This is a genomic window from Dorea phocaeensis, from assembly GCF_900240315.1.
Lineage (GTDB): Bacteria > Bacillota > Clostridia > Lachnospirales > Lachnospiraceae > Dorea_B > Dorea_B phocaeensis.
On record NZ_OEPZ01000002.1, the window covers coordinates 115,344 to 173,014 of the forward strand.

At 43.6% G+C, this 57,671-nt stretch carries 61 protein-coding genes, 2 tRNA genes and 2 riboswitches (2 of these 65 cut by a window edge); of the genes, 7 read left to right on the plus strand and 56 right to left on the minus strand.

Annotation, left to right across the window (positions count from 1 at the left end):
* From C0979_RS04430 to C0979_RS04465, 8 genes are all read right to left on the minus strand, one after another.
* Window positions 1–680: the 5' portion of a uroporphyrinogen decarboxylase family protein gene (locus C0979_RS04430; RefSeq protein WP_101694877.1), read on the minus strand. It extends 391 nt beyond the left edge of the window; the window shows 680 of its 1,071 coding nt (coding positions 1–680); it begins with the start codon at window positions 678–680; its stop codon lies beyond the left edge, outside the window.
* 45 nt (window positions 681–725) lie between these two features.
* Window positions 726–1,595 carry a uroporphyrinogen decarboxylase family protein gene (locus tag C0979_RS04435; protein WP_101694878.1) on the minus strand — a complete coding sequence of 290 codons (870 nt, stop codon included), beginning with the start codon at window positions 1,593–1,595 and terminating at the stop codon, window positions 726–728.
* 29 nt (window positions 1,596–1,624) lie between these two features.
* Window positions 1,625–2,542 (minus strand): CobW family GTP-binding protein, encoded by a 918-nt coding sequence (locus C0979_RS04440; protein WP_101694879.1) that lies wholly within the window; start codon window positions 2,540–2,542, stop codon window positions 1,625–1,627.
* 82 nt (window positions 2,543–2,624) lie between these two features.
* Window positions 2,625–2,802, minus strand: a riboswitch (cobalamin riboswitch).
* Between the two features lie 151 nt (window positions 2,803–2,953).
* Window positions 2,954–4,147 (minus strand): zinc ribbon domain-containing protein, encoded by a 1,194-nt coding sequence (locus tag C0979_RS04445; RefSeq protein WP_101694880.1) that lies wholly within the window; start codon window positions 4,145–4,147, stop codon window positions 2,954–2,956.
* Between the two features lie 13 nt (window positions 4,148–4,160).
* Window positions 4,161–4,751: a YARHG domain-containing protein gene (locus C0979_RS04450; protein ID WP_101694881.1), complete on the minus strand. Its 591-nt coding sequence runs from the start codon at window positions 4,749–4,751 to the stop codon at window positions 4,161–4,163.
* Between the two features lie 21 nt (window positions 4,752–4,772).
* On the minus strand, window positions 4,773–5,444 hold the full coding sequence (locus C0979_RS04455; RefSeq protein WP_101694882.1) for a zinc ribbon domain-containing protein: 672 nt from the start codon (window positions 5,442–5,444) through the stop codon (window positions 4,773–4,775).
* Window positions 5,445–5,477: 33 nt separating this feature from the next.
* Complete coding sequence (locus tag C0979_RS04460) at window positions 5,478–6,260, minus strand: zinc-ribbon domain-containing protein (RefSeq protein ID WP_101695315.1); 783 nt, start codon at window positions 6,258–6,260, stop codon at window positions 5,478–5,480.
* A gap of 33 nt (window positions 6,261–6,293) precedes the next feature.
* Window positions 6,294–7,253: a lectin-like protein gene (locus tag C0979_RS04465; protein WP_101694883.1), complete on the minus strand. Its 960-nt coding sequence runs from the start codon at window positions 7,251–7,253 to the stop codon at window positions 6,294–6,296.
* Between the two features lie 170 nt (window positions 7,254–7,423).
* On the opposite strand from C0979_RS04465, the gene C0979_RS04470 reads away from it, so the two are divergent.
* Window positions 7,424–8,032, plus strand: a complete 609-nt coding sequence (locus C0979_RS04470; RefSeq protein ID WP_159459851.1) for a zinc ribbon domain-containing protein — start codon at window positions 7,424–7,426, stop codon at window positions 8,030–8,032.
* A 96-nt stretch (window positions 8,033–8,128) separates the two neighbouring features.
* Here C0979_RS04470 and C0979_RS04475 read toward each other — a convergent pair whose 3' ends face one another.
* The 19 genes from C0979_RS04475 to dapF form a co-directional block, all read right to left on the minus strand.
* On the minus strand, window positions 8,129–8,875 hold the full coding sequence (locus C0979_RS04475; RefSeq protein WP_101694885.1) for an amino acid ABC transporter ATP-binding protein: 747 nt from the start codon (window positions 8,873–8,875) through the stop codon (window positions 8,129–8,131).
* Complete coding sequence (locus C0979_RS04480) at window positions 8,865–9,557, minus strand: amino acid ABC transporter permease (RefSeq protein ID WP_101694886.1); 693 nt, start codon at window positions 9,555–9,557, stop codon at window positions 8,865–8,867. Before C0979_RS04480 ends, C0979_RS04475 begins: the two co-directional genes overlap by 11 nt.
* A gap of 26 nt (window positions 9,558–9,583) precedes the next feature.
* A complete protein-coding gene (locus tag C0979_RS04485; RefSeq protein WP_101694887.1) occupies window positions 9,584–10,351 on the minus strand; it encodes a basic amino acid ABC transporter substrate-binding protein in 768 nt (255 codons plus the stop codon).
* Window positions 10,352–10,522: 171 nt separating this feature from the next.
* The gene (locus C0979_RS04490; RefSeq protein ID WP_101694888.1) at window positions 10,523–11,350 is read right to left on the minus strand and encodes an undecaprenyl-diphosphate phosphatase; all 828 of its coding nucleotides are present in this window, start codon (window positions 11,348–11,350) and stop codon (window positions 10,523–10,525) included.
* 14 nt (window positions 11,351–11,364) lie between these two features.
* Window positions 11,365–12,204: a Cof-type HAD-IIB family hydrolase gene (locus C0979_RS04495; protein ID WP_101694889.1), complete on the minus strand. Its 840-nt coding sequence runs from the start codon at window positions 12,202–12,204 to the stop codon at window positions 11,365–11,367.
* Entirely contained in the window at window positions 12,194–12,775 is a 582-nt protein-coding gene (locus tag C0979_RS04500) for a DUF1444 domain-containing protein (protein WP_101694890.1), read from the minus strand. The genes C0979_RS04495 and C0979_RS04500 overlap by 11 nt, the downstream gene beginning before the upstream one ends.
* 226 nt (window positions 12,776–13,001) lie before the next feature.
* Window positions 13,002–13,757, minus strand: a complete 756-nt coding sequence (locus C0979_RS04505) for a phosphotransferase (protein WP_101694891.1) — start codon at window positions 13,755–13,757, stop codon at window positions 13,002–13,004.
* Between the two features lie 237 nt (window positions 13,758–13,994).
* Window positions 13,995–16,610, minus strand: coding sequence for a bifunctional acetaldehyde-CoA/alcohol dehydrogenase (gene adhE / locus C0979_RS04510; RefSeq protein WP_101694892.1), 2,616 nt, complete (start codon window positions 16,608–16,610; stop codon window positions 13,995–13,997).
* A gap of 304 nt (window positions 16,611–16,914) precedes the next feature.
* Window positions 16,915–18,645, minus strand: coding sequence for a [FeFe] hydrogenase, group A (locus tag C0979_RS04515; RefSeq protein WP_101694893.1), 1,731 nt, complete (start codon window positions 18,643–18,645; stop codon window positions 16,915–16,917).
* Window positions 18,639–20,471: an NAD(P)-binding protein gene (locus C0979_RS04520; protein WP_101694894.1), complete on the minus strand. Its 1,833-nt coding sequence runs from the start codon at window positions 20,469–20,471 to the stop codon at window positions 18,639–18,641. Before C0979_RS04520 ends, C0979_RS04515 begins: the two co-directional genes overlap by 7 nt.
* 125 nt (window positions 20,472–20,596) lie before the next feature.
* Window positions 20,597–21,118 (minus strand): transcription repressor NadR, encoded by a 522-nt coding sequence (locus tag C0979_RS04525; protein ID WP_101694895.1) that lies wholly within the window; start codon window positions 21,116–21,118, stop codon window positions 20,597–20,599.
* Window positions 21,119–21,143: 25 nt separating this feature from the next.
* Window positions 21,144–21,995, minus strand: a complete 852-nt coding sequence (gene nadC / locus C0979_RS12075) for a carboxylating nicotinate-nucleotide diphosphorylase (protein WP_242962645.1) — start codon at window positions 21,993–21,995, stop codon at window positions 21,144–21,146.
* 60 nt (window positions 21,996–22,055) lie between these two features.
* Window positions 22,056–23,234, minus strand: coding sequence for an L-aspartate oxidase (locus C0979_RS12080; protein WP_242962646.1), 1,179 nt, complete (start codon window positions 23,232–23,234; stop codon window positions 22,056–22,058).
* A gap of 30 nt (window positions 23,235–23,264) precedes the next feature.
* A complete protein-coding gene (gene nadA, locus C0979_RS04535; protein ID WP_101694896.1) occupies window positions 23,265–24,170 on the minus strand; it encodes a quinolinate synthase NadA in 906 nt (301 codons plus the stop codon).
* A 146-nt stretch (window positions 24,171–24,316) separates the two neighbouring features.
* Entirely contained in the window at window positions 24,317–25,777 is a 1,461-nt protein-coding gene (locus C0979_RS04540; protein WP_101694897.1) for a sodium-dependent transporter, read from the minus strand.
* Window positions 25,778–25,910: 133 nt separating this feature from the next.
* A complete protein-coding gene (locus C0979_RS04545) occupies window positions 25,911–27,257 on the minus strand; it encodes an MATE family efflux transporter (protein WP_101694898.1) in 1,347 nt (448 codons plus the stop codon).
* An 86-nt stretch (window positions 27,258–27,343) separates the two neighbouring features.
* A tRNA-Pro gene (locus C0979_RS04550) sits at window positions 27,344–27,417 on the minus strand.
* A gap of 54 nt (window positions 27,418–27,471) precedes the next feature.
* Window positions 27,472–27,542 (minus strand) — tRNA-Gln (locus C0979_RS04555).
* A gap of 157 nt (window positions 27,543–27,699) precedes the next feature.
* Complete coding sequence (dapF, locus tag C0979_RS04560) at window positions 27,700–28,545, minus strand: diaminopimelate epimerase (RefSeq protein ID WP_101695316.1); 846 nt, start codon at window positions 28,543–28,545, stop codon at window positions 27,700–27,702.
* A 213-nt stretch (window positions 28,546–28,758) separates the two neighbouring features.
* On the opposite strand from dapF, the gene C0979_RS04565 reads away from it, so the two are divergent.
* Window positions 28,759–29,403, plus strand: coding sequence for a phosphate propanoyltransferase (locus C0979_RS04565; protein WP_101694899.1), 645 nt, complete (start codon window positions 28,759–28,761; stop codon window positions 29,401–29,403).
* Between the two features lie 24 nt (window positions 29,404–29,427).
* Here C0979_RS04565 and C0979_RS04570 read toward each other — a convergent pair whose 3' ends face one another.
* From C0979_RS04570 to C0979_RS04620, 14 genes are all read right to left on the minus strand, one after another.
* The gene (locus C0979_RS04570) at window positions 29,428–30,111 is read right to left on the minus strand and encodes a TIGR00266 family protein (protein ID WP_101694900.1); all 684 of its coding nucleotides are present in this window, start codon (window positions 30,109–30,111) and stop codon (window positions 29,428–29,430) included.
* Window positions 30,112–30,135: 24 nt separating this feature from the next.
* Window positions 30,136–30,762: an ECF transporter S component gene (locus tag C0979_RS04575; protein WP_101694901.1), complete on the minus strand. Its 627-nt coding sequence runs from the start codon at window positions 30,760–30,762 to the stop codon at window positions 30,136–30,138.
* Window positions 30,763–30,913: 151 nt separating this feature from the next.
* Window positions 30,914–31,042: riboswitch (FMN riboswitch) on the minus strand.
* A gap of 80 nt (window positions 31,043–31,122) precedes the next feature.
* Window positions 31,123–31,854 carry a DUF554 domain-containing protein gene (locus tag C0979_RS04580; RefSeq protein ID WP_101694902.1) on the minus strand — a complete coding sequence of 244 codons (732 nt, stop codon included), beginning with the start codon at window positions 31,852–31,854 and terminating at the stop codon, window positions 31,123–31,125.
* 95 nt (window positions 31,855–31,949) lie between these two features.
* Complete coding sequence (locus C0979_RS11955; RefSeq protein WP_173814578.1) at window positions 31,950–32,099, minus strand: hypothetical protein; 150 nt, start codon at window positions 32,097–32,099, stop codon at window positions 31,950–31,952.
* A gap of 155 nt (window positions 32,100–32,254) precedes the next feature.
* Window positions 32,255–32,995, minus strand: coding sequence for a peptidylprolyl isomerase (locus C0979_RS04585; RefSeq protein ID WP_101694903.1), 741 nt, complete (start codon window positions 32,993–32,995; stop codon window positions 32,255–32,257).
* A 198-nt stretch (window positions 32,996–33,193) separates the two neighbouring features.
* Complete coding sequence (locus tag C0979_RS04590) at window positions 33,194–33,706, minus strand: hypothetical protein (protein WP_101694904.1); 513 nt, start codon at window positions 33,704–33,706, stop codon at window positions 33,194–33,196.
* Between the two features lie 13 nt (window positions 33,707–33,719).
* Entirely contained in the window at window positions 33,720–33,863 is a 144-nt protein-coding gene (locus tag C0979_RS11960; protein ID WP_173814579.1) for a hypothetical protein, read from the minus strand.
* Window positions 33,864–33,931: 68 nt separating this feature from the next.
* On the minus strand, window positions 33,932–34,543 hold the full coding sequence (locus C0979_RS04595; protein WP_173814580.1) for an SdpI family protein: 612 nt from the start codon (window positions 34,541–34,543) through the stop codon (window positions 33,932–33,934).
* Window positions 34,501–34,809, minus strand: coding sequence for a helix-turn-helix domain-containing protein (locus C0979_RS11965; RefSeq protein WP_173814581.1), 309 nt, complete (start codon window positions 34,807–34,809; stop codon window positions 34,501–34,503). Before C0979_RS11965 ends, C0979_RS04595 begins: the two co-directional genes overlap by 43 nt.
* A gap of 106 nt (window positions 34,810–34,915) precedes the next feature.
* The gene (locus tag C0979_RS04600; RefSeq protein WP_101694905.1) at window positions 34,916–35,236 is read right to left on the minus strand and encodes a TfoX/Sxy family protein; all 321 of its coding nucleotides are present in this window, start codon (window positions 35,234–35,236) and stop codon (window positions 34,916–34,918) included.
* A gap of 28 nt (window positions 35,237–35,264) precedes the next feature.
* On the minus strand, window positions 35,265–35,642 hold the full coding sequence (locus C0979_RS04605) for a translation elongation factor EF1A family protein (RefSeq protein WP_101694906.1): 378 nt from the start codon (window positions 35,640–35,642) through the stop codon (window positions 35,265–35,267).
* Between the two features lie 30 nt (window positions 35,643–35,672).
* Complete coding sequence (locus tag C0979_RS04610) at window positions 35,673–35,981, minus strand: DUF3784 domain-containing protein (protein ID WP_101694907.1); 309 nt, start codon at window positions 35,979–35,981, stop codon at window positions 35,673–35,675.
* 61 nt (window positions 35,982–36,042) lie between these two features.
* Window positions 36,043–36,387 carry a lipoprotein gene (locus tag C0979_RS04615; RefSeq protein ID WP_101694908.1) on the minus strand — a complete coding sequence of 115 codons (345 nt, stop codon included), beginning with the start codon at window positions 36,385–36,387 and terminating at the stop codon, window positions 36,043–36,045.
* Window positions 36,388–36,543: 156 nt separating this feature from the next.
* The gene (locus tag C0979_RS04620; protein WP_408608325.1) at window positions 36,544–36,972 is read right to left on the minus strand and encodes a GNAT family N-acetyltransferase; all 429 of its coding nucleotides are present in this window, start codon (window positions 36,970–36,972) and stop codon (window positions 36,544–36,546) included.
* A gap of 143 nt (window positions 36,973–37,115) precedes the next feature.
* Between C0979_RS04620 and C0979_RS12420 the strand changes: the two genes are divergently transcribed.
* Entirely contained in the window at window positions 37,116–37,244 is a 129-nt protein-coding gene (locus tag C0979_RS12420) for a hypothetical protein (RefSeq protein ID WP_330403449.1), read from the plus strand.
* A 48-nt stretch (window positions 37,245–37,292) separates the two neighbouring features.
* Here C0979_RS12420 and C0979_RS04630 read toward each other — a convergent pair whose 3' ends face one another.
* The 12 genes from C0979_RS04630 to C0979_RS04685 form a co-directional block, all read right to left on the minus strand.
* Window positions 37,293–38,507: an MFS transporter gene (locus tag C0979_RS04630; protein WP_101694910.1), complete on the minus strand. Its 1,215-nt coding sequence runs from the start codon at window positions 38,505–38,507 to the stop codon at window positions 37,293–37,295.
* Between the two features lie 10 nt (window positions 38,508–38,517).
* Window positions 38,518–39,828 carry a sensor histidine kinase gene (locus C0979_RS04635; protein ID WP_101694911.1) on the minus strand — a complete coding sequence of 437 codons (1,311 nt, stop codon included), beginning with the start codon at window positions 39,826–39,828 and terminating at the stop codon, window positions 38,518–38,520.
* Window positions 39,829–39,889: 61 nt separating this feature from the next.
* Entirely contained in the window at window positions 39,890–40,564 is a 675-nt protein-coding gene (locus C0979_RS04640; RefSeq protein WP_101694912.1) for a response regulator transcription factor, read from the minus strand.
* Between the two features lie 15 nt (window positions 40,565–40,579).
* On the minus strand, window positions 40,580–41,233 hold the full coding sequence (gene phoU / locus C0979_RS04645) for a phosphate signaling complex protein PhoU (RefSeq protein ID WP_101694913.1): 654 nt from the start codon (window positions 41,231–41,233) through the stop codon (window positions 40,580–40,582).
* Window positions 41,234–41,236: 3 nt separating this feature from the next.
* Window positions 41,237–41,986 (minus strand): phosphate ABC transporter ATP-binding protein PstB, encoded by a 750-nt coding sequence (gene pstB / locus C0979_RS04650; RefSeq protein WP_101694914.1) that lies wholly within the window; start codon window positions 41,984–41,986, stop codon window positions 41,237–41,239.
* A 47-nt stretch (window positions 41,987–42,033) separates the two neighbouring features.
* Window positions 42,034–42,897: a phosphate ABC transporter permease PstA gene (gene pstA / locus C0979_RS04655; protein WP_101694915.1), complete on the minus strand. Its 864-nt coding sequence runs from the start codon at window positions 42,895–42,897 to the stop codon at window positions 42,034–42,036.
* Entirely contained in the window at window positions 42,890–43,765 is an 876-nt protein-coding gene (gene pstC / locus C0979_RS04660; protein ID WP_101694916.1) for a phosphate ABC transporter permease subunit PstC, read from the minus strand. The genes pstA and pstC overlap by 8 nt, the downstream gene beginning before the upstream one ends.
* 1 nt (window position 43,766) lies before the next feature.
* Window positions 43,767–44,684: a substrate-binding domain-containing protein gene (locus C0979_RS04665; protein ID WP_101694917.1), complete on the minus strand. Its 918-nt coding sequence runs from the start codon at window positions 44,682–44,684 to the stop codon at window positions 43,767–43,769.
* Between the two features lie 196 nt (window positions 44,685–44,880).
* The gene (locus C0979_RS04670; protein ID WP_101694918.1) at window positions 44,881–50,136 is read right to left on the minus strand and encodes a family 43 glycosylhydrolase; all 5,256 of its coding nucleotides are present in this window, start codon (window positions 50,134–50,136) and stop codon (window positions 44,881–44,883) included.
* A gap of 175 nt (window positions 50,137–50,311) precedes the next feature.
* Entirely contained in the window at window positions 50,312–50,989 is a 678-nt protein-coding gene (locus tag C0979_RS04675; protein WP_145995102.1) for a zf-HC2 domain-containing protein, read from the minus strand.
* A 6-nt stretch (window positions 50,990–50,995) separates the two neighbouring features.
* Window positions 50,996–51,235 (minus strand): RNA polymerase sigma factor, encoded by a 240-nt coding sequence (locus C0979_RS04680; RefSeq protein WP_101694920.1) that lies wholly within the window; start codon window positions 51,233–51,235, stop codon window positions 50,996–50,998.
* A 199-nt stretch (window positions 51,236–51,434) separates the two neighbouring features.
* Window positions 51,435–52,271 (minus strand): Uma2 family endonuclease, encoded by an 837-nt coding sequence (locus C0979_RS04685; RefSeq protein ID WP_101694921.1) that lies wholly within the window; start codon window positions 52,269–52,271, stop codon window positions 51,435–51,437.
* A gap of 185 nt (window positions 52,272–52,456) precedes the next feature.
* Here C0979_RS04685 and C0979_RS04690 point away from each other — a divergent pair, with 185 nt between their 5' ends.
* From C0979_RS04690 to rd, 3 genes are all read left to right on the plus strand, one after another.
* Window positions 52,457–53,320, plus strand: coding sequence for a class I SAM-dependent methyltransferase (locus tag C0979_RS04690; RefSeq protein ID WP_101694922.1), 864 nt, complete (start codon window positions 52,457–52,459; stop codon window positions 53,318–53,320).
* Between the two features lie 185 nt (window positions 53,321–53,505).
* Window positions 53,506–53,880, plus strand: a complete 375-nt coding sequence (locus tag C0979_RS04695) for a desulfoferrodoxin family protein (protein WP_101694923.1) — start codon at window positions 53,506–53,508, stop codon at window positions 53,878–53,880.
* Window positions 53,881–53,916: 36 nt separating this feature from the next.
* Window positions 53,917–54,078, plus strand: a complete 162-nt coding sequence (gene rd / locus C0979_RS04700) for a rubredoxin (protein ID WP_101694924.1) — start codon at window positions 53,917–53,919, stop codon at window positions 54,076–54,078.
* 54 nt (window positions 54,079–54,132) lie between these two features.
* Here rd and C0979_RS04705 read toward each other — a convergent pair whose 3' ends face one another.
* Both C0979_RS04705 and C0979_RS04710 read right to left on the minus strand, forming a co-directional pair.
* On the minus strand, window positions 54,133–54,804 hold the full coding sequence (locus C0979_RS04705) for an HAD family hydrolase (protein WP_101694925.1): 672 nt from the start codon (window positions 54,802–54,804) through the stop codon (window positions 54,133–54,135).
* Window positions 54,801–57,260, minus strand: coding sequence for a cation-translocating P-type ATPase (locus C0979_RS04710; RefSeq protein WP_101694926.1), 2,460 nt, complete (start codon window positions 57,258–57,260; stop codon window positions 54,801–54,803). The genes C0979_RS04705 and C0979_RS04710 overlap by 4 nt, the downstream gene beginning before the upstream one ends.
* Window positions 57,261–57,366: 106 nt before the next feature.
* Between C0979_RS04710 and C0979_RS04715 the strand changes: the two genes are divergently transcribed.
* Entirely contained in the window at window positions 57,367–57,612 is a 246-nt protein-coding gene (locus tag C0979_RS04715) for a hypothetical protein (protein WP_101694927.1), read from the plus strand.
* Here C0979_RS04715 and C0979_RS04720 read toward each other — a convergent pair.
* Window positions 57,572–57,671, minus strand: the final stretch of a protein-coding gene (locus tag C0979_RS04720; protein ID WP_101694928.1) for a 4Fe-4S binding protein. 809 nt of this gene lie beyond the right edge of the window; the window shows 100 of its 909 coding nt (coding positions 810–909); its start codon lies beyond the right edge, outside the window; it ends in the stop codon at window positions 57,572–57,574. The two genes, C0979_RS04715 and C0979_RS04720, sit on opposite strands and share 41 nt — an antisense overlap.

Below are 57,671 nucleotides of genomic sequence, written 5' to 3' on the forward strand. Positions count from 1 at the left end.
AGCTCTTTTGTGTATGGTGCAACAAATTTCCGATAGGTATCTGCACTGATTAAAGTCTCAGATGCAATAGGGTCTGACAAGAACGGACCACATCCAGATGCAGTAATCTCTTTGATTACAATTTTCGCAGCGTCAGTACAAAATCTCAATAACCGATGTGCTTCTTCTGGTTGTTTTCTCATTGCACGTAAAAGCTTTTCTACCGGAATCAATGACCCTGCTGCCGTCATAGGACCTGGAATAGTAGCAAAAACCCCTACTTCTTTCCCTACTTTTTCCACGCATATGGATGCAGCTTCATAATTCAATTGACTCCACGCATCATTCTTTCTTTCAACCATCGACAAATCCAGTTCGGAAACCTGACTGATATCGTCTAGCCTATGTTTTATAATTGCCGGAGCACTATCTTCCGGATCATTAGTAATGCTTCCACAAGCTTTTCCAATTCCCAAGAGACCATATTCTACTACCAATCCATCTTGTCCCAATCTTTCATATGCTTTCAACTGTGCTTCCGCCTGATTTTTCGCACAGCTTCTCTTTTCCCGATGTGTCATTCCCGCATATCTTCCTGCATTTGACACAATAAACAGCATAATAGGCGAATGATCATAAGGTTTTCCTGAATAGAACGCATCCATACGTTCATTTGATGTCATCTCATCTCCTCTAAACATTTTACTTTCTCCTTTTCTCTTAATGCTTATTATATAGAACCACCTTTACAGGAGGACTACTTCTTTGAATTTTCCATTTTCAATATGGTAATCTATATTCTTAATACACATCTGTCCTGCAAACTTCACTTTCCCAAGCAATGAAATACAAGCTTCTCCATATCTCATAGATTCCCCAATCTCTACATTTTCGAATTTCGCTTTCTCAGTTCCCAAAAGAGAAAACGTTGTCTTTGGGCAAAGAAGAATCATCGTCTTGTCGTCTGCAATCCCCTCTACTTTCTTCATAAACTCATAAGTAAAAGCTTCCACAACCTGCTCTGCCATCTTAGGCCCTAGGATATTCACCCCACCAGAAGAATCCGCATAACTGATCAACTCCACACCATATTTTTTCGCTTCTTCCATGAATTTTAAAACTTCATTTCCAAGCTTCCAAAACACCTGCTTCATTACTTCTGGTTTCTTTCTCATTCCTTTGAATACATATCTTGCATCAATCAATACATTTAAAATTGTAAATGGACCAGACACTTCCAAAACCACATGCTCCCCCATCTCCCGAAGTTCTTTACACGCCAGCAACACCTCATGGATTCTGCCTGTAGAAAAATCAATCTCCGGCAAATTCAGAAGTTCTTCTACATCTGTATAGATATATTCTTTTGCTCTTGGTCCCGTCTTATCATTTCCATAATTAATAATGCCGCCCAAAGCCTCAGCCTCTACCGTATGACAAAATGGTAATTCACAAAACCCCGCGCCGTCATACTCCTTTAATGCTTTGGACAATTTTGCCATCGTATCCGCATGAAGATACGCATCTGGAAATGTAAGTCCCAGTCCTTCTGTCACCGCACCACTAATCCCCGCAGAATTATCATAGGTACAATTAAAATCTTTGATCTCTCCCATAGATTTCTCCCTCCTTCATTTACATGGATTTATTCTACCCAAAACAACTGTCTGACTTTCTCCTCATCCAAATCACAGCCAATCACAACTGCTTTTTCACTCAAATGCTTCCTTTCATCTGCCGGACATTCTTCATAAGAGAACGGCGTATATTCAAAATGAATTCTTTGTCCCGCCACACTTAAAATTCCCTTTGCCCGCAGAACCTGTCCTGCATCCTGGCACTTAAACGCATTCAATACCGCATCAAACTGCTCTCTTGAAAATTCCGACACTTCTTCTACCGCAACACTGGAAAAGACTCGCTCTGCCGGAAGCGCTGGTTTTGGATGACCGCCCGACATTTCTTCATAATCCTCCGCCGCGTCTACCAGTGTTTTTAATTCTTTTCTTCCAAATGTCCGATAGTCCTCACGACAGATCACCGCTTTCGGATTCTCCCCACAAATTTCATCAAGAAGACGATTCCATTCTTTTTCCTCCACTCCTTCCATATTCGTCGGCAGAATCAATCCCGCATGCTGAATCTGATCCAGGTAAAAATCTCCAAAATCTTCTCTGTACTCTTCAAAACTTTTCACATCTACCATGGCAATCAGCTTCGTAATCGTCAGATCAATACCTTCCTTTTCTCTTGCCTTCTGGCATGCTTTCACGATATCCGAAAGCCGTCCCACGCCGGAAGGCTCAATCACGATCTGATCTGGAGAAAACTTCTCTGCAATCTCTTTGATCCCCTGTCTAAAATCAATTGCTAAACTGCAGCAGATACATCCCGCATAAATTTCTCGCACTGGAATATCTTCCTGAATCAGTTCGCCGTCCAGTCCCACTTCACCGAATTCATTTTCAATTAACACCGTCTTCCCGGCAAGCGCTGGAAGATAGTGATTCAAAAATGTTGTCTTCCCAGCTCCTAAAAAACCCGATACCACCTGTACTTCCATTTCCTATTCTCCTTTATATTATATTCAATAAAAAAGGTGCAAAAAAAGACAGTGTATACACTGTCTTTTTCCCACCAAAAAAAAATCCATTTCATATACAGCAGGTTTCCTGACTTGATCTCTTCCTTAGATTCCGCCTTCCCTTTTCACAAAGTGGCTATCTGAAATCCTCGTCCTTCTTACAGTAGAGTGGGCTGTTTCGGATTTTCACCGAATTCCCTTTTAAACGCCTTCGCGTCACTATATATGATACACAAGTATCATATCATATATATTCCCGATGTATCCAATCGATAATTTCCATATAAAAAGTTTTTCTATTGTTATTTTCTATAAGCAAAAAGATAAGGAGCAAATCTTTCTGATCTGCTCCTAACTCTATTGATACTTTCTGTAACTTTTTCTTCAATTCTAATTATAGAATGGACTCAGATCAATGGAATACAACTTCCATCCATCCCCATCCTTAATATATCTTAACTTGCTGGACGCCTGACCTTCATCATTCTCAACTTCACCACTGTCCTCCCAGTAATAGTTGGTATAACAGTAGTAATAGTCTCCTTTTATCTCGACTTCAATCACGGACTGCTCTTCACCTTCTACTACTTTAGAGCTTGTCTCCCCATTGGATAAGGTATACTCATTCGGTACAATATCGGTATCGTCTCCATCAAAATTATAATCTCTGGCATGTTCAAACTCCTCAAGAGCATCTTCCTTGCCCTCATCTGCCATGTCTTCAAACACCTTCACATCGCTGAATCGCTGATTGGTAACAGCCCCCTTCATAATTTCCTGCCAGTCTTCCAGCGCCTGCTCCGTCACTTTTTCCAAGACCTTTTCATTGTAGCCGCTTTCCACTGGAACCGGCTCACCCTCAGTCGATGTAACCAGCATCTTGACCGGATCAATCTCTTTTCCTGTGACTTCCACATAGTGCGTTGGTCCAAAAACCGGCGAAATCGTATAGACATCCATACCTTCCATCTCATGTGACGGCTTTTCTGTGTCAGATACGTTGATCTTATCAACCAGAACTTTCGCCCCCTTCGGAACAGCAATGGAATACTTCTTGGTTACAAAGCCTTCCGCCTTTACCTTCCAGTTCAACCCTTTTCTCTTCAACTTCAAATCCATCTTTTCTTTGGATTTTCCAACATTATAACGCACGCTGATTTTCTGGCTGGAAAATCCTCCGGAACGCTTTGAAATATTCGTAATTTCAAAATCTTCCGCTTTCTCTCTTTCCTCTAGAGACTGCGCTGTTACAAACGCTTCCTTTGTCATAAAATCTCCGGACTCCTCTACCAGTATCGTGTCATAGAATCCGCCCCAGTTCTGTTCCAGCAACGTTTCCACGTAACGCTCTGCCACATGTTTTGCACTGTACTGCACATTGTAAACCACAAAAAAGATTACAATCGACACCAAAAGTACCGCCAGCTCTACTAACAGAATCTTATCTTTCTTTTCCCATGCCTTTTTTTCTTTTTTCTGAGGTCTGGAAAGAGGCGCCTCTTCGTGCTGGTTCAATCTCGCACCACACTTTTCACAGAATCCTGCTCCATCTGCATTTCTTGTTCCACATTCAGGACAAAACATCCTCTTTCACCCCCTACTCGTATTTTTTAATCATTTCGATATTAGCCTGCTCCACATCACTGAGTCTGGAGGTAATATCTGCATCAAACTCCTGCGGTGATATGGTTCCATTATACCAGTCTTTGCTTTCAAAATACGCTTTTAAATCTTCATTTTCAAACATACGTCCATGTCTAGCAAAGATCTCATTTCTGGCCAAATACAAATCATAAGCAGACAATCCTGATACATCCGCATCCGTCAGCAGCTTTGTATCGCTGTCTGGCAAAACATAATCTCCAGATTCTGCTCCGGCGCTCTCCTTCTTTGACTCATTTTTCGCCGAAGATGCTCCCTCCTGTGTAAACTGATATTTCTCATCCAGCCCCTTTACCAGCACTTTTTCTTCTTTTTGTTCCTGCGACATCGCTGCCCGCGCCTTACTGATTTCATTCTTGGAGACTTTTGACTTTTCTTTTCCTGCTATACCAGAACCCGTAACGCCCAGAAAAATGCTTCCTCCCAGAAATACTGCAATCAAAATTCCTGTTATCAGAATCGGAACTGACATGGTATGCTCCTGTTTTTGTTTCTGTCTCTTTGCCGTTTCCCTTTTTTCACTCATTCCATTCGCCTCTTTCGCTCTTTACATGAAACTAATCGGAATTACCCAATCTCCATCCAGCTTCACTACCGGAATTTCCTCCACGACCGGTTCTCCAAAATCCTCATCCTCAGCTGACAACTCTACTTCCAGAATATAGGCTTTTTTTACCCGTCTTGCCACTGAGGAAGACACATCATATTCTTCAGTCAGGATGTCCTGCATCTCGCCTTTTGCCAGTTTCTCTTTTCCGATAATTTCCAGATCAATCTCTACGTCCGGAAACATATCGCTTATATCATCTGAAAAGTACGCAGATACGCTGGATGCAATACTTGGCGAAAATGCCTCCAGTACCAGCTCTACATTTCCTTCATTCATACCCTTTTCCAGCTTTTCAATCGGCTTTTCATACCCTTTTCCGCCAAAGATTAACACTAAAATCAGTATAATCAGCACAACCGGAACTGCAATCAGCGCAACTAATTTCCAGGGAAATGCATTCTTCACAGCAGCCGTTCCGCCTCCCGCTCCCTGCTGATATCCTCCAGGCATTCCTCCAGGCTGAGCGTTCTGTCCCGGCATTCCCTGCATTGGTGCTCCCTGACCAGGCATTCCCTGCACAGGAGCTCCTTGTACCGGCGCTCCACATTTCACGCAGAACTTGCTTCCTTCTTTTAATTCACTTCCACACTTTGCACAAAACTTTGCCATTCCTATCCTCTCCTCTCTTGTTCCTCTGCTCGATTATCCCAAACGCGTTCCACACTCTGTACAGAACAAAGAATCTTCTTCCACAACAGCTCCGCAGCTCGGGCAGCGTTTTCCTGCTGCGAGAGTTTGTGCGCCATCATTAACCGGCATCTCTTCCTGTTTTTCTTCTGCCACATTTACTGTCGCTTCTTCCTGCGCTGCCGCCGGTGTATTTGCCGGTGCTTCTACCTGCACTGATTCATATGACACGGCTTCTTCCACCGGTGCTTTCATCTCTTCTACAGGCGGAGTCCACACTGGCTGTGTCGGCGCTTCCGGCTCAGTCTGAGCTGCCCGGACAACCGGCGCTTCCGGCTCCGCCACTCCAAAGCGTTGTCCACATTCCGTACAGAACATCGCATCGTCTGTACACCATGCACCGCAGGCTGCACATTTCTTTCCAGCAGGCGCTGCCTGCTGCACCGCATTCAGAGGATTTCCACAGCTGATACAGAATTTCGCATTCTGATTATTACTGAATCCGCATTGCGGACATACATTTCCAACCGCAAGCGTCTGCAGTGTCATCTGAATACTTGCATTTTCTTCCCGAAGTCTGAGAATCTCAGAAAACAGCTCTGCATACTCCGTATTCGTCTCATTCACATGGTTCTTCACGCACTGTACGCCCACCTGATGGGTCAACTTCTCAATCATTCGCTCATTCGCCTTAATTTGATTGCTAAGTTTCATACTCTCTGTTGCAGTTTTCGCTTTCTGGGATACCCCCTGACTTGCAACCGAGATAGAGTCTTTCATTTTATCAAATAATGCCATCTTTTCTTTCCTCCTGTTACTGTACCATTTTTGTTACTGCACTACTTCCTTTTCCATTACAAATCCTACAATATTAGAACTGTAATACTGACTTACATCATCCGGCATATCATAGAGATTCCAGCTACCGTTCACATACATCATTCCCATTCTTGGTTCATTACCCTGATCATTGTTAGGCTCTCCCACTCCCCACTGGGCATAAGAAAATTCATCTCCTGAAATCCACATAAATCCAGATCCGTCTGGTGTTCGCTGTGCCCCCAGCCAAAGCACCTTCAGTCCAGACTCATTTGCTTTCTGAACGATCTGATTATACTCTTCCTGTGTTGACGGCGTCGCAAGCTGTCCGCCCTGAGACTGACAATATGTATACGCCTCCGACCACGTCATTCGCTGCGCAATCACCTGATATTCATAGACAGGAGCTGCCGGCGCTTCCTTCTCTTTTTTTACGTCACTTTCTTCCTTCTTCGGCGGAGTCCCTTCTACGGAATCTTTCAAGCCATCCTGCTTATCAGCACCTTTTTCATCCTTTGCGTCAGCCTTTTTTTGTTCCTCTTTCTTTTTGTCGGACTTTTTCTTCTCGTTCTCCTTATCTTTCTCCTTGGATGCCGTAGTATTGCTTTTCGACGATGAAATATTTTTATAAAGAAAATATCCGCCAACTCCAACCCCAACTCCAACGATCACGACAGCCAGAATTCCAATAATCAGCCCTTTCTTTCCCTTTCCTGACGAACCATTTCCATCGTCCCAGTCAAAATCATTCGGAGCAAAATCGTCAGGATCTTCTGCATTCGGAGCAACATAATTTGATGCAAAATTGTCTGAAGCGAAATTATCTGAAGTAAAACTGTCTGAAGTAAAACCGTCTGAAGCGGCCGTGTTTGACGCGAAATTTCCCGGACCATCTTCTGTCTGCTTCGCGCCACAAGACGGGCAAAACAGGCTTCCATCTTCCAGTTCTGTACCACAATTATAACAATACATGCTTTTCCTCCTTTCAAAGTACGACACACTTTGCTCTCATTCGTCTAATATAGACATTTTATCAAACAATTCTTCCTTTTTCAACTATGCATATACTACATATTGTGCTAAACTAAGTGTATGTGAGGGGACCAAAGACAAGATATACTAAAGGTAAAGGAGAGATGTTTATGTTTTGTAAGTATTGTGGCGCCCAGCTAAAAGATAACTCAAAATTCTGTGCATCCTGTGGTGCAAAATTAGAATCCGATTCTTCGTCAGCAAGGACGGTTAGGCCAAATACAACCTATGCGAATGCAGCCCCTTCGAATCCCAACCATTCGAATACAGCCATTCCTAATTCGGCTATTCCAAACGCTGCCGTTCCAAATGCTGCCGTTCCACTGGGCAAAAAGAAACGTACATTTAATATCGGAAATTTTGTCATTTGGGCTGGATGTGTTATTGCATTTATATCCCTTTTCCTTCCGTTCGCTTCCGCTTCTTTCCTGGGATTCAGCCAAAGCGTCTCCCTTTTTGATACAGAAGACGGTATTTTCTTCATCGTGACGATTGTCGCGACGGCACTTCTTAATTTTACAAGATTGAACCTATTACCAACCATTGGTTCCGCAGTTATGGTATTCTTTCTCTGCCTCGAGGTAAACAGCTTGAACGATGCCGGCTCTCTTGTAAATTACGGACCAGGCCGCGTATTCCTGATTATCGGAACAATTTTGATGATTGGCGGATCTATCGGAGCTATCGTATTAAATATTCTCCGAAAAAAATCACTTTAAAAGAACGAAGCAAAAACTGCTGCAAGCGACTGAATACCAGCCTCTTGCAGCAGTTTTTAGTTGTATCATAATTTTTTGTTTTTAATATAAGAAGCTTTATAAAATCTTGGACAAGAATTCCTGAAGTCTTGGATCCTTCGGATGTTCAAAGAACTCTTCCGGAGTTCCCTCTTCCTTAATCTGTCCTTCATCTACAAAAATTACTCTGGACGCCACTTCTTTTGCAAATCCCATCTCATGTGTCACAACCACCATGGTCATTCCTTCTTTTGCAAGCTGTTTCATCAGCTCCAAAACCTCTCCAACCATCTCCGGATCCAACGCAGATGTCGGCTCATCAAAGAGCATCACATCCGGTTCCATTGCCAGTGCACGGACGATTGCAATTCTCTGCTTCTGACCACCGGACAGCTGAGAAGGATACGCATTTGCCTTTGCTTCCAGACCTACGCGCTCCAAGAGCTTCATTCCACAAGCTTCCGCTTCTTCTTTACTCTTTCCAAGAAGCTTTATCGGTGCAAGCGTAATATTCTGAAGAATGGTTTTATGTGGGAACAAATTAAAATGCTGGAATACCATTCCCATCTTCTGTCTGTGTTTATTAATGTCTACATTCTTGTCGGTAATATCTACACCTTCAAAATAAATATGTCCTCTGGATGGAACCTCCAGCAGATTTAAAGAACGAAGGAAAGTAGATTTCCCTGAACCAGACGGGCCTACCACCACAACAACCTCGCCCTTTTTAATTTCGTTAGAAACTCCGTTAAGTGCATGCAGTTCCCCGAAAATCTTATGTACGTCTTCTACTTTAATTAATGTTTCTCCACGATTAATGGTCACTGCTCCTTAACCTCCTCTCCAGCATATTTACCAGCTTGGTAAATATCAGTACCATTGCAAGATAGATAAGCGCAACGGCAATCAACGGCATAAACGCATCATAAGTACGGCTTCGGATAATATCTCCTGCCTTTGTCAGATCCTGAAGCGCAATATAGCCAGATACTGACGTCTCTTTCAACAATACGATAAACTCATTTCCAAGTGCCGGAAGCACATTCTTAAAGGCCTGAGGCATAATGATATGAAGCATCGTCTGCACATAATTAAATCCAAGGCTTCGTCCCGCCTCAAACTGTCCATTGTCAATGGACATGATTCCGGATCGGAAGATCTCGGCTACGTACGCGCCGGAGTTCAAACCGAATGCCATCACTGCCACAAGTGTTTTGCTTATATCAGAACTTCCGAAAATTACAAAGTAAATAATTAACAGCTGTACAACCACTGGTGTACCGCGGATCACGGTCAAATATAATTTGCAAAAAAGATTTAAGATTTTCAGCTTTCCTGTTCTGTCATAAGTGGAGCGTACAACCGCAACCATAAATCCAATCACAATACCGATCAATACCGCAAAGAAGGTGACTCTAAGTGTAACTCCAAGTCCTTCCAAGATATATTTCCAGCGATCATCTGCAATAAAATTCGTAACGAACCTATCCTGTAATGTCTGCAACATACCTATTTCCCCATTCACTCTCCGGCTTACTCTGCGTCAGCCTTGATGTATTCTGCTACAATCTCATCCAATTTTCCGGATTCTTTTAAAGTTTTTAATGCCTTATTTACTTTCTCAAGCAGTTCGTCATTATCTTTTGCAATACCGATTGCATATTCTTCTTCTGTAAAGGCTTCATCCAGAATCTTAAGTCCTTCTGCTTCTGCAACAAATTCTTTTGCCGGCTCACTATCGATGATAACTGCGTCAATCTTACCCTGCATAGTTGCCTGAACCGCTTCAAATCCCTTGTTGTACTGCTCAACCTCTGCATCTTTAATATCACTTGCGTACAGGTCTCCTGTCGTACCGAGCTGAACGCCGATCTTCTTACCTTCCAGATCGTCTGGTCCTGCAATCGCACTATCCTCTTTTACGATGATTACCTGTGTTGCCTTTGCATAAGTATCTGTAAAGTTTAAGTTCTCTTTTCGCTCGTCAGTTACGGTCAGTCCTGCCAAAGCAATGTCAGCTTTTCCACTTGATACTGCTGGGATAACAGAATCGAATGCCATATCCTCAATCTTCAATTCCATTCCTAACTCTTCAGCAACTGCCTTTGCAATATCTACATCAATACCGACAACTTCTTCTCCTTCATAATACTCATATGGAGGGAACTCCGCATTCGTTGCCATTACAAGTGTCTTATCTTCCTCTGCCTTTTTCTCTTCTTCTTTCTTTCCTCCACATGCGACCAGAGATACGCTGCATGCTGCTACTAATAATACACTAACTAATTTTTTCATTTTCATAACTTTATTCCTCCATTTTTCATTTTCATTGCATAAAAATACAAAAGCTATTACATATACTACCACGTATTTCAAAAAAATCAAGTGGGTTTTTACATATTTTTGCAAAAACCCACGTTTTAAACAGTATTTTTATGCATTGAGCATCTTTTTATGCATAAATCATCTATTTTATGCAATCACTTTCGTAATCAGGGATGTCGCTAAAATCAATCCTCCCAGCACAATTCGGTAATAACCAAAGACTTTGAAATCGTGCTTTTTAATATATCCCATCAGGAACTTGATTGCTATCACGGACAAGCCAAAGGATACCACGCATCCCAGTATCAGAAGTCCGAATTCAACACCGGTAAAATGGAATCCAAATTTGATTAATTTTAAAAAGCTTGCCCCAAACATCGCCGGAATAGCAAGGAAAAATGTAAACTCTGCCGCCACTTCTCTGGAAACTCCTATCAAAAGAGCTCCAACAATCGTCGCACCGGATCTGGAAGTTCCCGGAATCAGAGCCAGCATCTGGAACACGCCGATAATCAACAGCATCTGAATCGATAATTCTGAAATCTTTGTAACGGATGGTCTCGTATGTTTGTTTCTGTTTTCCACTACAATAAACAACACGCCATAAACGATCAGCATCACCGCAATCGGAACGGACTTGTAAAACAATTTATCCAAAATATCATCAAACAAGACTCCAACAATTCCTGCCGGTACCGATGCAATTAACACTTTAATCCACATCTGCCAGGTAAGAAGCTTTTGCTTTTCTGTCTTTTTTGGCGAAAATGGATTCAGCTTATGGAAATAGATCACCACAACCGCCATAATCGCACCCAGCTGAATCACCACATTGAACATCTCCATAAACGCATCGCTCATACTCGGTTTTAACAAGTCTCCTACCAAAATCAGATGACCGGTACTGCTGACTGGAAGCCATTCGGTAATTCCTTCCACAATTCCAAGAATAATTACTTTTAAAATATCTAACATCTTCGTCTCCTTTTCTATGATTTTCTGTCTAACACATAGGTTTCGAGAAATTCTGCCACGCCGTCCTCGTCATTGCTTCCTGCAATGTAATCTGCCGCCTCTTTTACCGCTTCAATAGCATTGGACATCGCCACGCCACTTCCAACTTCCCGCATCAGATGAATATCATTTGCTCCGTCTCCAAATGCCATAATCTCTTCCCTGGCAATTCCCATACTCGCTCCCAGTTCTACAAGCGCAGCTCCTTTGTTGACTCCTGCTGCATTCACCTCAATATTATTGTTAAGCGCACCCGTCACTTCAATCCCCGGCACTTCTCTTAGCTCTTCAATCGCATCCAGCTTATCTTCATAATTTACAAACAAGCCCTGCAGCTTATCCATTGCTCGATTTTCTTCCTCAAATAGTTTCCATAAATCCGATACCCCCTTACGAGTCGCTTTCACATAGCGTGCCATCGGAGCTTCCGGAAGATATTGCTCTATCGATGCTAATTTTTCCTCCAAAGCATATCCCTGGCCATCATAATAAAGTTCACACATGGTATCGTATTTCTCCAGGATTGTCAGTACTTTTCGTGCCGTATCCGGCATCACTAGACGCTCCAGTATCGTTTTTCCAGTCTTTACTTCCACAATTCTTCCGCCGTTTGCCGTCAAGGCATATCGAATTCCCGGAAATTCAAGTACCTCTCTAGGGATACCGCACAGGGTCCTTCCTGTTGCAGGCAGAAGTTCAATTCCCTGAGCAATTGCCCGTTCCATCGCATCCTTGGTACGCTTCGTCAACTCTTTTTCCGTCGTAAGAAGCGTTCCGTCCAGATCAAATCCTATCATTCGTGTCTTAATCTTCATAAACAGTCAATTCCTTCCCCTCTTGTGAAAAGAGAAACTGCTTCATGCTAATTCGGTCAGCACTTTGCTCATAAGCGCCACTCGCATGTTCCTTCATTTTTTCCACAGCATCTTCGTTAGATGCCGGAGCAAACAGCACCGTATCCTTTGCCGGCACCATAATCAATATATCATCCTTCAATTTGTCCGCGCAAACCTGCCAGATATGTTTAAAGCACAGAGAACTCGCCTCATTGTGTCCATCTGCGAGAATTCCAAATCCTCCATACCAGGTATTTGCAATTACAAATTCTACATCCCGTACCAGATTCTCACACGCCTTCTGATATAACGCTTCAATATTACACTCCGGCGGAAGCATGTTGTCCTTTAAAACTTCATACACATCTTCCTCACGCTTTATAACAAATATAATCTTTAAATCTCCAATAAATGACACTACCGGCGTGTCATTTTCTGAAATATGCTTCCCATTCAACGCATGAAGGTCTATCAATTCTTTCTTAATCCATGGATAAATCTTATCTTGAATCCGCTCGTAACGATAGTGTTCTTCTTCATATTTTTTCATATGTGTCCCTCCCGTTTCACGTTCTAGCTCTTATTCTATCAAACTTCATACTATAAAGCAATTCAGGATTTACCCCATCTCATTTACAGGATTTCCTCCATCTCATTTGCAAAAGAGAACCGGGACATATGCTGCTACATGCATACGTCCCGATTCTCTCTTCCTACTTCTATTATAATCTGCAGGGATTCCCAATTAGCAGCAAGTTCTCCAGTCTCGATCTTCCTTACTGGTAATCCATAACATCAATCCACTTCATCAAGAAATCCTTCTCAAACTCATTGTCTTTCTCAAGCTGTGCAGCTGCCACAATTGGAAGCCACTGCTGTACGTACTGCTTTGGCGTATCACTCTTCTTGCAGAACAGATTCAAATACAGATCTGCATTTTCCTGACTCTTAAGTGCAAAAAGAAGATAGGTCATGGCAGCGTCTGCACTGGCATTTCCCTGTGTCACATGCGCCCAATCCACAACTGTCATCTTTCCGTTCTTTCCAACAATCACATTACTTGGATTGTAGTCTCCATGACAGATCTTTGTATGCTTTGGCATACTCTCTAACCGGGTACAAAGTTCATATCTCTGAGTTGCATCCAACACCGTCAGGCTGTTAATCTGGCGCGCCAGTTTCTCCTTTAAGTCATTCAGCATCGGAGCCTGTTTTTCCTGAATCGCCAGCTGCATATCCACAAAATCAGACATATATTTCTCTATATTCGCCGGATCTACCTTCATCATCTCTTCTAACGTCTTACCATCCTTGTGCTCAATCACAAGCGCCCATTTTCCGTCAATCTGGATTACTTCTTTCAGCTTAGGAATTGCCAAACCAGTCTCTTCTACCCGAACAGTATTCAGTGCCTCATTGAACACTGCTGACTTCAGATGTGATTTTGCAAATACCTTCACGATACTATCCTCACACTGATACACCTCTTTATAAGACCGCGTTACAATCAGATTGCTTTTTTCCAGTTTCATATGCGCTACCTCCTTGAAATTTTTTACGTTCCTCGTTTTATAGTTGAATTATACACCTATTTTATTTGTTTGCGAATAGTTTTTTGACATTTTTTTAACTTATTTTTTATTATCTGTTTTCTTGTTATTTTATTAACAGTATATAACTAGAAGAACAGGGATTTCAAAAGGGACAGGGTAAAACGCAATCGGGGACGGAGGTTTTTTGAAAAAACCTCCGTCCCCGATTAACATTTCTTATTTACCATAGTAGCATTTCAAGTAAATTTCTTTCATTTCTTTCATCAATGGATATCTTGGGTTAGCGCCTGTACACTGATCGTTGAAGGCCTGCTCAACCATATCATCCAATGTATCTAAGAAGTACTGCTCATCAATACCATACTCTTTGATGGATTTCTTAATGCCGATCTTCTCTTTCAAATCTTCCAGTTTTGCAAGGAAGTTCTCAAATACTTCTTCATCTGTCTTGCCCTGGCATCCTGCAAAACGTCCAAGTTCTGCATATCTTGCCAGTGCATGTGGATACTGATACTGAGAGAATGTTCCCATCTTAGTCGGAACTTCTGCCGCATTGTATCTCATAACGTCTGTCAAAAGAACTGCATTTGCAACTCCATGTGGCAGATGGTGGAACGCTCCAAGTTTGTGAGCCATAGAGTGGTTCAATCCCAAGAATGCATTCGCAAATGCCATACCAGCCATACAAGATGCATTTGCCATTTTCTCTCTTGCGATTGGATCGTTTGCTCCGTTCTCGTAAGCAGATGGCAGATACTCAAATACTGCTTTTACCGCCTTCATAGCCAGACCGTCTGTGTAATCCGTTGCCATAATAGATACATATGCTTCGATTGCATGTGTCATTACGTCGATACCGGATGCACTGGTCAGTCCTTTTGGCTGTGTCATCATATTGTCAACATCTACAATTGCCATGTTTGGAAGCAATTCGTAGTCAGCGATTGGCCATTTTACTCCTGTCTCTGCATCTGTAATGATCGCAAATGGTGTCACTTCAGATCCTGTACCAGAAGAAGTAGGAATTGCTACGAAGTACGCTTTCTCACCCATTTTCGGGAATGTATATACTCTCTTACGGATATCCATGAAATCCATAGCCATATCTTCAAAGTTTGCTTCTGGATGTTCATACATTACCCACATAATCTTTGCAGCATCCATTGCAGATCCACCACCAAGTGCAATAATGGTATCTGGCTCAAATGCTCTCATCTGATCTGTACCTTTCTGTGCACACTGTAATGTCGGGTCTGGAGCAACCTCGTAGAAGCAGGTATGCTGAATTCCAAGCTCATCTAATTTTTCTTCAATTGGCGCTACGTAACCATTTTTATATAAGAAGGAATCTGTTACGATGAATGCTTTTTTCTTATTCATCACTGTTCCCAGTTCATCAAGAGCTACCGGCATACAGCCTTTCTTAAAGTATACTTTCTCAGGTGTTCTAAACCACAGCATGTTTTCTCTCCTCTCAGCCACCGTCTTAATGTTGATTAAGTGTTTTACACCTACGTTCTCAGATACAGAGTTTCCACCCCAGGAACCACATCCAAGTGTCAAAGATGGAGCGAGCTTGAAGTTGTAAAGATCACCGATACCACCCTGAGAAGATGGTGTGTTGATCAGAATACGACAGGTCTTCATTGCTGCTGCATGTTTTTCAATCTTTTCTTTCTGTGCAGGATGTACATAGAGCGCTGCGGTATGTCCATATCCTCCGTCTGCTACCAGCTGTTCTGCCTTTGCAAGTGCCTCATCAAATGTCTTTGCTTTATACATTGCAAGTACCGGAGACAGCTTCTCATGTGCAAATTCTTCAGAAATATCTACAGACTCTACTTCACCAATCAGAATCTTTGTATTTTCCGGAACCTCTACTCCAGCCAGTTTTGCAATCTCGTATGCAGATTTTCCAGGAATCTTGTTATTTAATGCACCATTGATAATGATGGTCTTACGAACTTTATCCAGTTCTTCGCCTTTCTTTAAGAAGTAGCATCCGCGATATGCGAATTCTTTCTTCACTTCTTCATAAACGCTTTCCAGAACGGTTACAGACTGTTCAGATGCACAAATCATACCATTATCAAATGTCTTAGAATGAATAATAGAGTTAACTGCCATCTTAACATCTGCTGTATCATCAATGATAACCGGTGTATTTCCAGCTCCAACACCAAGTGCCGGTTTTCCGGAAGAGTAAGCAGCTTTTACCATTCCAGGTCCGCCTGTTGCCAAAATGATGTCTGCATCTCTCATAACAGTATTGGTAAGTTCCAGAGAAGGAACGTCAATCCATCCGATGATACCTTCTGGTGCTCCTGCCTTTACTGCCGCATCCAAGACTACCTTTGCAGCTGCGATTGTACATGCTTTTGCAGCCGGATGTGGGCTGATGATAATTGCATTTCTCGTCTTCAGACAGATCAATGTTTTAAAGATTGCTGTAGATGTCGGGTTTGTAGTAGGAATAACTGCTGCTACCAATCCAATTGGCTCTGCAATCTTCTTAATTCCGTAAGCGCTGTCTTCTTCAATCACACCGCAAGTTTTTGTATTTTTATATGCATTGTAAATGTATTCTGCTGCGTAATGATTTTTGATTACCTTATCTTCCACAACTCCACGGCCAGTTTCTTCAACTGCCTGTTTTGCAAGTGGAATACGCATTTTGTTTGCTGCCATTGCAGCTTCATAAAAGATTTTGTCTACCTGTTCCTGAGTATAAGTTGCAAAGATTTTCTGCGCTTCACGCATTGCTTTCATCTTTGCTTCCAATGCTTCTACACTATCAATAATCTCTGGAACCATTTCCTTTTTCTTTGCCATATTATAAATCCTCCCTGTAATGATTGCCATGTCAATTGCTGTTTGTTATTTTCTTAACTATGTTTGAAAGTATAATGCATTGTTAATTATTTGTCAATATCTTTTTTGATATTTTTTTAACAAGCTTACAGAAAGGATCTTTTTTCACTTTATATGCCCACTACACTTCCAGCTTTCACCGCCAGCAGGCTCGTAATTCAAAAAGAAAATCCCAGACGCCATGCCTGAGATTTTCTCCCGATAGATCTTCCTCCCTGATGCCTGCCTTGATGTCTGCGTTCTATCTCTTTATGTATTTTATTTCTTATCTTACCTTATGCTCTGTATGCAGCAGCATATGTGCCTTGTGTGACATCGGCTTCTCGAAATACTCTTCATACATCCGTGCAATATCCTGATTCTCATGGGAGAACCGAATTTCTGACTTCTGATCCAGATCATACAGATTCTTGCCTCGCTCAAATGCCAGCTCCTCTCCGTCGTGAATCGGCTGTCCTCCGCCACCGACACAACCGCCCGGACATGCCATTACTTCTACGAAATCATACTGGACTTCTCCTCTTTCGATCTTTTCAAGAAGAGCTCTGGTATTTCCAAGTCCGCTGACTACTGCAGTTCTCACCCGGATATCATCGATCTTAAACTCCGCTTCCATCACACCATGATTCTCCTGGAACCCAGGACTTCTTACCACCTTAAATGCATCTGCATCTGGATTCTCTCCTTTCAGGAGATAGTATGCCGTCCGAAGCGCAGCTTCCATAACGCCTCCCGTTGCTCCAAAGATCACACCCGCTCCAGATCCATCCTGCATAGGCCGATCGCTCTCTATATCCTGAAGCGTTGCCGGATTGATGTGGGCTGCACGAATCATCTGCGTCAGCTCTCTGGTTGTAATCACCGTATCGATATCCCGTCCTGCATATTCCTGATAGAACAATTCCATCTCACTTTCGCCCTTTTTGGCAACACATGGCATAACGGATACAGTATAAATCTTCTCCGGTGATACGTCAAGCTTCTCTGCAAAATAGGTCTTCATCACCGCACCGAACATTTGCTGCGGAGATTTTGCCGAAGACAGGTATTTCACCAAATGCGGGAACTGCGACTTCGCAAACCGGATCCAGCCCGGACAACAAGACGTGAACATCGGCCGTTCCTTCAACTCTCCTGATGTGAACCTCTCTATAAATTCACTTGCCTCTTCCATAATCGTTAAATCTGCTGAAAACGTAGTGTCAAACACGTAATCTACACCCATTTTCTTAAGTGCATCTAAGATTTTTCCAACGGTTGCTTCTTCCTTGGCAAGTCCTAAGCTCTCTCCCCAGGCTGCCCGCACTGCCGGCGCCACCTGTGCAACAACAATTTTCTCTTCATCTTCAATGGCATTCCACACTTTCTCTGTATCGTCTCTTGCACCGAGTGCTCCCACCGGACAATGTGTAATACACTGTCCGCACAGAGAACAGTCTGCCTCCTCAATCGTCTTATGCCCCGCTACATTTACGGTCGTTCTGGAACCTGTTCCTTCCAGATCCCAAATGCTTAAACTCTGTACCTTGTCACAGACTTGGATACAGCGCATACATTTAATACATTTAGAAGAATCTCTGATCAGCGGGAAATTCTTATTCCACGGCTGTCTTTCAATCTCTGCCTTGTATGGGATCTCCAGAATATTCAGATCGTTGGCGATCTTCTGAAGGGAACAATTTCCACTCCGGTAACAGGTAACACACTCGCAGTCATGCTGGGAGAGTATCATCTGCACATTTGCCTTCCGATGTCTGCGCACCTTCGGGCTGTTGGTATAAATCACCATTCCTTCTTCCGCCATATTATTGCAGGATGTAATCAGCCGATTCTTTCCTTCCAGCTCTACCACACATACACGGCAGGCTGCAATCTCATTGATTCCTTTCAGATAACACAGCTTCGGAATATGAATTCCATACTGTGCGGCAGCCTCCATAATGGTAGTATTTTCTTTTACGGAGATTGCCTGCCCGTCAATTGTAAGATTTACCATAATGTCTCTCTGCCTCCTTTGAATATTCCATATCCGAAATGATCACAACGCAGGCATCTGGATGCCTCTTGTTTTGCTTCCTTCTCTGTCATACAGTTTTCTACGCCTTCAAAGTCACAGACTCTCTCACATGCCTCTCGTTCCGTCAGGTTAACCCGACCGCACGGAGTTCTGTCATCCAGATGTGCTTCCGGAATTTCCACATCACAGGAAATCTCGTGGCGATAACCCAGATATTCATCAATGTTCGCCGCAACCACCTTTGCCGCCGCAATGGCACTGATTACCGACGCCGGTCCGCTGGCACAATCACCGCCCGCAAAGACGCCCGGCATATTCTCGAATGTTCCACTTTTTTCTGTTACAATCTTACCTCTGGCAACCGGAATTCCTGCCTCTTCAAAATGACGGGTTTCAATATTCTGTCCAATAGCCACAACTAATACATCGCACGGAATATAAATATTTTCCTCTCCGGTCGGTTTAATGCTGGCACGTCCATCCTTGATTGAACTAATCATCTGCGGTGTCACATAAATTCCGCGGATATGATGATTCTCATCCACATCAAGCGCAGCCGGAGCCTTCAGCGTCTGAAGCTCAATACCTTCTGCCACCGCACCTTCAATCTCTCCAGGAAGCGCCGTCATATCGGCAACTCTTCTTCTATAAACGATACTTACCTTCTTAGCGCCAAGACGTTTCGCTGTGCGAACCGCGTCCATGGAAACATTTCCGCCACCAATGACCGCCACTTCTTTTCCGGTTAAATCCATGATCTGATTCTTTCCTACGTTCCGCAAAAACTCTACCGCAGACAACACACCGTCCGCATCCTCACCCTCTAAGCCAAGCTTCTTATCCGTGCTTGCTCCAATGGTAATCAGAACCGCATCGTACTGTTCCCGAAGTTCCTGCATCGTGATATCCTGACCAATTTTCAGACCGTACTTCACTTCCACACCAGTCTTTAAGATCGCATTGATGTCTTCCTCTAACCGCTCCTTCGGCAGACGGTAGTTCGGAATTCCATAACGCAGCATACCACCAAGCTTCGGAAGCATCTCATAAACCGTTGCCTGATGCCCCATCAGCTGGAGATAATACGCAGCGCTTAAACCTCCCGGTCCACCTCCAAGTACCGCTACCTTCTTGCCGGTAGACGGTGCACATGCCGGCGGATCTACTTCCCCTGCGTAATCAGCCGCCATCCGTTTCAGTCCCCGGATATTAATAGAATCATCTACCATATTTCTACGGCATCTGGCCTCACATGGATGCTCACAGATAAAGCCACAGGTTGTCGGGAATGGATTGTCCTTGCGGATCAGCCTGATTGCATCTGCATATCTACCTTCTCCTACCAGTGCAATATACCCCGGAATATCTACATGTGCCGGACACAAGGATACACATGGTACCGGCTGATTGTACGTACAGGTACAGCGTCCGTTCTGAATATGCTCAATATAATCGTCCCGATATCCGATCAATCCTTTATAAACCATATTAGCCGCTTCATACCCGATCGCACAGTCTGCAGACTCCATAATGGAAAGAGCCGTCTGCTCCATCACATCCAACGTTTCCATCGTCGCCTTTCCGTCCAGTACGTCTTTGATAAAATGATTCAGCTGTCCCAGTCCAATCCGACACGGCACACATTTCCCACATGTCTGCGCGTGACATAATTCCAAAAATGCCCGGGCCATATCTACCGGACACAGCCCCGGCGGACTCGATTCAATTCTTCGCTCCAAATCCTTATAGAGCCCTTCCATCACGATCTTCGCTCTCTTTGGTGAAGCTATCTCTAACCTGCTCATCAGCTACATTCCTTTCTTTTGTATGAATTCTGAATTACAACAAACGTAACAGTACATTTATTATACCATTTTTTGAAAGTTCTGTAAGCAAATCGGCATAAGTAGATAAATTAACAAAAAGCATATTATTCTAGTGACTCCTGCACTACAAGAAAGCCTTTCTCCTTCAATGCATGCTCAATCATATCCAAAGTCTCTTCATTATCGGCCGTCACTTCGTGATAATGATATCCGGATGTAATATTTTTCAGCGGACTGGACTTCCCTCTTCTGATATCTTCCAGAAAATCTGCAATCTTTTTCCTGGAATTGATATTAAGTTCTGCTTCCAGCCGTCCGTACACCCGGTGATGAATCATCACATTATGCACACAGCCACCAAGATCCACGATGCTGCACAGCTCTTCTTCCAGCTGGTCATCGCTGTGCTGTACCTTAAACGTCCGTTTTGCAGCCACCGGAGCGTTCAGTATATAACCTCGATTCGTCGCAATAATGTCATAACCCGCGGCACGGATCAGCGCAATATCCTGCACAATCACTTGACGGCTCACTCCATATGCCGCCGCCAGCTTCTGCCCGGATACCGGCTCTGCCTGCGCCTGGATCTGCTGAACGATTTCTGCCCTTCTCTTTGCACCTGTCATATGCCTCGTTCCACCTCCGCTTTTCTTATACTGCATGAAGATTTTTCAGAGAAATGTCCAGAATCGGCGCAGAATGTGTCAGCGCGCCGCTGGAAATATAATCAACCCCAAGTTCTGTCAGTCTTCCAATATTTTCCTTCGTCACATTTCCGGAACACTCCGTCTCTGCACGACCACCGATCACCGCAATAGCCTCCTGCATTTCTTCCGTCGTCATATTATCCAGCATGATAATGTCAGCGCCTGCTTCCACCGCTTCTTTTACCATCGCAAGGTTCTCAACTTCAACCTCGATCTTTCTGACAAACGGCGCGTATTCTTTCGCCATCTGTACCGCTTCCTTCACACCGCCTGCTGCCCCGATGTGATTATCTTTCAAAAGCACACCATCAGACAGATTGTAGCGATGGTTGTATCCACCGCCCACTCGTACGGCATACTTTTCAAAAATCCGCATATTCGGCGTTGTTTTTCTCGTATCCAAAAGCTTTGTCTTGCTTCCCTTCAAAAGCTCTGCTACAGAATGCGTATAAGTTGCAATTCCACTCATCCGCTGCAGATAATTAAGCGCTACCCGCTCTCCGGAAAGAAGCACCCGGATATCTCCGGTCACCTTTCCCATCAACTGACCATTTTTCACCTTTTCCCCGTCTTTACAGTATAGCTCTACCTCAGTCTCCGGATCCAGAAGTGTAAATACTCTGGTAAACACATCAAGGCCTGCAATCACCCCGTCCTGCTTGCAGATCAGTTCCACCTCTCCGGTAACCCTCTCTTTCATAACGGAATTCGTCGTTACATCCTCGCTTGAAATATCCTCTTTCAACGCTTCCATAATCAAATGGTCTGCCTGTAATTTCATCGTAATCTGATTCATATTGCTTCTCCTTCTTTATCAATTCTTTTCTATTTTACTTTCTTCCTTAAGTTGCCTTTCTTATTCGCCTTCCTTGCTTGCCAGTTCCCGCATAATGCTCTGTGCTGCACGCTTTGCGAATACCATACTCTCCAACAAAGAATTGCTTGCCAGACGATTTCTCCCATGAACACCATTGCAGCTGGTCTCGCCCACCGCGTACAAATGCTCCATGGACGTTTTACTATTCTTGTCCACCCAGATTCCGCCCATGAAATAATGCTGCGCCGGAACTACCGGAATCCATTCGCTCAACGGATCATATCCCTCTTCTTTACACTGACAGCAAATATTAGGAAAATGGGCCAGAATTTCTTCCTTCGGAATCCTCTCCATCGACAGCCACACGTGGTCTGTTCCGTCCTTCTCCATCTGTTCTCGGATCGCCGCCGTCACCACATCTCTTGGCAGCAGTTCATCTACAAACCGTTCTCCTGCCTTGTTGTAAAGCACTGCACCTTCTCCCCGCACAGATTCTGAAATGAGGAATCTGCGTCCCGGGCGCTTGGAATACAGCGTTGTCGGGTGGATCTGTACATAGTCCAAATGATCCAAACGGATTCCCCGCCGTTTTGCAATTGCCAATGCATCTCCCGTCAAATGCGGAAAATTAGTGGTATTCGGATAACATCCTCCAATCCCGCCACTGGCAAAAATGGTATACGGCGCATGGATATTCCACGTCTCCCCATGATACTCTGCCACGACTCCCTGGCAGGAATCTTGTTCCACCAGAATATCGGTCATTGTCATATATTCATAAATCGTAATATTTGCCCGTTCTCTTGCCCGTTTAAGTAATTTGCTTGTAATCTCTTTTCCTGTAATATCCGCATGATACAAAATCCGCGGCCGGGAATGTGCCCCTTCACGAGTATAGACAAATTCCCCATCTTTTTGTTCAAATTCCACGCCATACGACACCAGATCCGCGATCACTTCTCTGGAAGAGCGAATCATAATATCCACCGACTCTTTCCGGTTCTCATAACGCCCCGCCCGCATGGTGTCTTCAAAATAGCCGTCATAATCTTCATCATCCCGCTGCACACAGATTCCTCCCTGTGCCAAGAAAGAATCACTGCTCTCTGCGTCCGCCTTGGTAAGCATGACTACCTTTTTGTCTTTCCCAATATTAAGCGCGCTAAAAAGACCGCCAACTCCGGTACCGACTACGACAACGTCTGCATATATATCCATCTTTTTCCTTCCTCCCAAATGCTCGCGCCGTTACCTGGCCAGCTCCAGCATTTTTTCCAGCGGTCTGCCGGAATTCTCCCTGAGTTCATCCGTTACAAACACTTCATTTTCTCCCGTTTCCAGCACTTGAAGAATCTTCTCAAGCGTAACCTTCTTCATATCGTGACAGACTGGTTCCGTCTTTGTGAAATAGAACTTCTTGCCCGGATTTCTCTTTTTCAGTTCATAACGCACTCCATTTTCCGTACAAATAATAAATTCCTGCTTTGGACTTTCTTCTGCATATCGGATAATGCCTGAGGTACTGCCGATATAATCGGAAACCTTCAATACCGCTTCCGCACATTCTGGATGCGTCAATACTTCCGCCTCCGGATGCATCCGCTTGGCCTCTAAAATCTCTTCTACCTGTACCTTCTCGTGCACCGGGCAGTATCCTGTATTATAGACAAATTCCTTTTCCGGCACCTGACTTGCCACATAATGCGCCAGATTTCGATCCGGAATAAAGAAAATATACTTATTCGGAAGAGCTTTGACAATCTTTACTGCATTTGCGGAAGTCACGCACACATCCGAATACTGCTTCAATTCCGCCGTCGAATTGATATAACACACCACTGCCAGATCATCATACTTCTTTCGCATCTCCTGAATCGTCTCACGATCCGCCATATGCGCCATCGCACAATCCGCCGTCATATCCGGCATCAGTACCGTCTTCTTGGGATTTAAGATCTTAGCACTCTCTCCCATAAAAGATACGCCGCAAAATACGATTGTCTGCTCCTTTAAATCCACTGCAACCTTACTTAAATAATAAGAATCTCCAATGTAATCAGCAATTGCCTGTACCTCGTCCGGTACATAATAGTGCGCAAGAATCACAGCATTTTTCTCTTTTTTTAATTTTTTGATCTGTTCTATAATATCCATAACCTTTTCCTTTCTCAGATTCACATTGCTCCTATTATAGCACCTCGCTTTACATGTGACAAGACAGTTATTTTTTTGAGAGGGGACAGGGTGAAACACAATCGGGGACGGAGGTTTTTTGAAAAAACCTCCGTCCCCGATTGACGCTACGCTTTCTTCTTAGCAAACGCACAATATAATACGAATCCCAAAAGCAGCACTGCCACTGCCATCCAGCCGGCCAACATCGCCGGTCCTTCTCCTACAAATTTGTCGTAGTACCCTTTCAAATAAATAATCATAATAATAACCGGAATCACATAGCCAACATACCAGCGGATTCCTTTCGGGAACTTAATTCCATTCCCCGCATTCACTTCTGCCAGGAAGTTATCCCATCCCCATCCATTCTTTCTTGTACAGAACAGAAGATATCCAAGACTTCCAAGTGGAAGCAAGTTATTAGATACGATAAAGTCTTCCAGATCCATGATGGTGCTTCCGGCGCCCACCGGCTCCCAGCCAGCCAGCACATTGAAGCCAAGTACGCATGGCATACTCAAAACAATGATCAGAACTACACTTACCAGCACACTCTTATTTCTGGACCAGCCAAACAGATCCATATCAAATGAAATAATATTTTCAAATACAGCTACGATTGTCGTAAACGCAGCAAATGTCAGGAACAGGAAGAACAATGCTCCCCAAAACTGTCCGCCTGCCATCTGCGCAAATATATTTGGAATAGTGATGAAAATAAGGCTCGGTCCTGCCCCCGGCTCAATCCCAAACGCAAAGCACGCCGGGATAATAATAAATCCAGCCATTAACGCCACAAAAGTATCCAGACAGGTAATGCTGATTGCTTCGCCAGCCAGACTTCTGTCCTTACTCATATAGCTTCCAAAAATCATCATGGCTCCAATACCGATGGACAATGTAAAGAATGCCTGACTCATGGCTCCAAAAATTACATTTCCAATTCCGGTCTGCTGCATCTTCGCAAAATCCGGCACCAGATAGAAGCGGATTCCTTCTCCCGCACCATCCAGGAAGAATGAACGTACAGCCAACACCACCATAATCAAAAGCAGCGCCGTCATCATTACTTTCGACATCCGCTCAATTCCTTTTTGAATTCCAAACCAGCATACCGCAAATCCAATTACACAGATCAATACGGTCCACATCGTCAGCGTCCCCGGACTTCCCAGCATATCCGCAAACCCAGCCTCTACCGCATCCGGCGTAGCTCCTACAAAATCGCCTCTCACAGAACGGAAACAATAATACATCATCCAACCGCCAACTGTCGTGTAAAACATCATCAAAAGATAACTTCCGATAATACCGATCCATTTGGTATGATGCCACCTGCTTCCTTTGGGCTCCAGTTCCTCAAACCCTGCTGCCACACTGTAACGGCTTCCGCGTCCAATGGCAAACTCACACACCAAAACCGGAATTCCCATAATCAACAAAAATATCAGATAAATCAGAATAAATGCAGCTCCGCCCAATTCTCCGCAAAGATATGGGAACTTCCACACATTTCCGATTCCAATTGCACATCCGGCTGATACCAAAATGAATCCAAGCCTTGATCCGAATTTTTCTCTCTTCATCTCATTTCCTCCATTCTCTTTCGTCGGTCACTCTCCCCCACATCTGCAACTAGACTTTGCTATTATAACCTATTACCGTATAAAAATGCAACCTTACATCTTTCATATCAGCCGCATCTTCCCTCTTCTATACTTAAGCATCCCTCGTAAGCTTGTGAATCCACTTTCCATAATTACATTTGACAAATGCCGGAATACACTTAAAAATCTGATCCGAATTCAAACAACAGACCACCACTGCCGGAGATGCCTTTACCACAAATGCCAGAAAAAATGACAACGGAATCACAAGCATCCAAATGCTGATCAAATCCATTTTCACCACAAACATCGCACTTCCGCCGCCCCGAATAATCCCATTATTGGTAGGCATCTGATAGGACATTCCCACGCAGATCACACTCAAAATCACCAGAAATGCATTTGCCATTTCCTTCGTTTCCGGCTGCAAATCATAAAGTCCTAATACTGGAATTCGAATAAAAAACAAAAAGATCCCAGACACCACGCCAATCAACACAAATAAGCATTGCAATTTTTTCGCATATCGTTTCACCAGCCCCATATCTCCGGTTCCAATCGTTTTTCCGATCAGCACTGACGCCGTCGAAGACGCCCCCACTGCCGCAGATTTCACTACCAGAAACAAAGTGGCAGCAGCACTGTTTGCCGCAATGGCGGCAGCCGTCATATGACCAAGAATTACCGTCTGAAGCGCTGTATTCACTCCCCACAGCCCCTGCACAATCAAGATCGGCACTACAATCTTAATATAATCCCACACCAGAACTTTGTCTGTTGAGAGATAATCTTTCAAGCGTAATCTTAACTTTTCATCCTTTTTAATCACATACCAGATCAGAACCACACACTCTAAAACTCTGGCAACTAAAGTTCCCACTGCCGCGCCTTTGGCTCCCATGCAAGGAGCGCCAAAATGCCCGAAGATCAATCCATAATTAATCCCGCAATTTACAAGAAGCGTCATCACCGACAGACGAAACGCAATCTTCACTGACTCTACACTTCGCATCGAAGCCAACAGGATCTGCGTCACCGCAAAGAAGAGATAGGTAAATCGAACAATTCCAAGATACCCAACTCCCTCCTCAATAATCGGAACGTCTTCCGTAAAGATCCGAACAGCTTCATATGGAAAAATGCTTACCGCCGCGAACAAAACCACTGCGGCTACAAGCGCCGCCCGCATTGCCGCCGAACTAATCTTTTTCATCGGATCAATCCGCCGCTTTCCCCAGTACTGACTGCAGAAGATTACCAGCCCGTCCCCCAGTGCCAGAATAATCTGCTGATATACAAATTGAATCTGATTGACTGCCGCCACACCAGCAAGCGCCGTCTCGCTATACGAACCCAGCATCAGATTATCCGCCAGATTTACGCTAAGTGTGATTACATTCTGCAACACCAGCGTTATATAAATTGAAAAGAAATTTTTGTAAAACTTTTGCCCATTCATACCATCTTCATCCTATATCTTTTAAATACATAAAAAAAGAGAGATTACATTTCTGTAACCTCTCAACATCTCCGCCCTCAGCGAAGTCGGAGTGACGTGATTCGAACACGCGACCTCTACGTCCCGAACGTAGCGCTCTACCAAGCTGAGCCACACTCCGATAAAACATGACCGAATGCCTGATTCTCAGGCATTCGGCGCCCCTGCCAAGGAACTACGGATAGAGGACTCGAACCTCTACTAACAGAGTCAGAGTCTGCTGTGCTGCCATTACACCAATCCGCAACATCTGCTTTTGTTCTCTGTTTTGTTCAGCGAACATGTTATATTATAGCAAAGAAAAAAAATAAATCAAGTACTTTTTTGAATTTTTTTAAAATTTTTTCAACTTTTTTCCCAAGCACTGTTTTCGCGCTGTTTCCTGGCAGTTTTACCATGCTGATTAAATCTCGATTTCTCCATCGAATACGGTCGTAGCCGGTCCCGTCATATAGACAATATCCGCCTCTCGATCCCATTCAATCTCCAGATCTCCTCCTAACAGTCTAACTGTCACCTGATTTTCTGTATAATTATTTAGAATGCTCGCTACGGCAACCGCACATGCACCGGTTCCACATGCCATCGTCTCGCCGGAGCCTCTCTCCCAGACACGCATTTCTACCGTACGCCGATCCAATACCCGTGCAAACTCTGTATTAATTCGATTTGGAAAACGCTCATGCTGTTCAAATGCCGGCCCAATCTCTTCAATCGCCATTCCCTGTACATTCTCCAAATACACAACTGTATGTGGATTTCCCATAGAAACGCCCGTCATCTGATACGTTTGACCTCTCACTTCGATTGGAGACAGAATTACCGGATCCTGCTCTCTTCCTTCATCCATGATGATAGGAATCTCACACGCTTTCAATCCAGGATGTCCCATATTTACCTTAACAGAGGCTACTTTTCCTTCCACAACATTAAGATCCAGATATTTAATCCCTCCCAGCGTCTCCACCGAAATACTGGTCTGATCTGTCAATCCATAATCATAAACATATTTTCCCACACAGCGAATTCCATTTCCACACATCTCTCCCCTGGAGCCGTCTGCATTATACATCTGCATCTCAAAATCCGCCTGACTGGACGGGCATATCATAATCAATCCGTCAGAGCCAATTCCTGTATGCCTGTCACTTACATATTTTGCCACCTCCGATGGATTTTCTACCGTTTCCTTAAAACAGTTCACATAGACATAATCATTTCCAAGCCCGTGCATTTTCGTAAATTTCATTCTTTTCATCCCTCGCTGTTTCTCTATTTTTTAGTCTTATTCTATTGGTGTTGTTACCGGAATTATAATGAATAACCCGCTCCTTGTCAACGAAGGAACACTGACTGCTTTATTTCTTACGATTCTATTTGAATTTTTCACGTTGATTTGGTAAAATATTAAAACAATAACAGAAACAAAAGTTTCATGCCAGCTTTAAAGGAGGAACATCACATGGGGCTTGCAATTCCAATTGAAACCAGCGCCCGCCACATTCATATGTGTCGGTCTGATTTTGAGGCCTTATTCGGAACAGGCGCCGAACTTACTTACAAGGCAGATTTAAGCCAGCCGGGACAATTTGTTGCCCAAGAGCGGTTAACCATCCAGGGACCGAAAGGCTCCTTTGAAAACGTTGCCATCTTAGGTCCATTCCGAAAGGAAACACAGCTTGAAATCTCCATGACCGATTCCCGTAAGCTTGGAATTCCCGGTGTTATTCGGCAATCCGGAGACACTGCCGGATCTCCCGGCTGTACTCTGATCGGTCCCAATGGTTCTCTGACCATTGATCATGGCGTAATCGTAGCCAAACGTCACATCCATATGACGCCCGTTCAGGCGATTCAGATGAATGTCAAAGACAACGATGAAGTCTTTGTCATCATGGAGAGTTTCGAGCGTTCTCTGATTTACGCCGACGTGATTGTCCGGGTCAGTCCCGATTATGCGCTGGCCATGCACGTTGATACCGACGAGGCAAATGCGTTTGCCAATGACAACCACCCCACCGGGGTCATCTTGAAATTATTCGGCGGAAGAACTTACAATCTTCAAAAATGGGCGGAAGAACTGCAAAACGGGATTCACAGACTTTAATCTCTGTGAATCCCGTTTTCTCATTTACGCTCCTGAAGATGGGAGATACGGTATTAACACACCTGCCACATTACTGATCGGCATCGTCTGAAGCCAAACTTTTCCAGGACCTGTAATTACAGTATTAAACACACCTTCTCCGCCAAACAGCATATTCTTAACTCCCGGCACACTGCGGATCTCCATATTACATCCTGCCGTCATCGCTGCCAAATGTCCCGTGTCTACCACAATCTGCTGCCCCGGCTGAAGCACATATTCCACCACGTGACCGTCAAATTCTGCAAACACAATTCCACGGCCGCTGGCTTTCTGTAATATAAATCCTTCCCCGCCAAACAGACCCGCACTAAATCTCTTACTAAACGAAATACTCAGCTCCACACCAGCTTCTCCTGCCAAAAATGCACTTTTCTGGAAAATCATTTCCTGTCCCGGCGCGATCTCAAAGGCCTTGACAGAACCCGGAAAACTGGACGCAAATGCAATCATCCCCGGTCCCCCCTGCGCCGTATAGATGTTCTGAAACATACGCTCTCCGGAAAACATTCTTCCCAGCGCCTTGCCTAAGCCTCCATTCGTACTCGTCTCCATCAGCATATTCGGAGACATCCAAGACATGCTTCCTCCTTCGGTAATCATACGCTCGCCCGCTTCCAGATGGCAGATCACAACCGGCAGCGTCTCTCCTTGAATCTGATACCTCATTTTCGTTTCCTCCTGTTCCTTTTCTTATCTCATCTTAAAGACCGGACTTATCTTCTTGTAAATAATAAATACGATCATAGATACCACAATGCCTTTCAGCAGATTAAACGGCGCCACTGCAAACATCACGAAAGTAAAAAGATTAGTAATAGATCCATTGATCTTGCTCCCCATCTCTACCAACACTTCCATTGGCATTCCAAACGCTTTCGCATAAGCAGGAAGCAATACATAAGCATTCAGCACACAGCCTGCTGCCGTCATTAACACCGTTCCAACCAACATTCCTGTCACCGCTCTTTGTCGGGTTCGTTTCCGCTGATAAATCAGTCCTGCTGGAATTACAAGCGCACAGCCAATTAAAAAATTAGCCACTTCTCCAACTCCAGCTGTCACTGTTCCGTTAATTGCAAAATTCAGAAGAATCTTCAAAAACTCTATCGCTGCTCCCGCTGCCGGACCCATCGCAAAACAACCAACCAGAACCGGAACCTCACTAAAATCAATCTGGTAAAATGCCGGAGCAAATGGAAGCGGAATCTCAAACAGCATTAATACTACCGCAATCGCAGAAAGCATTGCAATCTGCACCATTGTTTTTACCCGTGTTTTGGTTTTGATCTGTTCTTTCATCATTACGTTTGTGTTCATGTTTCTTTCTCCTTTTGATAAATTTTATCTTAAAGAAAGAAATTCTTCTGTTAAAAGATTTTTGGTTTACTAGGAATAAATTTTCCCATAAAGCAAAAGAAAATCCCGATATAGAACTATATCGGGATCTTATTGCTTTCGTAACAACCACTCAGTTCTTCTCTCATCCAGACTGTACTGTCGGTTCTGGAATCTCACCAGATCAGCCGCCGCTCAACGAAAGCGACAGGTCGCGGACTATACCGCCGGTTGGGACTTTCACCCGACCCCGAAGAATTTTTTTCTTTATTCTTTTTTATTGTATACCTTCCGAAACGAATATTCAAGCATTTTTCTTAACTTACTGACGGTAAAATTTCCTTAACTTACCAGTGGCAGAATATAATTCACCCACAGCCAGCTTGCCGGCATCACCAGAATCATCCCCGGAATCATATCCGCAATCGGGAACATCCGAAGCTTCACCATCCGAAATCCCGTAGCCAGCATAATAAAACCGCCGCACGCCTTGAAATCTGCAATCATAGCAGGCGTACACATGGGATAAATGATTCCTGCACAGAAAAACAGAATCAGGAAAATGACCATCTGCGGAATGGCAATCACCGACACCACCATTCCTAAACTGCACGCAAAGATAAGCGCTGTAAACAGATCCAAGATAGACTTCGCCATCAGAATGCTGTGATCTCCTGTCATCCCTGAAATAATGGATCCATAGATCCCTGTACCCGACGCACAGAACAACACAATTACCGTTACCAGCGTTGCCGTAAATTCCTGTTTTTCCATATTACTTTTCTTAGACGGGAACCATTTGGCTACTCCCTGCTCCATCCAGCCTGCGCCTCTGTTGATCCGCTCCCCTAGATGGATCCATAAGCCAAGCGCCGTCCCGATAATCACAGCAAATACGACTGCCGGCATATTTTCCATCAAGACGATGCTGCTGATTCCCATACTCATAGAACAGATTCCAAAGACCAGATTCAGATTATCCTTAAACTCCTGCTTAAGCCTTCCGCCCACCAGCGCACCAATCATTCCGCCGATGGCCACCGAAAGACCGTTTACAATTACACCAATTGGCATTTTTTGTTTCCTCCTCTATCCGCCATTCCTCTCTGACGATACCTGCCATGTGCCAAGGCACATTCTTTTCTATTATAGAAGATTTTCCCCAAATGTCAAAATGTAATTCCCTCCACTTCAAAACAGGTAATCCACGGATATTCCACATATTTCACGACAATGGGGCCTGAAATCTTGATCCCTTCCGCCGGATAATATACATTTCCCAATTCGCTTTGATCCACCAGGAAGCCCTTCAAGGTCATGGCTTCTTCATCCTCTTCGGTAAAACTTACCGAAATCTCCTTATGCGGAGCCGCACATCAGCTAGTGATCTCCTCCACATTCAGAACAATGTGGCTCCATCCGTTTATCTGCATATAGGCTTTCGCCCGATCATTTACATCTACCATATCCTGTTCTATTTCTCTAGATATTTTCCTTTCAGCTCTTCCACCTTTGCTGTATAGGCATCATTCTGCTTTTCCGCCATTAACTGCTGATAGATCTGAGCTCTCACCTCATCAAATGCTGCCTTGGAAGAATCCTGTTTCTTCTCCACCTTGATCAAATGCGCTCCAAACTGTGTCTTTACCGGTCCTACGATCTGACCAATCTCAGCCGCAAATGCTGCGTCTTCAAATTCTTTCACCATCTGCCCTCTTCCAAACTCTCCGAGGTCTCCGCCGCGCTCTTTGGACGGGCAGGTAGAATATTCTTTTGCTGCGTCCTCAAAAGTCTTTGCACCGCTCTCAATCTGTGCCAGAACGTCCTTGCATGCTTCTTCTGTCTCTACCAAAATATGTTTTGCAGATACGGTGGCACCTTTTTCAAACTTCTTCGGATTCGCTTCGTAATAATCCTTGATCTCGTCCTCTGTCACCTGTACTTTCTTCAACGTATTGCGCATTGCAAGCTGCGCCAGAATATCACGCTTAGCGCTCTCCAAAATAGTCTTGTACTCTTCTGTTTCATCAAGCTTCTCATCCTCGCCAAACTGCGCAAACATATGAAGAGAAATCAACTGATCCAAATACTGATCCCGATACTGCGGATTTGCAGCATATGCCTGCTGCTCTCTTGGGATTCCCTGCAGATATGCATGAAATTCTGCCTCTGTAATCTCTCTTCCTGCTACTTTTGCCAACACTTTATCACTCATGTTACTGTTCTCCTTTTCCTGTTAATGTGTCTATTATACGCGACACTACTTAATTTTGTAAAGTTCGTCTGTAAGCACGTTCCTGGCTAATCTGTAATCGCGCTTCCTGCTAATCTTGTATCACCCCACGGAGTCCTTATAGCCGGCGTCCCTGCTCCGTATCAAAAGCGGCTTCTTTTCTTAAGCCCAAACATACCTTCAATCCTCTCTATTTTTTCTTCCTATCACTTCTACTTCTCCATTTAAATCGTTTTCAAAATAACGCAAAACCAATTGCCGCCCTTCTTCATTTCCAACTATTTTTTGTAAGCTTTTATAAAGCAAAAGTAGCGGGAGAACAAATATTATTAATATTTCTCCTAACAAAAACGGATCTCCCTTAGAAAAAAGGAACCCTATTATTAACATGGCAATCAAAAATATTTGAGCTCCTCTTTTTATATATGGCAAAACCATGAATTCACCTTCCAAAACAACGCTATCATCATGGCTTTCTACGGTTGCCCGAAACTGTTCCCAGCCACCGCCATTCATACTTCCCGCCGCACAACTTACTGCCAAAACATTGTTTTCTTTATCATAGCTTGCTAATATCGTTTTTCTATACGCTTGATTTTGTATATTTAACTCTTTTGTAGTTTGATTAATTAAATACAAAAACTGCTCTTTTGACTCAGGAATTACTATTCTGTATTTCATTCTAATCTCCATTTTGCGTGTTCTCTTAGTCTCTATCTCCCCTTAATCTGGAAACCATTCTTTTAATTTTTATAATAATTCCACCAATACCACCTAATCTTGATAATAAAATGCCAAGGCAAAAAAATATTACCAAGACAGCAACTATATCCAAATAATTCTCAACCATATTTCCCTCCTAAAATTCACGTTTTATATTTATTTTTTAGTCAAACAAAACTGGGATTTTTCTATAATTTATTTCCCACTCATTTTCTTTTTAGAGAATAGATAAGAAACCACACCCGGAATACCAACCCATGCCGCCATTGCACAGATGGTAACAATTTCAAAATTGGAAATCGTCAAAGCGCAAGTGATATAGAGTAGAGCAATCGGAAGTGAGATATAGCCTAAAATGCTATGCGCAATATTCCATGTATCCTCGTCACATATTGTCCACGGCAAACGCAACCCAGTATGTCTGCTGTATGGCAGTTTCGGAGATATAATACCTGCGAAAATCATCACGCAGGACACCAACGCCATTGCAAACATCTTTTCTCCGTTTTCTGAAAATGTAAAGATATCAAACGCTACTAAAATCGCAAAGATTATTCCTATTGCTAAAACAAGAATATTGAAAATGGTCGTAGTGCGCAAAATGCCTATTTTCAAATCATCTGTCGTTATGCTGGTAAGTAAGGCTAAGTTACGATACAAGATGATGACTGCCGCAAGCATACATGCACCTACAAGCAGAATGGACACTATTTCATTTTTTACAATCAAAGCAATCAGCATAGCGGCAATCGAAAGGAATAAGATCAATTCTCTTTTTTCCCCGCCTGCATAACTAGTTTTTCCCATCTGTTTTTCTTTGCCAGCTGCTCATTCAACTGTTCCAATTCTTCAGACAAATTCAGATTGTCACTGCTGTCTGTTTCAATGTCCAAAAGACTGCCAACAGACACATCCAGTAATTCCGCCATGTGAATGAGAACACCTGCATCAGGAACCGATAATCCTTTTTCCCACTTAGATATTGTTTGCCTTACTACATTAAGTTTTATAGCCAACTCTTCTTGCGAAAGCCCTTTTGCTTTTCGTAAATTTCTAATATTTTCGTTTAACATAACCTGTGCCTCCTTTGTTTTGATACAACTATTAAAAATCAAAACAACCGTTACCACAAGCAACGCAAATTAACATCTGTCATTACTGTACTAAATTTCTATTTGTTTATTTCTTCTTTTTCGGCTTTGGACTTGGCAGATCCTCATACATAGCATTAAACAATCCTGTCAAAAACTCTTTATTATCTATTTCATCTACCAACAACATTTCTTTTGCTCCCTCATAAGGTAATTCATACAAAGCTGTTGGCATATAACTAATTGCTGATTTTACCGGTTTAACAAGCAATCTATCATCATAGATACCACCTACAATCTTACCTCGATAATAGATAATAAATTCTCCCATCATAGCTCGATATGTAATTTCATCTAATCCAGATAACTGCCCTAAAATAAATTCCAAATATTCCTTACTTGACGCCATGACTTCACCTCAAAATTTGAAATTGTAATTACATTCCATACATATTGGCATTCTTTACAATTACTTTATCGCCTTTTTCTAATTGTTCCTTGGAAATTCCTCGTAACCCAAGTCCAACATGCTCTGTTTTATATCCACAACCATTTGCTTTTCGTTCTTTTGTATGTACATCGACAGTAGTAATTCTAGTTTCTAAGACATCTCCATTTGCTTTATAAATACACGCATTTTCTCCTTCTCTGCACATCCCTATTAATATGTTTCCTACGGCAACTGTTCCAACCCCCATAATTGTAAATACATCATCAATAATCAATTCAAAATCTTCTTTTAAACACGATGGAACATCTAATCTGTTCATATATTCTTTTTCTCGTTCTTTTTTGCTTTTACCAAATAATCCCATAATATTTCTCCTTTACAACTTCAAAGTTGACTATTGCTTTTTTCTCTTTTTGCAATATGTGTTGGAAGTAACAAAAATAAAAATCACCAACATTATAATACACGGCAACCCCACATGAACAGCAAATGCTTCCGTATCAATATATCCTGTTATTCCAATTACTAGTGCTATTCCAAAGCAAAAAATAGAAAAACATCTATTCAACTTTCTTTCATCATACTTTGCTTTATCTTCATCATTGGCAGTGTTATATCCTGCAATAAGAAAACCGCCTTTCCCAAAAGCAAACATTATACCCATTATTGCGAATATAACTGTAAGAATAATAATCCCAATCATGTGGAACCTCCTTTACAACTTTCGATTTGTCTATTTCAAACCTCCCCACTACCGGAACTTGCTACTCATTATTCATCTCAACTAAAACTGCATCGTCAACATCAAAATAATCCGCCATATGACTACTGAGCCCACTTGCCTTCCATGCCTGTTCAAATGAAATATTTTCTATGTTGCTAAGGTATACGAATACTGAATCGCAAACCGCATTCGGCATTCTTCCTTTTATCTCAAGGCGATATTTATAAGCAATATCATTGCAATTCCACGTTCCATCTTCCATCTCGCAATATGTTTTCATATTGCCTTCTATTGTTTTCTTAACCTCATTATTTTTTGGCTCACCACACCCTACCAGTGAAAAAACATATAGTATACTAATTGCAAAGACAATTATCTTCTTCATGCTCAACACCTCCGCAACTTCTTGTTTTCCAATTCTACAAGATGGATTTTTGTTATTTAGATTTATCCTTGAAAAAGCCAATTAAAATTAAAGCAATACCAAGAATTGCTACTGGAATATAAATAACATTTCTCGATTAACACCGTAAACTGGAAATTATCTTTCTTTTATCATCATATAGTTTGTAAGAAAAATTCCTTGTCGTTCTACCTGCTGTTCCTTAACAATCTTATAATCTCTTTTTTCAAAAAAAGGCTTCGCCGTAATAGAAGCGTCAGTAGTAATATTTCCTTGAACAGCTTGCTCCAGTTGATTGCAAATAGCAGTTGCAATACCTTTTCTTTGATAATCGGCATGAACAAATAGGCGGTCAAGGTAGCCTGTTTTATCGATGTCCCCAAAGCCTACAAGGCTCATTGCAATAAACAAACTAATTTTTTCATAAGTTCTCTTTTTTTCTAAGTTTGCTTTCATTTTTAGTCTCCAATCTTCAAATTTTCCGTTGTCTATTATGTTTATTTTATCATTATGCTTGCCAGATATTAGAGCTAAGATGGCACTTGTATTTTTTCGTGTATTTTTTATAATTATATATAAGAACACAAAAGGTATCAATACAAACTGAAAAGTGAGGGATCTTGTATGAGAAAAATACCGAGTCTCACAAAACCGTCAAAAACATTAAAGAACGAAAAGCTTTTACAGTCAGCATCGCAGATGAAAGCGTCATGAACGGTGATACGATTGATATGTCACTGGTAAATGCCATTGCCTTTGATCCTTATACGCATGGATATTACAAAGTAACCGAAAGAGTTGGCGAAGCTTTTAAAGATGGACTTCAATTAAAGCGATAACCACCAAATACAGAAAGCAGGTCTTGAACAAACGACCTGCTTTCTGACTTATTTATCTATTATCAATTCTCTATTCCACGCATTTCTAACCAATTTCCTTAGTATCAGTAATCCCACAACAAGAATAAGCGGAAACATTGTAGCCACAAATAGTCCCGTTTTAAGATTACCACCTGCCATTTCAGAAAGGCCGCCTACCATCGTAGGACTTACCATCGCACCCAAATCACCGGCTAATGCTAAGAATGCAAACATTGCAGTTCCCCCTCTCGGACACCTCTGCGAAGATATACTGATAGATCCCGGCCACATAACACCGACACCCAAACCGCAAAGAGCGCAGCCTACAAGTCCAAGGATTGGCAGCGTGGACAAGGAAGCTAACAAATAACACCCGACACACATCGTCCCGCAAGCAAGCATAACCTTGGTCAAATCAAGCTTCTGGCTGAACTTTCCATATAAAACACGCGATACCCCCATAAACATTGCGAACAAGCACGGCGCTGCCAAATCTCCAACCGTCTTGGATACTCCGATCGCAGATTCGGTAAATGCCGATGCCCATTGAGCCATCGTCGCTTCTGATGCCCCCGAACATACCATAAGTAATATCATCAACCAAAATATCGGAGTTTTCAACAATTCTCTAATCCCCATACTCTTACCGTCTTCTACCAGGCGTTCTATAGGACAGTTCATAAAATTAAATGCGTTATATAATGGCACTAATGCCCAAATAAAAACGAGTACTTTCCATTTTTCTATTCCAAACAGAGCAAAAAAGAGTGTGGAGCCTAAAACAACCCCCATTGCACCCCAGCAATAAAAAGAATGAAGCAAACTCATCACTCCATCCTTATTTTCAAAAGGACAAGCTTCAACAATCGGACTGACTAAAACTTCGATCAGTCCACTTCCAATGGCATAAAGCACTACCGAAATCAGAATCCCTATAAATGGTGCAGAAAGTAATTCCGGCAAAAGCGCCATTAGCAAAAGTCCTATAGCCGATAACACTTGTGACGCAACGACACAAGTACGATATCCAATTTTATCAGCAAATTTAGTGGCTGCAAAATCGATAAGGAGCTGCGTCAAATAAAACACTAATGGTATCATCGCAATCTTTTCAAACGTAACTCCGTAAGTATTTACAAATGTCAAAAATAAAAGTGGCGTAAAATTAGCAGTGATCGCTTGGGTAACAAAGCCAAGATAACAAGCTGCTAAAGTTTTTTTATAATTCTTTTGTTTTATCATTGTGGTTCCTTTAAAATGTCAGCTCCATCTTCGTTCCTTTTCCCACTTTACTTTCCACCCTTATGGATGCGCCGTGAATCATGGCGCCGTGTTTCACAATGGACAAACCAAGTCCTGTGCCTCCGGTCGCCTTGGAATGACTTTTATCCACCCGATAGAACCGCTCAAAGATTCGTTCCTGCTGATCCTCCGGGATTCCGATTCCTGTATCTGTTACGATCACTTTCTTACCTTTCAGGGTACTGCCAACCCATATGCTGATACTTCCACCCCGGTTATTATACTTAATTCCGTTTTCACAAATGTTATAAATCATTTCATCCAATATCGGACGAACTCCATGATAAAGTACAGATTCCCCCGTCACTTCGATGTGAACGTTCATCTCTTCCGCCTGAGGCGCCAAACGACTGGCAATCTCCCTGGTTAGGTCATAGAGATCTACATCTTCTTTTTCATTTTCCACCTTACCTTCGTCTAACTTTGACAGCTTGATGATATCTTCCACCAATGAAATCAAGCGTTTTGCCTCATTATAAATGCGCTCTGAAAACATCTTCATGTCTTCTGGCTTTACTAACCCATTTTTCATAATTTCTGCATAACCGGAAATAGACGTCAGTGGCGTCTTTAACTCATGGGATACATTTGCAGAGAATTCTTTCCGCATATTTGCGATTGCATCTTTCTCTCTATTCTGCTTATCAATACTCTCAAGCAATGGCGTCAACTCCTCATACACATCATTATCCAATGGATGTTCCAACTGAAGCTCATTGATCGGACGAATCAGGCGCTCTACCTGCCATTTAGCCAAAAGCCACGCTACAACCAGCATAACTCCGGCAATCAACCCCATCAGCGGAAGAATTGCCATCGCCGTGTGGTATGCCGTATTGACAGTCTTAGACACCCTTAAAATATCTCCATTCGGAAGCCGCTTTGCATAATAGAACATTTCCTCATCCAGCGTATCTGATCTTCTGACATACTGACCACTCCCTGATTTGATTGCCTGTTTTACCTCCGGACGATCCTTGTGGTTTTCCAACGTGACATCGTCTTCTTTAGAATCATATTTCACATCTCCATCACTCGCAATCAGTGTCACACGAGTATTCCGTCTTACAGCATCCAAATCTTCCAGATATCGTTCTCCGGAAATTTTAACCGCCTCGATGATATAGTCCGCTTCCTGCCGGATCTCATCCTCCATAATTCCCATGGTCTGTCTATAGATCACAAATGTCGTAATTGCATAAGTGATCACCAGTGTCGTTGCAATCACCAGAATCATGCTGCGCTGTATCTTTTTTCTCATCTGCCGATCCTACTCCTTCTCGCTTCCTTCTCGCTTCTCTCTTGCTTCCTTATTATCTTCTCTACTGCCCCATTCTATAGCCCACACCCCGGACCGTCTCAATGTGTTCGCCGGCACTTCCCAGTTTCTGGCGCAGAGTCCGCACATGCACGTCTACTGTTCGGGTCTCTCCATCAAAGTCATATCCCCAGATATCCTCTAGAAGCTGATCCCTCGTCAGCACAATATTCGTATTCTTCATCAAACGCTTTAAAAGTTCGTACTCTTTCAAGGTCAGATTGATCACTTCTCCTGCAACTGTCACCTCATGCTTCTTCGTATCAATCTCAATCTCACCAACCACAATGGTGTTGTCCTTGTGCGGATGTTCCCGATTGCTTCTGCGAAGCACAGCCTTCACTCTGGACACCAGTTCCATCATTCCAAATGGCTTTGTCACATAGTCGTCTGCTCCTGCGTCCAATCCCATGACTTTATCATATTCCGCGCCCTTAGCGGTCACCATAATCACGGGAATCTCTCTTGTCTTGGCTGATCCTTTTAACTTTCTAAGTAACTCCATTCCATCCATCCCCGGAAGCATAATATCAAGCAAAATAAGCTCTGGCGTCTCAAGAGCCAAAGCTTCTAGAAAAGATTTTCCTTCTTCAAAGCCACGGGCTTTAAAGCCCGTGCTTTCCAATGTATAAACTACCAGTTCCCGGATATTACTGTCATCTTCTACACAAAATATCATGAATTCTTCGTCTCCTTATACCTGACTTTCTTTGTGAATACCGGTAATTGAAAATTCTACCCACTCTGCAATGTTGGTCGCATGATCTCCGATTCGCTCCAGATATTTGGCCACCATGATAAGGTCAATGATTTCGCGCCCTGCATCCCCTTTATTCTGTGCAATAAAAGCAATCAAATCCCGCTTATTCTCTTCAAAAAGCTGGTCTACCGCATCATCGGCCTCCATCACCTTCCTGGACAATTCCAAATCTCTCTTCACATAAGCAGTCACACTGTCTCTGACCATCTTTGCTACTGCCTCTGACATCTTCCCAATCTTCGGAATCTCAGCTCCTTCTGACTTCTTTTCAGAAATAATAATCTCGGCAATGTCAGATGCCTGATCTCCGATTCTCTCCATGTCTGTAATCATCTTAAGAGCCGCAGAAATCTGTCTTAAATCTCTTGCCACAGGCTGTTGCTGAAGTAGAAGCTTCAGGCACAGACGCTCAATGTCCTTCTCCATCTGGTCAATCTCTTCATCTGCCCGAATGACCTCCTTCGCCTCTTCCATACTTCCATGCTGAAGCGCTGTGGTTGCCCGGTTAATGGCAACTTCACACAATTCTCCCATATGAATCAGCTGTTCGCTGAGACACTCAAGCTGCATATCAAATTTATTACGCATATCTTAACCAAACCTCCCTGTAATATAATCTTCTGTCCGTTTGTCTGACGGTATGGAGAACAATTTCTCCGTATCGTTATACTCGATGACTTCACCAAGCAGGAAAAAGGCGGTGTTATCCGATACACGTACAGCCTGCTGCATGTTGTGGGTTACCATAACGATAGTATAATCTTTTTTCAGTTCCATCGCAAGATCTTCAATCTTCGACGTGGAAATAGGATCCAACGCCGAAGTTGGTTCATCCATCAAAAGAACTTCCGGCTGAACCGCAAGTGCACGAGCAATGCATAGTCTCTGCTGCTGCCCGCCGGACATTCCAAGCGCACTCTTTTTCAAACGATCTTTACATTCTTCCCAAATTGCTGCGTCCCGCAAAGATTTCTCCACAATATCATCTAGCTTTGCCTTGGAATGAATTCCATGGGTTCTCGGTCCGAATGCAATATTGTCATAGATGCTCATAGGAAATGGATTTGGCTTCTGGAATACCATTCCCACCCTTCTGCGAAGCAAGTTCACATCAATATCCTTATAAATATCTTCCCCGTCAAGCTGAAGTTCTCCTTCAATCCGACACCCCTCTACCAGATCATTCATCCGATTGATGGATTTTAGAAGCGTGGACTTTCCACATCCTGACGGACCAATAAATGCCGTAATTTTGTTTTCCTCTATCTCAAGATTCACATTTTTCAGAGCATGAAAATCCCCGTAATGGAGATTCATATCCTTGATACTAATCTTACTCATGTTCTATCCTCTCTTATATTCTTCTTATCCTCTTATACTCTTCTTTTCTACGCTTTTGTCAGTTTCTTTGCCAGAAATCCTGACAAGGTATTGATTCCCACTACCAGCACAAGCAGAATTACCGCCGTTGCATATGCCTGATCCATATACAAGCCTTCGCTTGCCAGATTATACATATGAACCGCCAGCGTTCTTCCCGAATCCAGAACGCTGTTTGGAATATCTGCCACCGTTCCTGCTGTGTAAATCAGAGCCGCTGTCTCTCCGACAATTCTTCCCACCGCCAGGATCACTCCCGCCAAAATACCCGGAATTGCAGACGGCAATACAATCCGAAACACGGTACGAAGCTTTCCTGCCCCGAGGCCAAAGCTTCCTTCTCTGTAAGAATCCGGCACCGCCTTTAACGCCTCTTCCGTACTTCTCATAATTAATGGAAGCACCATAATAGACAAGGTAAATGCTCCTGCCAAAATAGAAAATCCCCATCCGTATGTAGATACGAAAAACAACATTCCAAACAATCCATATACAATAGACGGGATTCCCTGCAGTGTCTCCGTCGTCAGCCGGATAACCTCTACGAATTTATTACCTCTCTTTGCATATTCCACCAAAAAGATGGCTGAAAATATTCCAAAAGGAACCGCGATCACCAGAGACAATAAAGTCATAATAATTGTATTGATAAGCGCCGGCATTAAAGATGCATTTTCAGATGTATAAGTGAAAGAAAATAATGATGGTTTCAAGTACGGCACACCATTAATCAAGACATAAGCAATCAAAAAAATTAATACCGCAAACGTGATCACTGCTGACAACATTACCAAAAGCATCATCAGAAAAGAAAAAGGGGTTCGCTTATAAGATTTTAATTTCTGTCCAATATTTCTTTGATTTTTACTCATGAGTCGTCCTCCTCTTTAGCAGCGCTACACTGAAGTTGATAATCAAGATGAACACAAAAAGTACTACTCCCGTTGCGATCAACGCTTCTCTGTGAAGTCCAGTCGCATATCCCATCTCAATTACAATATTGGCTGTCAGCGTACGTACTCCTCGGAAAATTCCTTGCGGCAGTCGTGCCTGATTACCCGCCACCATAATAACCGCCATCGTCTCTCCAATAGCACGGCCGATTCCCAAGACAATCGCTGCAATCACGCCAGACTTTGCTGCCGGTATAACAACCCGGAAGATCGCCCTTTCGTGAGTTGCTCCAAGCGCAACTGCCCCCTCATAATACTGCTCCGGTACCGCACGAATGGAAGATTCCGTCAATCCAATAATTGTTGGAAGAATCATCATTCCCAGAAGCAGAGATGCGGTCAGGATACTGCTTCCATTTCCGCCGAATCCTAGATCCCGTCCCAATGTACGGATCAAAGGTACAATCACCACCAGTCCAAAGAAACCATAAACTACTGACGGGATTCCCGCCAGAAGTTCTGTTGCCGCCTTCAGCGGCTTATAGATTTTCTTTGGGCAGTAATACGCCATAAAAACAGCTGTCAAAATTCCGATTGGAACACCAAAGATAATCGCCCCCGCTGTTACGTATAAACTTCCTACAATCATAGGCAGAATCCCGAAAATCTCATTTTTCGGTTTCCACATTTCTCCACTTAGAAATTCCCCAAATCCGATTTCTTTCATAGCAGGGATCCCATTTGCAAATAAAAAGATACAAATGAGAGCTACCGCCAGTACCGAAGCACAGGCGGCAATGAAGAACACTCCCTGCATGAACTTTTCTGTCCACGCCTTTTTGTTCATATTATTTTACTACCTCATCCCAAGTCAGAGCCTCTCCAGTGTAAATTGTTTTTACCTGTTCACTGGAAAGTTCATCGGTTGTATTTGCTTTGTTTACGATTACTGCGATACCATCTGTAGCCATCACCTGTCCTTCAACCTCTGCTGTCTCTTCGTCTTTCAGCTCTCGAGATGCCATACCGATATCATAGCTTCCGTCAATCGTAGATGTCACACCTGTGGTGGAATCAGTTGTCTGCAGTTCGATTTCTGCATCCGGATTCACTTCTTTGTAAGCTTCGATTAATTTTTCCATAACCGGAGAAACAGAAGAGGAACCACCTACCACAATCTTTCCTGCCGGCTTGCTTCCTGCATAAGCTGCTGCAGAATCATCACCAATGTAGCCATTGTCAGAAACTACCTGCTGTCCTTCTTTGCTCATAATGTAGCTCACAAAATCCTTTGCCACTTCATTTTCAGAACCTTTTTTCGTTACAATATTAAATGGTCTGGACACTTTGTATGTATCGTTCTTAATGTTCTCAGCAGTCGCCTCTGCTCCATCAATCTTCAGCGCCTTTACACTCTCATCTAAAGATCCAAGAGAAACATAACCGATTGCATACTCATCTCCGGCTACCGTTGTCATCATTACGGAAGTGCTATTGGTGATCTGCGCTTCTTCCGTTGTCATATCCACCTTCTCGCCGTCTTTCTTCTCTTCTACTCCAAAAAGCTCGATGAACGCTCCTCTTGTACCAGATCCATCCTCACGGGACACGATTGTGATATCCATAGAAGAATCCCAGTCACTTGTGCTCTCTGTCTTTTCTCCATTATCTGCTTTCGCAGTTTCTTCCTTACTTCCACATCCAACTGCCATTCCAGCTACCATTCCAACTACTGCCAGTGTTGCAATAAACTTTTTCAATTTCATACCTTTAATCTCCTTTTGTTTCAATATTCTGTATCTCTTCTTCACAGGACTTATCATATCGAAGGAATGTAAAATCTGAAATCACCGGAATGTTAAATCTAAGTTAAGCCATGTAAGGTTTTAAAAAAGAGAACTCACACAGCTCTTCGCCGCGTGAGTTCTCTTTCTCATCTTCTAGAAACTTCTGTTTCCTTCTCTATTCCTGTTCTTTTCTTCTGCTTTTCAGCATCCATCCGCCTGCCACAAGCGCTGCCATCATGCCGAATACATATACAGTCATATCTGCTGCGTCGCCTGTCTTCGGTACTTTGTTTGGCTTCTGATCCTGTCCAGCTGGTTTGCCATCCGGTATTCCCGGTTTCTGGCCCTGATTTCCTCCATCCGGCTTTCCTGGTTCTACCGGTTTAGAGACTTCTTTTACGGTTACATCAAAGGTTGCTGTCTGATCTTTGTAGGTTACGGTAATGGTCTGCTTTCCAACCTTATTAGCATCATAACCAGCTACCGTATAGCTTCCCTCTGGAAGAACTTCTTCTTTGCCATCGCTGTAGTGAGCTGTTACTTCCATTCCTGTCAGGTCCAGATTCTCACCCTGCTTGTACTCGATCTTTTCTGGTACTTTTACCGTAATCTTATCTAAGGTTACTTCCGGATCTACCGGGTCAGATTTTTCTGTCACCGTTACAACAAATGTAGCTGTTTGACCCTCGTAGGTTACCGTAATGGTCTGCTCGCCAACTTGCTGTGCGTCATAACCAGATACTGTATAACTTCCCTCTGGAAGAACTTCTTCTTTGCCATCGCTGTAGTGAGCCGTTACTTCCATTCCTGTCAGATCCAGATCCTCACCCTGCTTGTACTCGATCTTGTCCGGTGCTTTTACTGTAATCTCATTTAAGATAACTTCCGGCTCATCCGGCGTCATCTTCACCGGAGCTACGCCTTCGTTGGTCGGCTTAATCTGCATATATCCGTCTTCATCAAAGGTAATCTCATCGATACAGGTCTCACGGTGTACGCCAAGTCCATCCCCTGAAGTAAAGATATTGATTGGGGTATAGAATCTGTGGTATGCCATAAAGTAACGATCCTGATCGTTTCCATCTTTCACATGAAGTACGGACTGATGTGCGGATCCTAAGATTCCCATGCTGTCATCTCTTGCAAGAAGATTCTTTTTCACCAGTTTTACGGATGAACTTCCATCTGCATTCGTCAGTGTGTCAGATACACCGTAGTTTACATGGTAGTTTGGACTATTTGCATCGTCACAAGACCAGGTCCAGTGATACTTGCCATCCTTCTTTGTTACGATAATAGATTCACGGAAATCGGTCAGACCCTTAATCTGTTTTAAGGTTCCTTCTTTGATGCTCATCATGTCGTCGTTTAACTGCGCGATTGCAGCGGCACCATTTCCGAACAGAAGATAAGAAGTTCCATCTTCATCGGTAAAGATCGATGGGTCAATTGCCTGTCCCATACTTACGCCTGCTGCTCTGCACATATCAACAGTCATCAACGCTTCACCCTTATCAGTATAAGGACCTGCTGGATTATCTGCTACTGCAACTCCGATCGCTGACTGTCCGTTTTCAAACTTTCCACAATAATAGAAGTAGTATTTTCCATCCTTCTCTTCGATGGTTGGAGCCCACGCGCTTCCGCCCTTTGCCCACGGGGAAACGGCGATCTGAACGCCCTGCTCATTTACGCCTGGGGTGTCATTTTTCAGCTCCATGATGATGCCTTCATCTTTCCAGTCAACCATGTTGTCAGAAGAGAATGCATGGAACTTCGTTCCGCTCCATCCCGGATATCCGTCTGTCGTTGGGAACAGCCAGAACTTGCCGTCAAAGTAGTCAAGATCCGGGTCTGCGTACTGTCCCGGCAGTACCGGGTTGTTGCTTGGAATGGCCTTCTTGATCGTCCACTCTTCTTTTTCCTTATTTCTTACAAAAGTAATCTTCTGATCCTTGGAAAGATCAAATGTGCTTCCATTTTCTACTGTCTTTCCATCCACCTGAATCTCTGCTTCTCCATTAAAGGCAAAGGTTACTGGCGTCTTAGTAAAATCAGCCTCATTCCGGATGTATGGAGTAATTGTCTTGCTCTTGGCATCTACTTTGGTAAATACTGCTGTATGATCGTCAGTTCCTCTGTACTCCAGTGCTTCCTCTCTGGTTGGAGCAGTTCCTGTAGTTACCGATTTTACCATCGGAAGGGTTGCCACAAAGTCCTTGGAGATCTCCTTTACTTCTTTCTCTGTCAGTGCTTTATTCTCGATCTGGAAGTTGTCGATCCATCCCTTGAAGTATTCTCCGCTGTTCGTCCAGTTTGCCTTTCCGATCTGAAGAATGCTGTTATTTCCAAGGATGCTTGGCAGAGCATAATTGCTTTCTACCGTCTGCATCTTCACTCCATTGACATAGAGAATTGTCTCATAAGCTGTCAGCACCACATCTACGTGATACCAGTCACTTCCTGTTACCGTTTCCGGACACAATGGGCGGCTTCCCTGATTCTTATATCGCTCTACCTTTGTAGAACCATTTAATTCCATAATTCCCAGATACACCTCGCTGTTATAAGATGTCTGGTTGTTATTCGGAGCCGCGTACATAACCCAATTAGTTGCGCTTCGGTCTGGTTTCATCTCATAGGAAATGGTCAATTCCTTCATGCCTGTCAGAAGACTCTTGCCTTCCTTATCGGTTACTTTCAGGAAGTTGTTGTTATTTCCATTTAAGTACAATGCTTTTCCAGCGTCTTTGCTCCAGCTATCCTTGAGTTCATAAGCCTGTCCTGTCGCTTTTGCATTCTCGCTCTCAAATCCGCTTCCGTCTTCGTTGAAATCAAACTTCGCCAGCGTCTTTCTTTCAACCTCTTCTGCTTCTTTTACTTCAATTTCAAAAGAGGTCTTCTGTTCTCCATAGGTTACAGTTACGGTCTGTTTTCCAACTTCAGAGAAATCTACTTTACTAAACTTAAAATGTCTCTCATTCTTGCTGCCTGCCTGATAAGCAACATCTTCCGTCTTACCATTTGCATAACTTACCGTAAGAACCAATCCGCTTGGATTCAGCTTCTTTGCCCCAGTCTCATAAACCGTTTCATCCGGAGCCTTTTTCACTTCCACCTTGCTTGGCCCATAAGCCTCCATCACTGCATTGTATTCTGCCTCTGTCAACGCGATGACGGTTCCATGTCTCTTATGGTTCGTATCAAAGTTGAAATCATTGTCTGCTGTCTTGATCCATTTTGCATTTGCAATATCGGTAGTATAGAACGGTACATAGCCGACTCCGCCAAAGTTATCTGCCAAGAGTCCGTATGTCTCAACTTTCTCTCCGTCCACTTCTTTCCAGTCATCCTGATTGTATGCAAATAATTCCGGTCCTTCCAGGCCTGCGGTAAATCCTGTAATATCTTTAATATTTCCCTGCTTACTCCAAGAAGACTGATCGGTGAGCCAGGATTTCTGATCGGTGCATTTCTCCAGCTGAATCGTTCCTCCTGCTGCTGATCCGCGATAATAGTTTCCATCGGAATCCCGGACAATCGTCGTATCGATAATATGATCATTGCCATTGTCGATAAACAACTCCGGCTCTGAGAAATTACGGAAATCTCTAGTTTTGGATGCGTATACCTTCTGCACGCTTCCTGTCATAGACGCCCAGTAAACCACAAATTCTCCTGTCGCCTCATCGTAGATCGCCTCTGGCGCCCACGCGCAGGTCGTTCCTTCCGGCGCTACTTCTGCAAGCCATGGTTCTGACCAATTGACAAGATCTGTTGACTCCCAAATTCTTAAGCAATGGCTTCCGTTAAACTGAGAAGTTCCCCAATCTACGGTTCCATTTGCAATGTCATTTGCTCCGATACAAAGATCTGTTGCAATAATATAGAACTTATCGCCTTCCGGTGAACGAATCATATATGGATCACGCACACCAGCCTGATTCTGAGTCTTGTTAATGTCTTCTTCTGTTCTAACTGAATCTGCAACGCTTAATACAGCTTCCTTCTTATTTAAGTCCATCCAGTTATCGCCGTCATGGCTGGACGCAAAGAAGATCTGCTGTTCTGCTGGTCCCCCATTGTTTACAAAATAAGCAAACAGATAATCCTTCATTTCTTCTTGCTTATGCGCTTTTTTTACCTTCAGCTCAAACTCTTTCTCTACAGACTTGCCGTCTGCTGTCAGGGTTGCTGTCAGAATAACCTTGGTGTCTTTCTTCTGTCTGCTGACAACACCGGCTGGTTTCCCGTCTTTCTCCTGATCTGTTACAATCTTGTCATCGCTGGATTTCCAAGTCACAGAAGCGTTTCTTCCTGAGCCTTCAATTTCCACCGTTTCCGGAAGATAAATATTCCCCCGGACATCATCCACATTTACGATGGTAAGCTTCTCTTTTGCAGCCTCAAGGAAATCTCCCTGATCCATCAGCTTGGACACGGTGACAGGAATCTCTTTTTCTGCCTTCTGTCCTGCCATTTCGATGGATGCCGTAAATACCACAACTGCATCTTCGCCGCTTGGTCTTGTAACCTTGACACTATATCCGTCGTCGCCAATCACAGCAGCTTTATTGTCCTCCACCTTCCATGTAATGTTGGAATAGTTTTCTCCAACAGACGGCAAGGTGAAATCCTCCGTAACTGTTCCTGGAAGCGTCAGTTTTTCCTGATCGTCAGCCACCGCTTTCTTAGCCGCCTCTTCGCTGACCAGCTCTGCATCGGTTAACGCTTTATCATAGATGGTGAAATTGTCGATCCAGCCTTTGTAACCTTCTCCATTTCCCCAGTTTGCGCGGCCGATATAGAAGATTCCTCCATCTTCCACAATATCCTTCACCTGATAATCACTGGCAACCACGCTTCTCTTTACACCGTCAACGTACAGAACGGTCTGACTTTCCTGAAATACGATATCAATGTGCGCCCAGTCTGTCCCAATGGTCACATCTGGACATGCTGGTCTTCCATTTTCATTGTCATAACGTTCTACCTTCACATTTCCATTGTTATGAAATGCACCGATATAGTGTTCTTTCTGATTCACCGGCTTGTCATTGTTAGGAGCCGCATAGAAGGCCCAGTTAGTTTCCTTTCGATCCGGTTTCTCATCATAAGAAATCGTGATCTCATTCTTCCCGGACAAAATGCTCTTTCCCGCTCGGTTCTTCAAAGACAGATAGTTAGAAGCATTCCCATCAAGATAGAGCGCTTTCCCATTATCCGCATGGTCGTCCAAGCGATAGCTTCCCTTTACTTCCACTGTTCCTCCGGCGCTCGTAAACCCGGACGCTTCATCGTCAAACGTGAATGCGGCGAAAGGCTCGTTTGCCGTCTTACCTGCCGCCTGAACATCTGCCGGCAGATATGCACTCGCCATAGAGGCTGTAAGCACAAGCGCCAGCGTCTTGTTCCAAAATCCCTTTTTCATTTCCTCTCTCCTTTCTTAAAAAATAGATATTTCCTTCATTATAGAGTATTTTCAGGAAAGCGGAAACGGAGATTCTTTTGAAAAAAGTTTGAAAATTTGCAAGCTAAAATCTACTCAAATTTCTGACCTTCTAACGGATACTTTGGGCATCCGAATCTTACCGCACTGTCTCACATCACCTCTCCAGCGTTTCCCTTCCTTCTTCTGTATAAAGCTCGGCAATCTTAACCACCTTCGACTCTCCGGCAAATTCGATTTCCAACGACTCTTCCCCCGTCAACTGAATCGTCTCCCCATTTTGATCCACAATGGTATCCTCATCAAGGAATTGAAATCCCCAATGTGCCCCCGTCTTGTTTCGAGTTTCAAAAGGTTTCGTCCGCCATTTTACCGGCTGAATTTTATTCCATTCATAAGTTTCCTTCCCGTTTTCATCCGTAGAATAGGCTCCACCCCAGATCTCTATATAGTAGGAATCATCCGTCGGCAGAAATTCTATCGTCACGAAATCACCGATTTTACTACAAGCAATCTTCACATCCTCTGCGCTCGCCTGCGTTCCAGTTCCATATAATGACTCATATAGGGTTCCTAGAATTCCCACTGTAAGCAATACAGCAAATACGGCAATTACAATTCTTTTCCTGGTTTCTCTCTCAATCTTTTTAAGTGGATGAATCTCTTTTTTGATCTCCTCTTTGCTCTTTTCAACATAACGCTCTGAAGCTACCGCTCCCTTCATTGCCTGAAAGTAAGCCCTGCATGTTTCACACTCTTCTAAATGTTCTTCTACTGCCTGATTGCTTTCTTCGCTGGTCAGCCCATCCATATAACTTGGCAGTAAATCTCCCAATTAATTTCACATGATTTCCTTCGCCGTCTCATCCAGTACATGTACCTTTCTAAACAGCTCTATCTTTTCTTCCTTCAGTGTCAGATATTCGTCCGGAGGAAGTTCACTTACCGGTATCTGATCCGTCAGTTCACTGGTTCCTCTCTTACTCCGGCGTTCCATCTCCCGATACCAGAGATGCTTTGCAATCTGACAAAGCCACGTGGATACCTTACAGCTTCCATCATATTTCTTTGACGTACGCACCGCCTGATAGAACGTCTCCTATGTCAGTTCTTCTGCCATCTCCTCTTCATAACACAAAGACAGAAGAAACTTGTACACCATTTGTGCTTATTCCCGGTATGCCTCATCCATATCCAACACTTTCTTCACCTCCTCGCTTTACCGGAATGTACTTATATATCCGTGAAAGGTCAGGTTTGTTACAATATTTCGTGAAAATTTATGAAAAATCTGCATTCTCCTCCCGTTCATACAGGAATCTTACGTAATTATAGACTTCTGCAAAATCAATCTCACACTCTCCATCCCAGATAGCAACCGGAACTTTCGCTTCAAAGCTGTAAATTGTCGGGTAGTTTTCCGCTTCAAAATCATAGACCAGCACCCTTTTCTGATCCGGATCTAGCATCCAATACTCCCGTACTCCCGCATTCATATATTTATTCAGCTTCGTCACCATGTCTTTCTTCCTGGTAGCTTTGGACAAGATTTCCATCACAAAATCCGGCGCTCCATACACGCATCTTCGAATCACCTTATCCCGGTCGCACACGATCACAATATCCGGCTGAACCATCGTCTTCTGATCGCAGTCAAGCTGCACATCTATGGGTGAGACGATGGGCAGGCACTTCCCGTTTTTTCCTGCTGTATATTCCAAAAATTTTGCATAAATAAAACCATTCATTAACTGATGAACTGATGTCGGCACAGACATCTCGTATATCACGCCGTCAATCAGTTCCACCCTCTGTTCATCCGGCAATGCATAATAGTCATCCAGTGTGTATTCTCCCTGACGCTTCTGACCATAAGCTGTGCATTCCTCCCTCATAACTAAGCGTTCTTGTGCCCAGGCGCCATACTGATACCCCACCGGCTCTTCCCGTCTCCTTAATACCTTCTCAAGCGCCTGCATCGTCTGATATCGCGGCGCCATTGTCTTTCCCCCAAAAATCTTCTGTATCGTTCCAAGAGGAATCCCTGATAATTCTGCCACCTGCTCATTGGTATAACCCAGTTCCCGCTTGCGTTCCTTCATTTCTTGAATTGTCATAGTCCGTCCTCCTCTTTTTCTTTTATCAAATCCAATTATAACACTTTTTAAGCCGTTTTCAAACCATTAAAGCCTAATTCAATCCATTTTTTATCCCTTTCCTTTTCATTTTCCACTGTACTTTTCTCCCGAAATAGATTATGATAATAAAAATGAGTTTTTTAGCAGAAAGGATATTAAAATATATGTGGATTGCAGATAATTGGAACGATTATGAAGTCATAGACTGCAGCAAAGGAGAGAAGCTGGAACGGTGGGGTGACTATATTCTTGTACGTCCCGATCCGCAGGTAATCTGGGATACTCCGAAGCGCAACCGAAACTGGAAACATATGAATGGACATTACCACCGCAGCAAAAAAGGCGGCGGTGAATGGGAATTCTTCGATCTTCCAGAGCAGTGGCAGATTCATTACAAGGAATTAACCTTTAACCTGAAGCCATTTAGTTTCAAGCATACTGGTCTTTTTCCTGAGCAGGCTGCCAACTGGGACTGGTTCTCTGAGAAAATCAGAAATGCCGGACGTCCGATCAAGGTACTGAACCTGTTCGCCTACACCGGAGGCGCCACCTTAGCTGCCGCTGCTGCCGGCGCAAGCGTCACCCATGTAGACGCTTCCAAAGGAATGGTCTCCTGGGCCAAAGAAAATGCAGCATCCTCCGGATTATCCGACCGACCGATTCGCTGGCTCGTGGATGACTGCGTCAAATTCGTAGAACGGGAAATCCGTCGCGGCAACCACTACGATGCCATTATCATGGACCCGCCTTCCTACGGAAGAGGCCCGAAAGGCGAAATTTGGAAAATCGAGGATGCGATTCATCCGCTGATCAAATTGTGCACGAAGATTTTATCTGAAAAACCGCTGTTTTTCCTAGTAAACTCTTACACTACCGGTCTGGCTCCAGCTGTTTTAACTTACATGATCGGCACCGAATTAAAGCATTATAACGGTCACGTAGAGTCCCAGGAAATCGGTCTTCCCGTCACAGATTCAGGGCTGATCCTTCCATGCGGAGCTTCCGGACGCTGGGAAGCAGATAACTAATTCTTTCTTTTGTGACTTTGTCACAGAAAAAGAAGCGCTCGTCACGTATGATGGGATACAGATAAAGCATTTAGACAGTAGCGGTCAGGTATGTAAGATAGCATTGCCGCACAATCAATGTACAAAGCTGATTAATCATACATAAAGTGTTAACAATAAAGTTAAATCACACAAGGAGGTAGCTTATGAGTAGATTTTTTAAAGATACACAGTCACAAAATATTTTTCAGGAATTCATAACAGTTGCTGATACAACTGCTGTACCTGAATTAACAGAATTGACTGCTAATACAACAGATGCCGCACAGGAAAAACATGTTCCTGTCGTAACGATAAAGGAAAACCTTATTGAGGTATCTGTCGGCTCCGTCGCTCACCCTATGCTGGAAGAGCATTATATCACCGGCATCTACATTGAGACGAAATACGGATTCCAGTTCAAGAAACTGGCGCCGGGAGACGAACCGAAAGCTGAATTTCTTCTCACCGATGGAGATGAATTCATTGCAGCTTACGAATACTGTAATCTTCACGGATTATGGAAAAAAGATAATAATTAAAAAACAAATTTATATGAATCAAGGAGGAACCAAACTATGAAAAAATATTTATGTGAACCATGCGGATATGTATATGATCCTGAATTAGGCGATCCAGATGGCGGAATCGAGCCAGGAACTGCTTTTGAAGATATTCCGGATGACTGGGTATGCCCAATCTGTGGAATGGGAAAAGAAGTATTCGTAGTAGAAGAGTAAAACAAAAATGCGGCAGGAATTTAGCCTGCCGCATTTTTTACGCCTTTATTCAAGTTATCCCCTTTTCTCCAACAATTCGATCACATCAAACAGAGAATCACATCGCCGATACGCAAGCTTTCGGATTTCCTCATCCGGCTCCACAAGATCTGGAACCACAATCGGAATCAGTCCCGCCCCATATGCTGAACGAATCCCTGCCGGTGCATCCTCCAGCGCAAGGCTTCTCTTAGGATCACTTTCTACTGTCTTGCACGCCCTTTGATAGATCTCCGGATCCGGTTTTGCATGCTGCACCATATCTCCATAGACGAATCCGTCAAAAAATCCGTCAATCCCTGCATTTTTTAAATTTCCATACGCATAATCTTTGCTGGAAGAAGTTGCCACTGCCATCCGGTATCCCTTATCTTTTCCACACCAAAGCAGCTCTTTGACTCCCGGTTTCATAGGAAGCCCCTCCGCTTCCACAATCTCATAAAATCTTTTTCTGGTTTGCACACAGAACTCCTCAAAAGGAAATTCTGCACCAATCGCTTCTGTAAAATATGCAAGCCTTCCCGCTCGGTTCATCCCAAGAGTACGGTAGATATGATTTCCCACATAAGAAAAGCCAAGCCGCTCTCCCACATCATTCCAAGATCTTTGCACAATCCGCTCCGAATCAAACAAAAGCCCGTCCATATCAAAAATAATTGCTTCTATCTGCTCCAGCCTTCCTGTCATCTCTTCTTCCTCCTATATCTATTTACGAATGCCGCGTAGCGATCTCCAAGCCATCCCACAAACATTGTCAGATAACGAAGAACCGGCTCTGTCGCAATGGAAAAGACCACGAACAGCATAATACACTTTGGTGACATCCCTGTAATCGCAAATAATTCCGGAAGGAAAATACTGCAGGCTAAAATTCCTGCGATACAGCCGCCCCACACGATTCCTCGCAGCCAGTTCATCGGCTGACAGATCCGATACAGAATCATAAATCCTACAATTGCAAGAAGCATCGTAGCTGCCGTGGAAATATCGGTTCCATTAACTTCGAAAGTTCTTCCGAACACCACCAGCGCACCGACTGCCAGTACGTCTGTCAATCCAGCCGGGAGTGCTTTCAATATCACATTCGTCAAGAAATGCCCTTCAATCCGTTCTTTATTTGGCTGAAGCGCCAGGAAGAATGCCGGAACACCAATCGTAAACATACTAATCAAAGATACCTGAGACGGCTCCAACGGATAAGTAATCATAAATGCAACAGAAAACAGCGCTAACAGGAAAGAAAAAATGTTCTTTACCAGAAACAGACTCGCCGACCGCTGGATATTATTTACGACTCTTCGGCCTTCCAAAACCACCGATGGCATGCAGGCAAAGTTAGAATCCATCAGCACTACCTGGGAAGCCTGCACTGCCGCGTCGCTTCCTGATGCCATAGCGACACTGCAGTCCGCATCTTTTAGCGCCAGCACATCATTGACACCATCTCCCGTCATGGCAACCGTGTTCCCTTGCTGCTGAAGCGCCTGCACCAGCTGCCTTTTCTGCGCCGGTGTCACACGGCCAAATACGGTATACCTGGCTGCTGCCGCAAAGATTTCTTCTTCCGTCCGAAGAGACGTTGCATCCACATATGACTCCGCATTCTGAATGCCCGCCTCCTTCGCCACTTCCGATACGGTCAGCGGATTATCCCCGGAAATAACTTTCACTTCCACTCCTTGTTCCTTGAAATATGAGAAAGTCTCGGGCGCTTCTTTCCGAACCGGATTTGCCAGCAGAATATAACCAAGAGGAAGAACCTTCCCTGTCAGCGGCTTCCCGTCGGGCTCTGCATCATAACTTCCAAAAACCAACACCCGATATCCACACCCTGCAAATTTTGAAATTTCCGCCTCATATTTTGGATAATCCTCCCGGAGTACAAACTCTGGCGCACCTGCCACATAAGCTCCCTTCTCCAGAACGACTGCACTATATTTTACCGCTGAGGTAAATGGGATCACACGAATCAGCTTCGCTCCTGTTCCCTCTCGGAAACATTCCTTCATCGCCTTCATAGTAATGTTATCATCACTCATGGCGCTCACCAGATCACCAACCATCTTCTCCAGCTTTGGCATGGTCTCTTTCTCATAGTGCTCTGTCGGAATCAACTTCTTCACACACATTGCATTTTCCGTAATCGTTCCCGTCTTATCCACGCACAGCACATTGACCCGCGCCAACGTCTCAATACTCTTCATATCGTGCAGCAGCACCTTTTTGCTCGCCAACCGCATAGAACTGACTGCCAAAGCAACACTGGCCAGCAGATACAGACCTTCCGGAATCATTCCGATCACCGCCGCCACCATAAAAACAATACTGGAGCGGAAGCCCTCATGGTTAAAGAAGAAGCTTTGCACAAACAGCACGATTCCAATTGGAATCAGCGCAATTCCCACGAATTTTACCAATTTATCCAAAGAGCGGATCATTTCTGACTGCTCCTTCTTCTGCATAGATTTTGCTTCCAGCGTCAGCTGTGAAATATAAGAGTCCGGCCCCACCGCTTCCAGCTTTGCACGACATTCTCCGGAAACCACGAAGCTTCCCGACATCAAATGATCGCCCGGCTTCTTGACAATCTCATCCGCCTCTCCAGTCAGGAGCGACTCATTTACCCTCACTTCTCCAAACACCACTTCTGCATCCGCACAAATCTGATTCCCGGCATGAAAAATCACAATATCATCCAGCACCAGATCTTCCGAATCTACCCAAGACGCCCTGCCACTTCGCACGACATGTGCCTGAGGAGCATTCAGCATGTTCAACTTTGCCAGTACATTCTTCGCCCGAATCTCCTGAACGATTCCAATCAAAGTGTTGATTATAATCACCGGAAGAAAAGTCAGATTTCGAAAGGAGCCTACCAGACATAAAAGGACTGCCAGCACTGCAAATATCAGGTTGAAATAGGTAAATACATTTTCATGGATAATCTCTTTGGTCGTCTGCGTCGGCGGTTCTACAGATATATTGGTCCATCCACCTTCGCGGTGTTCCCGTACCTGTGCCTCTCTTAACCCTTCCCTATAATCTGGATGATACCGTCTTACAGGGATTCTCTCTTCTTCCCATTTCTCCTGTTGCTCCTGTCCGGCCGTCTTTTTTACAGCCTTTCTGCCTCTGCGTCTCATGCTATCCGCCTCCTTTAGTTGTATGAAAATGATATTTGACGCTTCTTTCTTCCCCGGTTATAATCTTTCATAGAAAGCATTTAATCCGAAGAAGGAGTGAACTATTATGAATTTTAATCAACTTGCAATGCTGCAGAAAGTCAAAGAATGTGTAGATCGCTTTCGCGCAAATCATCCAAAATTCCCACTATTTCTAAAAGCAGTCTCGCAGAATGCCCTCAAAGAAGGAACCATTATCGAATGGAATGTCACAACACCTAACGGCGAAAATTACTGCTCTAACTTAAAGCTGACTGCCGATGACATGGAACTTATGGAATATCTGAAGACGCTGATGAATCAGTCGAATTAGTCTTCTTACCAGATGTTTTTCCAACACGCATAATTGCGTGTTCCGGGCAATTTTTGATA

Coding starts and splice junctions, on each gene's coding strand:
- C0979_RS12080 (WP_242962646.1), bottom strand. CDS start 23,234: ATGGATATATATGCAGACGTTGTCGTAGTCGGTACCGGAGTTGGCGGT.
- C0979_RS04515 (WP_101694893.1), bottom strand. CDS start 18,645: ATGGTAAATCTTACAATTGACGGGCAGGCAATCTCCGTAAAAGAAAAT.
- nadC (WP_242962645.1), bottom strand. CDS start 21,995: ATGAATCAGATTACGATGAAATTACAGGCAGACCATTTGATTATGGAA.
- C0979_RS04540 (WP_101694897.1), bottom strand. CDS start 25,777: ATGAAGAGAGAAAAATTCGGATCAAGGCTTGGATTCATTTTGGTATCA.
- C0979_RS04685 (WP_101694921.1), bottom strand. CDS start 52,271: ATGACAATTCAAGAAATGAAGGAACGCAAGCGGGAACTGGGTTATACC.
- C0979_RS04435 (WP_101694878.1), bottom strand. CDS start 1,595: ATGGGAGAGATCAAAGATTTTAATTGTACCTATGATAATTCTGCGGGG.
- C0979_RS04455 (WP_101694882.1), bottom strand. CDS start 5,444: ATGGCAAAGTTTTGTGCAAAGTGTGGAAGTGAATTAAAAGAAGGAAGC.
- C0979_RS04490 (WP_101694888.1), bottom strand. CDS start 11,350: ATGTTAGATATTTTAAAAGTAATTATTCTTGGAATTGTGGAAGGAATT.
- C0979_RS04525 (WP_101694895.1), bottom strand. CDS start 21,118: ATGACAGGTGCAAAGAGAAGGGCAGAAATCGTTCAGCAGATCCAGGCG.
- C0979_RS04600 (WP_101694905.1), bottom strand. CDS start 35,236: ATGGCGTCAAGTAAGGAATATTTGGAATTTATTTTAGGGCAGTTATCT.
- C0979_RS04480 (WP_101694886.1), bottom strand. CDS start 9,557: ATGTTGCAGACATTACAGGATAGGTTCGTTACGAATTTTATTGCAGAT.
- C0979_RS04605 (WP_101694906.1), bottom strand. CDS start 35,642: ATGGGATTATTTGGTAAAAGCAAAAAAGAACGAGAAAAAGAATATATG.
- C0979_RS11965 (WP_173814581.1), bottom strand. CDS start 34,809: ATGTTAAACGAAAATATTAGAAATTTACGAAAAGCAAAAGGGCTTTCG.
- C0979_RS04485 (WP_101694887.1), bottom strand. CDS start 10,351: ATGAAAATGAAAAAATTAGTTAGTGTATTATTAGTAGCAGCATGCAGC.
- C0979_RS04640 (WP_101694912.1), bottom strand. CDS start 40,564: ATGATATTTTGTGTAGAAGATGACAGTAATATCCGGGAACTGGTAGTT.
- C0979_RS04610 (WP_101694907.1), bottom strand. CDS start 35,981: ATGATTGGGATTATTATTCTTACAGTTATATTCGCAATAATGGGTATA.
- pstB (WP_101694914.1), bottom strand. CDS start 41,986: ATGAGTAAGATTAGTATCAAGGATATGAATCTCCATTACGGGGATTTT.
- C0979_RS04635 (WP_101694911.1), bottom strand. CDS start 39,828: ATGAGAAAAAAGATACAGCGCAGCATGATTCTGGTGATTGCAACGACA.
- C0979_RS11960 (WP_173814579.1), bottom strand. CDS start 33,863: ATGGTTGAGAATTATTTGGATATAGTTGCTGTCTTGGTAATATTTTTT.
- C0979_RS04445 (WP_101694880.1), bottom strand. CDS start 4,147: ATGTTTTGTCCTGAATGTGGAACAAGAAATGCAGATGGAGCAGGATTC.
- C0979_RS04630 (WP_101694910.1), bottom strand. CDS start 38,507: ATGATAAAACAAAAGAATTATAAAAAAACTTTAGCAGCTTGTTATCTT.
- C0979_RS04575 (WP_101694901.1), bottom strand. CDS start 30,762: ATGAACACAAACGTAATGATGAAAGAACAGATCAAAACCAAAACACGG.
- C0979_RS04500 (WP_101694890.1), bottom strand. CDS start 12,775: ATGAAAAAATATGAAGAAGAACACTATCGTTACGAGCGGATTCAAGAT.
- C0979_RS04715 (WP_101694927.1), top strand. CDS start 57,367: ATGAATTTTAATCAACTTGCAATGCTGCAGAAAGTCAAAGAATGTGTA.
- C0979_RS12420 (WP_330403449.1), top strand. CDS start 37,116: ATGAACGGTGATACGATTGATATGTCACTGGTAAATGCCATTGCCTTT.
- C0979_RS04615 (WP_101694908.1), bottom strand. CDS start 36,387: ATGAAGAAGATAATTGTCTTTGCAATTAGTATACTATATGTTTTTTCA.
- C0979_RS04495 (WP_101694889.1), bottom strand. CDS start 12,204: ATGAAGATTAAGACACGAATGATAGGATTTGATCTGGACGGAACGCTT.
- C0979_RS04585 (WP_101694903.1), bottom strand. CDS start 32,995: ATGAGTGATAAAGTGTTGGCAAAAGTAGCAGGAAGAGAGATTACAGAG.
- C0979_RS04570 (WP_101694900.1), bottom strand. CDS start 30,111: ATGAGGTATCAGATTCAAGGAGAGACGCTGCCGGTTGTGATCTGCCAT.
- C0979_RS11955 (WP_173814578.1), bottom strand. CDS start 32,099: ATGACCTTGAAGGGCTTCCTGGTGGATCAAAGCGAATTGGGAAATGTA.
- C0979_RS04440 (WP_101694879.1), bottom strand. CDS start 2,542: ATGGAAGTACAGGTGGTATCGGGTTTTTTAGGAGCTGGGAAGACAACA.
- C0979_RS04595 (WP_173814580.1), bottom strand. CDS start 34,543: ATGGGAAAAACTAGTTATGCAGGCGGGGAAAAAAGAGAATTGATCTTA.
- C0979_RS04470 (WP_159459851.1), top strand. CDS start 7,424: ATGTTTTGTAAGTATTGTGGCGCCCAGCTAAAAGATAACTCAAAATTC.
- C0979_RS04465 (WP_101694883.1), bottom strand. CDS start 7,253: ATGTATTGTTATAATTGTGGTACAGAACTGGAAGATGGAAGCCTGTTT.
- C0979_RS04695 (WP_101694923.1), top strand. CDS start 53,506: ATGAGTAGATTTTTTAAAGATACACAGTCACAAAATATTTTTCAGGAA.
- C0979_RS04545 (WP_101694898.1), bottom strand. CDS start 27,257: ATGAATGGGCAAAAGTTTTACAAAAATTTCTTTTCAATTTATATAACG.
- C0979_RS04450 (WP_101694881.1), bottom strand. CDS start 4,751: ATGAGTGAAAAAAGGGAAACGGCAAAGAGACAGAAACAAAAACAGGAG.
- C0979_RS04505 (WP_101694891.1), bottom strand. CDS start 13,757: ATGAAACTGGAAAAAAGCAATCTGATTGTAACGCGGTCTTATAAAGAG.
- C0979_RS04665 (WP_101694917.1), bottom strand. CDS start 44,684: ATGAAATTGAAAAAGTTTATTGCAACACTGGCAGTAGTTGGAATGGTA.
- rd (WP_101694924.1), top strand. CDS start 53,917: ATGAAAAAATATTTATGTGAACCATGCGGATATGTATATGATCCTGAA.
- phoU (WP_101694913.1), bottom strand. CDS start 41,233: ATGCGTAATAAATTTGATATGCAGCTTGAGTGTCTCAGCGAACAGCTG.
- adhE (WP_101694892.1), bottom strand. CDS start 16,610: ATGGCAAAGAAAAAGGAAATGGTTCCAGAGATTATTGATAGTGTAGAA.
- C0979_RS04590 (WP_101694904.1), bottom strand. CDS start 33,706: ATGGAGATTAGAATGAAATACAGAATAGTAATTCCTGAGTCAAAAGAG.
- C0979_RS04460 (WP_101695315.1), bottom strand. CDS start 6,260: ATGGCATTATTTGATAAAATGAAAGACTCTATCTCGGTTGCAAGTCAG.
- C0979_RS04690 (WP_101694922.1), top strand. CDS start 52,457: ATGTGGATTGCAGATAATTGGAACGATTATGAAGTCATAGACTGCAGC.
- C0979_RS04670 (WP_101694918.1), bottom strand. CDS start 50,136: ATGAAAAAGGGATTTTGGAACAAGACGCTGGCGCTTGTGCTTACAGCC.
- dapF (WP_101695316.1), bottom strand. CDS start 28,545: ATGAAATTTACGAAAATGCACGGGCTTGGAAATGATTATGTCTATGTG.
- C0979_RS04580 (WP_101694902.1), bottom strand. CDS start 31,854: ATGCCAATTGGTGTAATTGTAAACGGTCTTTCGGTGGCCATCGGCGGA.
- C0979_RS04705 (WP_101694925.1), bottom strand. CDS start 54,804: ATGACAGGAAGGCTGGAGCAGATAGAAGCAATTATTTTTGATATGGAC.
- C0979_RS04520 (WP_101694894.1), bottom strand. CDS start 20,471: ATGAGCAGGTTAGAGATAGCTTCACCAAAGAGAGCGAAGATCGTGATG.
- pstC (WP_101694916.1), bottom strand. CDS start 43,765: ATGAACAAAAAGGCGTGGACAGAAAAGTTCATGCAGGGAGTGTTCTTC.
- C0979_RS04710 (WP_101694926.1), bottom strand. CDS start 57,260: ATGAGACGCAGAGGCAGAAAGGCTGTAAAAAAGACGGCCGGACAGGAG.
- pstA (WP_101694915.1), bottom strand. CDS start 42,897: ATGAGTAAAAATCAAAGAAATATTGGACAGAAATTAAAATCTTATAAG.
- nadA (WP_101694896.1), bottom strand. CDS start 24,170: ATGGATATTATAGAACAGATCAAAAAATTAAAAAAAGAGAAAAATGCT.
- C0979_RS04565 (WP_101694899.1), top strand. CDS start 28,759: ATGGGGCTTGCAATTCCAATTGAAACCAGCGCCCGCCACATTCATATG.